Below are 47,213 nucleotides of genomic sequence, written 5' to 3'. Positions count from 1 at the left end.
GACGGCAGACCCGCTCGAAGAGCGTTTTCAGCGGCTGCGGCCCCACACGCCGACGAGCACGGCCGATCGCCGCGGTGGTAGGGACCTGCCACGGCCTCTCCCACCGGCTGACCCGATCCAGGCCCTGCGTCAGCAGCCGGGCCACTTCTTCATAGCCCTGGCCGGAGAACAAGCACATCGCCAGCACGAAATACACCACCACCCGGGCCGGTAACAGCCTCGAGCGCTGTTCCCTGACCCCGCACTCCTCCACCACCTCATCCACCAGCTCAGGCGGGAACACCCGCGTCAGCACATCCAGAGCGATCCGGTCCGACAACCGGCCACCCGACGACTTCACCTGTCCAGGCCTCGGCACACCACACCCAACGACCAACACCACCTAAAGTCACCGGTATTGGCCCTAAGCCGCGTGCCTCTGCCGTTGGGCTAGGCGGGCTGCTCGTCCTCGCCAGCTCGGGGCCGGTCCGGACACCGTGGGGACCACACGCGCTTGCGACCCCTTTCGGCGCGCTCCGGAGAGTGCGGTTACTCATGGGCGGTGTGGTCCCCGCGCGTTGCCTCACGACCCCTGCGGCCATCCCGGTAACGCGGGGTGCGTGGTGCACGGGCAACGCTGCTGAGAGCGCGGGCACTCGGTCCGCCGGTTTCCCCCGTTGGGTGGGTGCGCGGTAGTCCCGCTCTCACTAGTAAGGGGGAGCAGACAATTCCAGGTGGCTTGGCGCCGGTTGGCTGCTGTCCTCCCTCGATCACTAGGGGGTGCAGAGGATTCCCGGGCGGTGTGACAGAGTGCCGAACGGTGACCCGTTCTCTCTTCTTCTATATTTTTTCTACGTGTTCTAAAAAGTGGGTTGGAACCGTCACTCTGACACCGCCTCGCCCTGCTGTCGGTCGTCGAAGCTGTGGAGACGCTGCCGCGGACATGAGTAGGCCCCGGCGGTCGTGGGGGCTGCCGGGGCTGGTCGGGGCGGGTGTACTGCATTCTCGGACTGGTCCTGGATGCGCCGCCCCTGTTCCGCACACTCCTGGTCGGCGCGGGATAGGGCGAGCGTATCCGCCGGGGAACACGCCGAATACCCCGGGAGCCAAAGAGCGCCCGGGGACGGTGGCGGTGTGCTAAGCGGCTATCAGGGTGCGGTGTGCCTTTGCTCCGATGGTGGGCAGCACTGTGGGCCGGGACTCGTCCGCAACGTCGTCGGCGACCGTCACGGCTTCCTCGATGGCGGGGTCAAGGTCTCCCGTGATGGAGAACGCGACTCGCGACAGGTCGAGCGCGCGTTGCCTGCCGCGGGTGGTGGCCCGTCGCACTTCGAGTCGGGCGCCCATGTCCACCAGCATCGTGCGCCTGCCGATGGTGTCGGCTGCGTTCCAGTCGTCGGCGTAGGTGCGGCCCGTGGACACCGCCTCGCGGCGCGGCTCGGTCTTCTCCCGTGTCTCCAGTTCGGCCAAGCGTGCTTCGAGCGCGTCCGCGCGGCGCTGCCATGCGGCCATGCCCGCCGCGGACTTTCGGCGCCCTCGCTGCTCGTCGTGCTCCTCCATTTCTGCCACGGTCGCCGCGATCTCCGGTGCGGGGTCGTACCCGGGAATCTCCGTGACGCGCGTGATCTCGACCGGCCCCGCCATGCGCAGTACCTCCGCGGTGATGTGCTGGTCTATCCAGTCGGCGCGGACGCTGCTTGCCGCGGGGCAGGTGTGCCCGTACTTGTAGGACGAGCAGACGTAGTAGCCCTTGTTCAGGTACATGCGGGACTTGCAGCCCGCGCAGTGGGCGACGCGCAGCAGCAGCGCACCCGAGTCGGGACGCTCCGGGGGCCGTGCGGCGACGAGCTTGGGGGTGAGCAGAACGGCGGCCTGGTCGAACTCCTCGCGGGTCAGGATCGGGGTTGCTGCGGCGAGGACGGGGGCGCCCTGGTCGTCGCGGACGGGCTTGCCTTGGTGCTGCTTCCAGCCGAGCGGTGCGGGGCTGGTCAGCAGTCGGATGACGGTCTTGTCCCGCCACTGTGCGGGGCGGGCACGCTTGGCCGTGGTGTGCGCGGTGTACTCCTCGCCCTTCTGTCGGGCCTTGTGCTGTGCCCAGTGCGCCGACGGGGACGGCACTCCGTCCGTGTTGAGCTGCCGGGCGATCGTCAGCGGGGACAGACCGGCGACCAGAGCGGCGAGTATCCGCTTGATGACTCCCACGGCCACGGGGTCGGGGACGAGCGTCCAGCCGGCTCCGCCGAGTTCCCGCGGCATGGGGGCGGGCAGGTAGCCGTATGCGGGCTTACCGCCCCCGCGCCACCGAAGCGGCATCTTGCGCATGGCAGCCTGAGCGCCGGTCACTCGGTCCGTAATGCTCTGGGACTCCACCTGAGCGGCGAACGCGAACATCATCATCATGAGTTCGCTCATGGGGTCCATGGGGTTGCGGAAGTCGAACACGAGCATGCCGCCCCCGCCGATGCCCTCGGCGAAGATCAGCATCTTCCGGTGCTCGCGGGCCCACTTCGCAAGCTCGTGCATGTCGCTCATGGACCGGATGGCACGGTCGAACCGCCACCATACGAGCGCATCGAACTCGTCGGGACGGGCGAGCCACGCGCCGAGCTGCGGGCGGTCGAACGGTCCGATCTTGGATGCCGACACCCCGAGGTCCACCGCTTCGCGGTACTGCTCGCCCTCGCCGAAGCTGATCCCGAGGGCTGCCGAGACGCGCGCGTTCGCCTCGCGCTGCCGCTCGGGGCTGGTCGTCTCGTCAGTGCGGACGGACAGGCGCAGACAGTCCACCCCGCGGAGGGTCGTAACGGTCGTGGTCAGTGCGGTTGAAAGGTCTCCTCCCATACCGGTAAGGGGGAACGGAGAGTTCTTTACCACGTTGACCTGCGACGATGCGACCATGGCCCGAGCGCTCCTGACTTGTCAGTCTGGAACTTCGGGAAGGGGTGGGGTAGGGGACTTCCCGGGCCCGCACCCCGGGTGCGCTCGGGTTCTCGTGGGCGAGGCCCAAGGCGCGTACCCCACCCCGCCCCTTCCCGAAAGCCTCCGGCGGTTGAGGGCGCAGTTCTGGGGGCCAGCCCCCAGACCCCCGCTCCTTAAACGCCGGAGGGGCTGGAAAGACGGGGTGAACCGGCACCGGAGGGGCCGGTAACAGGGGTGAACCGGCTCCGGAGGGGCTGGGGGTGCCCGGCTGTGGCGAGGCTGGGGCCGCGTGGGCACCGCCCACAGGCCCCGCTTCCCCAAGTGGCCGAAAAGCTCGCCGTGTTCGAGGTCGTGGACAAGGAGCCCCAGGAAGCGCCCCCACCCGTTCCCGTACGCGCCCCGGATTCAGCCACCTGACCGCGGTCGGCGGGCGTCCCGGACGGTCAGGTGCGGGCGATGGGCGCGTAAGGGGCTGGCAAAGCCCAACTCCCCTCCCTTGACGCTCCTTTGGTCCAGACCAATCATGGTGCTGCCCCTCGGCCGCACCCGCCGGGGTGCGGGCCCGCGCGATCCGTACACCTTCCACCACGGAGCCGTCATGCCTCGCTTCAGACCGCTGAGCGCACTGCTCGGCGCGGTCACCACCGTCGTCGCCACCGCGGGCCTCGCGCTCGTCGGCGGTGGCACCGCCCAGGCCGCCGCCACCCCGCTGCCGCCGCACGTCTTCGCCCCGTACTTCGAGGCCTACAACAACGACAGCCCCGCGGCACTCGCCCAGGCCTCCGGCGCGAAGTACCTCACCATGGCGTTCCTGCAGACCGAGAAGAAGGGGTCCTGCACCCCCTACTGGAACGGCAGCACCTCACAGCCCGTCAGCTCCGGTGTGTTCGGCGCCGACTTCACCACCATCCGGTCGCGTGGTGGGGACGTCATCCCCTCCTTCGGCGGTTACGCGGCCGACAACGGCGGCACCGAACTCGCCGACAGCTGCACCGACGTCGACGCCATCGCGGCGGGCTTCGAGAAGGTCATCACCACCTACGACGTCCCCCGCATCGACCTCGACATCGAGGACAACTCCCTCACCAACAAGGCGGGCATCGACCGCCGCAACCAGGCCATCAAGAAGGTCCAGGACTGGGCCGCCGCCAACGGCCGCTCGGTGCAGTTCTCGTACACCCTGCCGACCACCACCAGCGGCCTGGCCAGCAGCGGCCTCGCCGTGCTGCGCAGCGCCAAGACCGCGGGCGCCCGCGTCGACGTCGTCAACATCATGACGTTCGACTACTACGACGGCGCCACGCACAACATGGCCAACGACACCAAGACCGCCGCCACCGGTCTGCACGACCAGCTCGCGGGCCTGTACCCGACCAAGACGGACGCCGAGCTGTGGGGCATGGTCGGCGTCACCGAGATGCCCGGCATCGACGACTACGGACCGGCCGAGACGTTCACCACGGCCGACGCCCCCGCGGTCTACGACTGGGCCGTCTCCAAGGGCCTGAACACCCTGTCCTTCTGGGCCCTCCAGCGCGACAACGGCGGCTGCCCCGGCACCGGCGGCTCCGACTCCTGCTCCGGGATCGCCCAGGACACCTGGTACTTCACGCACACCTTCGCACCGTTCTCGTCCGGCACCACCCCGCCGCCCACCGACGACTACAGCGTCGCCCTCAGCCCGGCCGCGGGCTCCACGGCCCCCGGCGCCTCCCTCACCGCGAACGTCGCCACCAAGGTCACCAGCGGCACCGCCCAGACCGTCGCCCTGTCGGTCACCGGCGCACCGGCCGGCGTGACCGCCACCGTCACCCCCGCGTCCGTCCAGGCCGGCGCCACCGCCCAGCTCAAGGTGGACGTCGCCGCCACCACCGCCCCCGGCAGTTACCCCCTCACGGTCACCGGCAAGGCGGGCACCCTGACCCGCACCGCCACCTACGCCCTGACGGTCACCGGCACCGGCGGCACCACCACCCTCGCCAACGGCGACTTCGAGTCCGGCTCGCTGACCCCCTGGGCCTGCGCACCGGGCGCGGCCGTCGTCGCCACACCCGCCCACGGCGGCACCCACGCCCTCAAGACCGCGCCCACGGCGTCGGACGCGGGGGAGTGCGCCCAGGCGGTCACGCTCAAGCCCAACACCGCCTACACGCTCAGCGGTTGGGTGCAGGGCCCGTACGCCTACCTCGGCGTGCGCGGCGGCGCCAGCGCCAGCACCTGGACCTCCGCGACCGGCTGGACCAAGCTGACGGTCCCGTTCACCACGGGCGCCTCCGGCAGCGTCACCGTGTACCTGCACGGCTGGTACGGGCAGGCCGCCGTCTACGGCGACGACCTCACCCTGAACTGACCCGCCACGGGCACCGACCGGTGGCCCCGCCCCTTCCTTCCCGGGGGCGGGGCCCACCCGTGTACGGCCCGGACTCAGCGGTGGCGCTTGAGGCACGCCTTCAGGGCGCGCTCGGCGTTGTCGCGCTCCTTCTTCGCCGCGGCGTGCGGCTTGGCCGCCTTCTCCCGCGCGGCGCGCTCCTCGGCGTACGCCTTGTCCAGCGCGTCGCCCGCCCGCTTCTCCTGGGCCTTCAGCGCGGCGAGCTCGGAACCACCGACTCCGTTGTCCAGGGCCACCTCGACGGCGAGCCGGGCGTCCTGCCAGTCGCCGTCGGCCTGGTTGCTCTTCTTCACGGCCGCCTTCACGGCGGCGTCCTCGTTGACGCTCTTGAGCCGCTCCGCGGCGGACTCCGCCTTGAGCAGGCGCTCGGTCTGCTGGGTGCAGCAGGGGGACGGCTTGACGGGCGCGTCGGCCGCGTGGGCGACGGCGGGCGCGAACAGGACGGCGGACAGGGCGGCGGCGGAGACCGCGGCGCGCATGATGCGAGTGTTCATGCGCCTCACGCTTGGCCAGCCGCACGGGGTCGGCCACTTGGAGGGGGCCATGTGGGTCTGGCGTGGTGAGGGAGCGTCACTTCGGGCGCCAGGCCGGGGGCTTCCCCGGGCCTGGCCGGACGGTCCCGCGCCGCTACCGCCCCCTCCCCAGCGGCAGCAGGTACTGCACCGGCTCCTCCAGGTCGTCCAGGCCGAGCAGTTCGTGGGCCAGGTCGTCGTTGAGGCCGCCCAGGGGCAGGGTCGACAGGCCGAACGCCCCCGCCGTCAGCTCCAGGGTCTGCGTCAGGTGCCCGGCCTCCAGCAGGCCGAGGCGCAGCGCCCGCAGGCCGTATCGGCGCCGCAGCAGGCCCAGGTCCAGGTAGACGGCGAGCAGCGCCGGTACCTCGTCGATCCCCACGCCCTCCGGCGCGTCCGCCGGGAGCGACAGGTACGAGGACAGCGCCTTGACCGCGTCCACCCCGGGCGCGTCCCCGATCCGCACCAGCGCCCTGCGCTCGGGCACGCAGTGGTACGTCCCCTGAGCCAGCCCCGCCACGTTGAGGGCCAGCAGTCGCACCCGGACGCTGTAGAGGGCGCCCGCGCTCGGGTACGGCCGGTGCGTCAGCGTCACTTCGCCGCCGTCCGGTAGCACCTGGCGGCTGGTGTGGCTCGGCGCGTACGCGTGCCACAGCACCCCGCCCAGCTCCCCGGCCGTGAGGGGCCCGGTCAGCGCGCCCCGCACCGAGACGCGCCGGTGCAGCGCCTCCGCCAGGGTCACTGGTGGCAAGTCCACTACCTCCAGGGGCTGTTCGGCGTCCCGCCGATATGGCGACGGCGGCAGCTCGACGTCCCGTACCGCCGTGTCCTGGCGCCGCCCCAGCTGGAACTTGCTCTGCTCCAGGTACTGGAGGTCGGCCGCCCGCGCGTCCTCGCCGAAGAAGCCGGAGCCGCCCCCGGCCGAAGGGTCCGGTTCCAGGAGCGTCCTGCCCGCCAGCCGGCACACCGCCCGCTCCTCGTCCGGCGTGACGCCCAACCGGTTGAACAACATGTGCAGTTGGGAGGCCCACACCCACAGGCGCCGGTCGTGGCGCACCAGACCGTTCCCCACGGGAAGCACCTCCCGCAGCACCGCGTCGGCCTCCCGCACCCGCCGGGCCCAGTCGAGGAGCCAGGGTGCCGCGCTGTCGTCCGCGAGGCCGGCCCGCACCGCACGGGCCCGTCGGGCGAGCCCCGCGCGCTGGGCGGCGAACACCGTGTTGACCCCCGTGTGCACGGCGGTCCCGGGCAGTGGCGCCACCTCGGTGATCCAGCGCCACGACGCCGCGTGCCTGCGCAGCCACCCCGCGGCCGCCGCCTCGTCCAGACCGAGCGCGCAGGCCGTGGCGTGCGCCAGGTCCAATCCCAGTTGCAGGCGTCCGGCGCGCCCGGGCACCGCCCGCAGCGCCGCGACGGCGGTACGGGTCGATTGGACGAACACCTCCTCGGCCACTGGGAGCGCCCCGGGCCCGCCGTACCGCGCGGTCTCCGGCTCGTACGCCACCGCCCGCACCTCACCGTGCCGGACCGGCCACGACTGCGCACCAGAGGGCGGTAACTCCCGGGCGAGGGATGATAGTTCAGCCGCCAGCCGCTCCTCCGCCACGCCGCGGAACCGGATCCGCAGGTGCGGCCCGCCCTCCCCGTACCGGATGAAGAACCAGTCGCCGCCCCGCGCCTCGCAGTGCCGCTCCATCAGTGGTGCGAGCGCCGTGCTGACGAAGGCGTCCGCGGTCGGTCCGTCCGTGTGCAGGGCCAGGTGCAGGCTGCGCCAGCCCTGGGCGTCCGGCCCGGTGCCGATCGATGTCGCGGTTGCTTCCTGCTGGATGGTCATGGCGTCCTCACGGGAACGGGTGCGGGTGCAGGGGGAGTTCGTCGTGGACCAGAGGCCGTGCGGTGCGTCCGAGGCGGTACGGGACGTCGAGCAGCCGGGGCAGACCGCGCGTGCGGCGGTTGACGTGGCCGAAGGTCATGGGCAGCGTCCCCGGGACGACGACCTTCGCGCAGTGCAGCCCGAGCCGCGCGCGGATGCCCGCCTCGTCCTGCGGGACGACCAGCACCTCGAGGCCCTCGCCGGCCAGTCGTCCGGCCGTCTCCGCCAGGAGCGCGGACAGGTCCTCCACCGGCTCCGGGGCCCCGGGCCAGCGCTCGCGCCAGGGGGCCCGGTCGGTGGGGGCGAACAGGAAGTCCAGGCGTGGCCGGGCCTCCGGAAGCGCGTTGAGCCCCACGTGGTCGTCGAGGTCGACGACCAGGTCCGGGCGCTCCAGCATCGGCCGCAACCGCTCCGGATCGCGCGCGCCACCGGGCTCGTACGGCCGGTGCGCGGCGTCCTGCACGTTGGTGACCGCCTCGGCGACCGCCGAGCGGATCGCGGCCAGCGGATCGTGGTGCGCCCCGGCCGCCAGGAACACGCGCGGCGCCTCCGGATGCGTGCCCTCGTACGCGCACAGCGCCAACACCGCCGGAATCCCCAGGTCGTTGGTGGCGTCGAGCAGGCTCAGCCGGTAGCCGAGCAGGGTGGCGCGCGCCGCGAGCGCCGCGACCAGCGGGTCGTCGTGGGGGACCTCGATCCCGGGCAATGGCGTCCGCGCGTACCAGGCCATCAGGAACGCGTCGCGCTCGGCCACCTCGAACAGCCCGTACAGGGCCGCCTCTTGGGGGCTGTTGCCCAGGCCGCACCCGTTCGACGACTCGTACACCACCCGGGCCCGGTCGGGCGCCGACGGCGGGTCCCAGTACGCCACGTGTTCCGGCACGGCCCTGGCCCGCCCCGCCGTCAGCGACCAGCCCCACACCCAGTCCAGTTCGAGGTCGGGGTGGTACGGGACCGTGCGTGACGCCGGGTGCCCGTGGTGCGCCGGGTCGGGCAGCCCGAGGCTCTCGGGGTCGACGGCCGCCTCGGGGCCCAGTGCCGCGAACGTCGCCCGCAGGGCCGTGCGGCGCCCCAGCGGGCGCATCCCGGCCAGTCGCTCCACGCTCTCGAAGAGGGCCACCCGTTCGCTGGAGCGGAAGTCCACCGCCCGCCCGTACCCGCCGTCGTCCAGCAGCCGCCCGTCCGTCACCCACGCGGCCGTCAGCGCGAACGCGGAGTCCTCGGTGCGGAACAGCCTGCGCACCGGACCGAACCGGTCGTCGACCAGCTCGCCCCGCAAACTGTCGTTCTCCGTGAGCCCGTTGGCCCCGCGCAACACCGCCGGGTCCGGCAGCGGGCACGGGGCCTGCGGCAGCCGGACGAGCGCGGGGGAGTCGGCGGGCAGCGGTCGGCACACGGCGCAGCCGCCGACGGGCCGCACCCGGTGCGTCGTCCAGGTCGCTCGGCTCCCCTGGAGGACGTGGACGGTGGCGGGCCCGTCGGCGGCCGGGTCCTCGCCGGACAACAGCTCCGCCGCCAGCCGCAGGGCGCCCTCGGCCAGGGCGGGCGTCCCCGTGCCGCCGAGTGCGAGCCGGGGGCTCTGCCACGGGACCCGGCCGCCCGCGGTCGCCAGGCGCTGGTGCTCCGCGCAGTGCAGACAGGCGGCCGCGCCGGGCCGCAGCACCGGCCCGATCACCGTCAGCGGCCCGTCCTCGCGCACCGGCACCAGGCGCACCGGGTGCGCGAGGGCGTGCCGGCTGAGGCGTTCGGCGGCGTCCAGGGTCCAGTCGGTGAGGTGCACCAGCGCGGCCCCGGAGGTGGTGGCGAGCGCGGTCGCCAGGTCGAGGACGGGCGGCTCGGCCGGTGGCGCCAAGGTGACGAGTGGTGCGGTGCCGGTGGTCATCGGGCGCCTCCCGCCAAGGTGTGGTCCGCCGGGCGGTCAGGGTCGGCGGCCCGGGTGAGTACGGTGAACCCGCAGGTCTCCAGGGCGGTGGCCAGCCTCCCGGACGTGCCGTCGGGGCCGGGTCGCCAGGGCATGCCCCGGGCGCCGGTGAGACGGGCGAGCGCGGTGCGCAGACCGGGCTCGCGCGCGGCGACCGCCGCCAGCCAGCGGTCGGTCCAGCCCTCGTCGGCCCAGGGTGCGGGCACGGCGCCGGCCGCGGCGAGCGGGGCCTCCGCGCCGCTGAACGCCGTGTGCAGGGCGCCCTCCGGGGCGTGCCTGCCGCCCATCACCCGGGTGACCGCCGCCAGCGCGGCGAGCGCCGCCGCGTCACTCGCGGTGGCCTCCACCGCCTCACCCAGGACGGCCCCGACTGGTTCGGTACGCGGGCCCGATTCCCGTACGACCGCCACATGCACTCCGGAGCAACCGAGTTGACGTACCGTCATGATCGCCTCGGACTGGCCCAGGTGCTCGATCAGTACCTGCCACCAGTGCCGTGCCTGCGGATGCCCGAGCCAGTGGGCCGCCGGGAGTACGGGTCCGGGGTCCGGGGCGGCCGGCAGCCGCAGGGCCTCCCGGCGCAGCAGCCGTCCCAGGGCGTGGTCCGCGTCGACGCCCACCAACACCCCCGGGCCCAGCGTCACTTCGGCGGCCCGGAGTGCCGTGGTCAGCCGCGCGAGGTCGGACCGGGGCGCCCCGCCCGCCAGCGGACCCTCGGGGGTCGCACACAGGGCGAGCGCGGCGGGCAGCTGGGGCAGCGCGCCCGGCAGCGGGGCGTCCAGCACGCCGAGCCTGGCGTCCCCCAGCGCCTCCACCCGGCGCAGCGCCTCGGCCAGGTCCGCCGCCGCGCCCGGAGCCGGTACGGGAGTGCTCACCCAGGAGTGGTAGGCGGCGCGGGCGGGCCGCGCGTCGGCGACGAGCACGGCGGGCGCGTACGGCAAGAGGCGCGGGTCATCGCCCCGCACGGCGGGATCGGGCAGCCCCGCCGCCGCGCACACCAACCGCTGGGCGGCGGCCCCGGCCAGCAGCGCCACCAACGACCCCGCGCCCCCGTCCCCCGCGACCGTCCCCAGCCGCAACGCGACCGCGTCGGCCTGCTCGCGCACCGCTTCGGGCGCACCCGGAGCCGTCACGAACCCGCCGTCGGCGCCCACGGACACCGCGACCGCCACCGCGTCACCCGGCAGCGCCGTCGAGGCGACCACCAGCGCGCGCCCGGGCGGCAGGCCCTCGGCGGCCACCGGTCCCGCGGGCACCCCGGACCGCTCCAGCGCGCGCAGCAGCGCCGAGGCCAGCGCCCCCGCCGGGTCGGGTGACTCGACCGACACCCGGGCCACCGCCAGTGCCGCGGCGGCCGGTCCCGGCTGCTCGGCGCCCGCCCCCAGCCAGTCGGCGGGCGTGCCCGCCGCCTCGCCCGGGTACTCGGTGAGCAGCCCGTGCACCCGCAACTGCTCGGCAAGCGTGTCGAGGGCGGAGCCCACCCGGGGGTCGGCCGGATCGAGGGCGGGCCCCGGCCCCGGCCGCGCGGCGGTCCCGGGCGCCAGCCGCGCGGCCAGCAGGGGCCAGAGCGCGGGCAGGGCGCTGCTGCCCTCCAGCGTCACGCTGCCGTCGCGGCCCCGCAGATGGAGGCCGGACCGCAGCGGGGTGACGGCGACACCGGGCCGCAGGCGGACCTCGCGGGCGCCCAGGGAGCCCTCTTCGACGACGTCGGGCGACTCGTTCACCGGACCCCCTCCGCCGCTGACTCGACCGACTCGACCGACTCGACCGCGGAGATGACCTCGTCCACACGCGCCTCCCAGCGGTGGCCGGTGACGGCGGGGACGCTGCGGACGACCAGGTGGGCCGCGAGGTAGCGCTCCAAGGGGCGCACGTCGCACACCGCGAAGAGCCGGTACAGGCCGTTCGTACAGGCCCGGTAGACGAGGTAGTCGGGGCGCGACCACATGGTGCCGTCCGGGTCCGACCGGTGCAGCAGCCGGTGGAACTCGCTGTACGTGGTGCGCTTCCGGACGTCGTAGCGCGCGGTCAGCGCCGGGTCGCCGAGCGCGGCGGCCCGCCGCCGGTAGGCGTCGCCGACGCCGGTCAGGTCCGCGCCGGCCGCGTGCCGCCGCTCGGCGGTGCGCCAGGCGTCCGCCGACCAGTCGGCCCAGGCGCGCTCCCAGCCGGTCGCCCCGCCGCCCGCGACGCGCTCCACCAGCGCGGTGATCCGGTCGCCCGCGGCCTCCCAGCGCCGCTCGAACGCGGCCCGGACCCGGCCGTCCTGGTCCTCGTGCACCAGGAAGTCCTCCAGGTGCGACACGAAGGAGTAGTGCCCGCCGACCAGGCCCTCCGGATGCGCCGCCGCGTGCGCCGCCAGCGCGGAGGCGACCAGCTCCACCCGGGCCGCGGAGGTGTCCCCGCGCGCCGCCAGGAACGCCGCTCCGGACTCCAGCGCGCCGAGGCCGCTCGCCAGCAGGTACTCCCGCAGCCGCACCCCGTCCGGGTTGATCACGGCCTCCAGCGGGCCCAGGTCGACGGGCTCGACGCGCACGGTGTTGTCCGGGACGAGCGGCCCGTACGGCGGCGGCACCAGCTCGGCCCGCCCGGCGGCGCTGGCCTGACGCAGCAACTCCGCCTCGTCGACGGCTACTTGTGAAGGTCGTACGACGGCGTGGGCGCGCAGGTCGGCGGCGGCGCGCCCGGCTTCCGCGCGCACCTCGTCCGCCGGTCCGCGCAGCCGCAGCCGCAGGTGGGGGCCGTACAGCCAGTGCCGCTCGACGTGGGCGGTGAGCCCGGCCGCCTCGGCCCGGCGGGCCAGCGGCAGTACGGCGTCCCGCAGCAGCGGGGCCTTCACCGGCTCGTAGTGGTACGCGACCACGTCCAGGGCGGTCGCGCCGGGCACGGTGACCGGCGCGGGGTCAGGGGCGTTCATCGCGGGCCTCCCGGGCGGATGGGGTTCGGTGCGGGCACGTGACGGGTGTGCGGCCCCGCCACCGGAGCCTCCCCGAGGCCCGAGGTGCGGGCGGGTCGGTAGGTCTCGGCCACCAACTCCACGGCATGAGTCGGGTGTTCACTTCCACCGAAGGCCGGAAGAGCCTCCTCCAGGACGATGCCCCTGGGGTGGCGCGCCAGCCAGGCGGGCAGGCAGCGCAGGTGCAGGGCACTGCCCAGGTCGAGCGCCTGCGGTTTGGGCGCGCGCAGGGTGCTCACGAAGTCCTCCAGGGCGTCGCCGACCGGGGCCCGCGGCACGGCGTGCAGGAACAGCCGGTCCGGCAGCCCGAGCAGCGCCCGCCACTTGGCGACGGCGGCGGCGGGCACCTCGCCGGTCCCGGCCGCCAGGTCCGCCCTCAGCGCGGCCACCACGGGCTCCGGCAGGTGCCAGCGGCGCCGGGCGAGCACCAGGTGGCGGTGGAGCAGCCGGGGCGTGCGGACGACCTCGCCGCCGGGGACGGCCTGGCGGGTGCGGGGGAGCAGCGACCGGAAGTCCACGATCCCGCCGGGGTGGTCGCACAGGAAGGGGGCGAGGCGCTGCGGGAGCATCACCGGGGCCAGGAACCCCAGGTAGAGCACGTCGAGTTGCTCGCCCGTCGCCCGGAGCCGTATCCGCAGCTGGTCGGTGGCGGTGTCGTGGAACAGCTCGGTGTCGGCCTCGGCCAGATCCGTCCCGTGCCGGTCCGGGCCGATCTCCGAGCCGACCAGGAGCGGGTGGAGGTTGGCGTTGAACCCGCCGACCGGGCGGACCTGTGCCGCCCGCGCACCCGGGCCGAGGCCGTCGTGGATCTGCCGTGCCACCTCGGCGGCGGCGCCATCCCCGAGACCGTCGAGGAAACGGCTGGTGAAGCGGCCCCAGCCGCCGTACACGTGGTTGACGGCGAGCCGTGCGCCGGGCTCCGCGCGCTGGACGAACCACGCGTAGCTGAGCGGCCGGGCGGCCGTCCACCCGGGCAGCCGCCCGGCCAGGGCGCGCACGGCGTCGGCGGGCAGCACCACGTCGGAACCGGCGTGGTCGGACGACGCGGCGGCGGTACGTACACGGGCGGCGAACTCCGCCCGCAGGCGGGCGATGTCGGCGATCGCGGCGGGCAGTGCGGGGTCGTCGGCCGGGAGCCCGGACAGGCGTACCGCCTCCTGCCAGGCGCCCGCGGTCTCGGCACCGAACTCCCACGGCGCGGTACACACACCGCCGTGCCCGTAGCGAGCGGTGAAACGGTCGAGGGCGACGCGGCGCATGAGGTGACCGAGGTCGAACAGCTCGGCCAGCGCGGTCAGTTCGGCCAGTGCGTCCCGGTCGTCGGCGGTGAGACCCGGTGCGCGCGCCCCGATCCCGGCGTCGTCGACGACGTCCTCGGACAGCACGTTCAGCGGCGCGGCGTCCGCCGGGACCGGTCGGCCGGCGTCGGCCAGCAGGGTCCGCCAGCGGTCGGCGAGGTCGGCGAGGTGCGCCGGGCGCTCGCCGCTCGGCAGGTCGGCGAAGCGTACGGTGTCGTCGCTCAGCGCGTCGATCCGGTCGGCGAGCCCGGCGTCCTGGGGCCACCGGCGCAACCAACTCGCCAACTCGGCCAGTGGCTCCGGGTGTTGTGGTGGGACGGGATCGACCGGCACCAGCAGGCCGCCGTCGGCCGCCTGGTCGAGGTAGCGCCGGAGGGCCGGGTCGTCGCCGGGGCGGCCGAGAGCTCGCGCGAGGGAAGCGGCCAGGTCGTCGAGGGGTGCGGGCGTCGCGGCGACCGCCGCGAGGGAGGCCAGCGCCGGACGGTCGGCGAGCTCGACCTCGTCCTCCCGTGTGACCAGGTAGCGGCCACCGGCGAACAGCGTCAGGTCCCGGGAGAAGCGCACCCGGCCCTCCCCGGCGGGGGCGGCCCCGCTGCTCATCCGGTGCGGCAGGGCGCGGCGGCGGCGTGGTTCGTCGAGCAGGGCCGCCACCAGGGCGCCGACCAGGGTGCGGTTCTCCCGTACGACCGGGCGAAGGCTGGAATGGTCGATGAACTGTGTTGCGGAGTGGGGGATTTGGAGCCCGTCGCCCGTGTGCCAGCCCACCGCCGTGAACCAGGACAGCGGACTGGTCTTGGTCCCCGCGCGCAGGGCGTGCCGCAGCAGGGAGGGTTCTTCCTTGCGGGCGCGCCGGCCGCCCTCCCCGCCCGCCGCGCGGGTGACGGCGCGCAGCAGGTCGGCGCTGCTGAGCGCGATCGCGCGGCCGAAGGCGGGCGTACGGCACACCTCGGCGAGCGCGGCCCGCTCGGCGGCCAGGGCGCCCGGGCAGGTGGCCTCGAACTGCTCGTACAGTGAGGCGCGTTGGACCAGCAGGGCCAGCCACTCCCCGAGCCTGGGCACGCGGGCGGGGAGGTCGCGCAGGCGGTCGAGCAGGGCCGGACGTGGGATGCGGTCGTTGTGCAGGGCGCGCCGGAGGGGGAGCACCACCGTGCGGTGGAAGTCCTCGTCGTGGTCGGCGCGGGAGGCGAAGAGGTCGTCGCAGAGCGGTTCGCGCAGCGCCTGGGCGCGGGCTTCGAGCCCGGTGAGCCGCTCCAGGAGGCGGCGGACCTCGGCGGCCGGTGCGGGCTCGGCGGGATGCGGGGTGACCGTGGTGCGGACCAGTGCGTACGGGGCGGTGCGCGCGGCAGGCCGGGGCAGCGACCGCGCGGTCCGCGTGCGCGGAGGGCTCGGTGGCGCGGCCGGCTGTGCGGGGTGCGGCATGGGGGCTCCCGTCGGGGCGGTCCGGGGCGCTGCCCCGTGGCCGGTCCAAGGCGTGGACCGGCCACGGGGGAGCGGTGCTTCCTGAGGTGGCGCCGCTCCCAGCGCGGCTGGTGCCGCGCTGCCGCTCGCTGCGGCAGAGCGTCGTGCGGTGATGCGTGGTGCGGGTGGTGCAGGTGGTGCAGTGATGAGCAGTGCGGTCATGCGTCATGCGTCATGCGTGGTGTGTCATACGTGGTGCTGTGGTGCGTCACGCGGTGGTGCCGTGGGACCGGGGTGCCGGGTGCTGTGGGCCGTACCCCCGTCCCCTGCCCCTCAGTACGGCTGAGTGGGCAGCTGGGGGTGGGCGCACGAGGACGAGCTGCAGGAGCTCGAACTCACGCCCCCCGAGGCACCGGTCTCCGGCAGGGCGACGCTGTCGCGCAGCGCGGTCACGGTCAGTTCGCCGAGGTCGAGGTCGAGATCGAGGTCTCCCAGGCCGGGCGGGCCGTCGAAGCGTTCGGGCATGTCAGCCTCTCAACGGGTGGGTGGGCGTCGGTGGTCCGAAGGCGCGGGGCCGTCAGAGGGACGGGACGTCCTGCTGCGGCTGGGCGCAGGAGGACGAACCCTGGCAGGAGCAGGAGCCCCAGGACGCGCCGTTCTCGGGGAGCGCGGCGGTGTCGCGCAGCGAGGTCACGGTGAGCTCGCTGAGGTCGAGGTCAAGGTCGAGGCCGAGGTCGGAACCGTGGATTTCGGACATGGTGAGTCCCTCGTTTCTCATGGTGGATACGGGACCCGGAGCGGAGGAGTGCGGCTCGTCCGTGCCCGGAGGCCGGGCGCACGTCCGGCCGATCCGCCCCGGGGGCGTCCGACTGGACTTTCGTGGTGCGCCACCGAGTCTGGTCGTCCAACCAGGCCACGGACAAGGCCAGTTGGCATATTGGCCTGTTGACTCTGTCTTGAATGGTCGTGAAGCCAAGGTCCATTTGGACTCCAGTGGCCCTCAAGTGGCCTGTGCTGTCGCGGCCGGCCGGGAACGGCCGGAGATCGCCGCTCGTGGCGCGTGGGGTGGGTGGGGTTCCGGTTGTGCCGGGGTGCCGGGGCGGGGCGCGATCCGGTCCCCGTGGCCGGAAGCGCACCACAGAATCTGCCGGACCCGACTCGTGGTGCCGTCGTGTTTCGGTCGATGTCCGCTCAGGACCGGACCTTGGTGGAATATCCAGGGAATTCGGGGCGGTCGACGTCCCCCGGCCCCTCCGGCGTCGGCGGCCCGCGAGCGGGGAGCCCGGTGATTCCCGTACGCGCTGTGACATTCCCCGCCCCGTCCGGCCTACCGCGAGCGGCGCGCTTCGTCGATACTCCAGGTCCGCCCCGCCCCGACCAGGGGCGCGGGGGCCCACCGGATGGAGCTGAAGAAGCTGATGACGTCGCGCACGGTCCCGGCAGCCAACGACGCGCGGGAGGCGCCGGGGAGCACACCGGCGGACGCCGGCACCTGGACCCTCGGCGACCGCACGGTCCGCCGGATCGGCTTCGGGGCCATGCGCCTGACCGGCAGCGCCGCCTTCCACGAGGGCACCCCCAGGGACCGCGCGCAGTCGCTGGCCGTACTGCGCCGCGCCGTCGAGCTCGGCGTCAACCACATCGACACCGCCGCCTTCTACTTCTCCCGGCTGCGCTCGGCCAACGAACTGATCAACTCCGCGCTCTCGCCCTACGCCGAGGACCTGGTCATCGCCACCAAGGTCGGCCCCACCCGGGACGCGTCGGGCGAGTGGACCACCGCCGCCCGCCCCGACCAGCTGCGCGGCCAGGTGGAGGAGAACCTGCGCCAGCTCGGCCGCGACCACCTGGACCTGGTGAACCTGCGCGTCATGGGGCAGCGCGACGTCAGCGAGCACTTCGGGGCGCTGGCGGAACTGCGCGCGGCCGGGCTCGTCCGCCACCTCGGGCTCTCCTCGGTGCGCCCGGAACACCTCGACCAGGCGCGGGCGGTCGCCCCGGTGGTGTGCGTGCAGAACCGGTACGGGCTCGACGCGCGCGACGGCGACGGCGTGCTGAGCGCCTGCGCGGCCCTGGGCATCGCGTTCGTCCCGTTCTTCTCCATCGCGGGCGAGGGCCGCGAGTCCGGCGCGGTGCGGGCCGAACACCCCGAGGTGCTCGCCGTCGCCCGCGCGCACGGGGCCTCCCCGGCGCAGGTGCGCCTCGCCTGGGTCCTGCGGCGCGGACCCCACGTCCTCGTCATCCCCGGCACCGGCGACCCCGCCCACCTCGCCGACAACGTGGCGGCGGGCGCGCTGCGCCTGACCGACGAGGAGGTCACGCTCCTCGACGCCGTGGGCGCACAGGACCCCGTCGGCTGATCCGCCGTCCCGCCGCGCGCGCTCCGCGCGCCCCGCACCGCACTACGCGGTGCGCGGGCCGGCGCCCTCCTCCTGCTCCAGGTAGGAGTGCCGTGATCATCGATGGGAGCGATGAGCTCAGGACCTCTCCGACTCCGGCCGTGGCACGAGGTGGAGTCGCGCCCCGGCCGTGGCACGAGGTACGGCCGCGCCGCCGTGTCGCGGCAGGCGTACGTGACCGCTACTGCGCCGTTGTGCGCCCAGGGAGGCACGGTTGCCGCCGCGCGCCCCCGCCCGGCCCTTGGACGGGCCCCTGCTCACCGTGATGCTGGAGGGAGCCGCTGGAGAGGCCCTTCCGGTCCGTGCGGCCCGAGGGCAACTCCCGCGCCCCGGGGCCCGCGCGCAGCCCGTCGAGGGGAGCGTCCTGCGAGGCGGAGGGGGAGCCGCACGCAGGGCGCGCACACGTCACGGCGGGCGCCACGGCCCACCCGCCCGCATGCCTCGGGGAACGGGTGGGCCCGCCGCCCTCACGCTGAACCTGAGGTCGAGGGTTCAGTCGAGTGGCGGCCGAGGGTCCGCCGCCGGTCAGTCCATCGTCAGCACCATCCGGAAGCGCGCCTCGCCGGCCAGCATCCGCCGGAACGCCTCGTCCGCGCGGGACAGCGGCATCGTCTCCGTCATCGGCCGGATCCCGTGCAGCACGCTGAACGCCATCGTGTCCTCCACGTCCCGCGACGTGCCGGACGGATGGCCGCGCAGGACGTGCGCGCTGCCGAGCAGCTGCGCCGGGCTCACGGTCATCGGAGTCGGGTCCGCGCCGATGACGACGACCTCGCCGCGCGGCGCCAGGCCGTCCACGGTGGCGCTGATGGCCGCAGAGTTGCCCGCCGTGGCCAGGACCACCTTCGCGCCGCCCAGGGCCTGGAGCGCCTCGCCGACCGGTGCCGCGGCGGTGCTGTCGACGTAGTGGTGCGCGCCGAGCCGCGCGGCGAAGTCCGCCTTCTGCGCGCCGCGCGCCACGGCGACGGTCTCGAAGCCCATCGCGACCGCGTACTGCACGCCCAGATGGCCCAGGCCGCCCAGGCCCAGGACCGCGACCAGGTCGCCGGGCCGGGCCTGGCTGCGCCGCAGCCCGTTGAAGACGGTGACGCCCGCGCAGGCCAGGGGCCCGGCGTCCACGGACGACAGCTCCTCGGGGATCCGTGCCAGCGCGTCGACGGGGGCGACGACCTTCTCCGCGAAACCGCCGTCGTACGCCCAGCCGGGCACCTTCAGCTCCCGGCAGACGATGAAGTCACCGGCGCGACAGGATCGGCAGTGCCCGCAGCTCCCGCCGAACCAGCCGACCGCCACCCGGTCCCCGACCCGCCAGCCGCGCTCCCGGGCGCCCTCGCCCAGCGCCTCGACCCGGCCCGCGATCTCGTGGCCCGGCACTTCGGGGAACGTGACGCCGGGCAGCGCGGCGGAGACGAACATGGCGTCGGAGTGGCAGACGCCGCACGCCTCCACCGCGATCCTCACCTCGCCCGCCCCGGGTTCGGGCGCCTTGCGGTCGTCCGGCTCGAAGCTGCCGTCGGGTGCGGTCACCTGCATGACTCGATACGTACTCACAGCTCAGCGCTCCTCGGGGCAAGTCGTCGCGTCCGCCGGACGCCGGTCCGCCGGTCGCCGGGTCGTGTCCTCGCGTTCCCTTCGTCCGCCCCAGGCAGTATTCCGGCTCACCGCGCCGCCGCACAGGCGCGGACGCGACACACCCCTGCGGTTCGTACCCGTACGGTTCGCATCCCTACGGTTCACACCCGCACGGAACGCGCCCGTACGTGACACCCGTATGGCACCCCGTACGCCGCCCGTACGTGACACCCGTACGGCACCTCCGTACGCACCCCGTACACGACACAGGTGCCGACGCCGCTGTACGCGGCGCCGGCACCTGTGTGTGCGGGGCTTCACGAGCACCGTCGCGGACGTGACGACCCCCTGCGCACGTCCGCGCGAACCACCGCCGGGACGGCGGACCACCCGCGCGACCCGCACGACGGGGGAGGCCGGATCCTAGACCTCGGCCGGAACCTGCTCGCCCGGCTTCTCGGCGGCGGGGGCGGCCTGGGCGGGAGCGGCGCCCTTCGCGTAGCCGGTGTACATCACCGAGCCCTGCTGGTTGGACTTCTCGATGCGGTTCTTGCGCACGTTGAGCTCCAGGCTGTTGCGCACCACCTGCACCGAGGTGGCCCGCTCCGGGTGCGCCTTCTGCAGCTCGTCGCAGATCTCACGGGCCGTGCGCGGCTCGCCGGGGGTGACCAGCAGCAGGTTCAGGACCACCTCGTGCAGCGGGGGCGCGGTGCGCTCCTCGGTGGCGGCCTTCTTGGCGACCGGCTTCTTGGCCGGTGCCTTCTTGGCGGTCGCCGGCTTCGCGGCGGCCTTGGTGGCCGGGGCCTTGGTGGCCGCGGACTTGGTCGCCGGTGCCTTGGTGGCGGCCGACTTGGCGGGGGCCTTCTTGGCCGGTGCCTTCTTCGCCGGGGCGGCCTTGACCTCCGCGGGCTTGGCCTCGGCGGGCTTCGCCTCGGGGGCGGCGGGCTTCTTCGCCGCCTTCCGGGGCGCGGCCTTCTTGGCCTTGCTGCCGCGCGGCTGCGGGACGACCGCCTGCGCGTCGGCCGGGGCCGCGGTGTCGGCCTCGGGGGCCGCCGGGGCCGGGGTGACGGCCGCCGCGGCTTCCTCGGGGCTGCCGGGGATGGCGGTCTGCACGTACTTCGTCAGCCACGCCTCCTCCTGCTGGAGCTGGGACAGCCGGTCCTGAAGACCCGTCAACTGTCCCAACTGGTCGGCGATCGCCTGCTGTTCCCTGCGGTTGGCCGCGAGGTCGTCAGACAACCGCTGGGCGTACACGTTCTGGATGGGGGTGTTCGGCTCGTTGGCCACGTCCGCACGCTCCTCGCGCCTGAATTGTTTTGCCGGATGCTACCCACTGGAACGGAGTGACAGTTGCCGTCCCGTGCGATCACCCCTCACGGGTGACCCAACAGACCCGGGTACTTGCCCCTCCTCCGGGCTCACCGTAGCTGCCGCACAGGCCTGTTATGTCACCGGGATAGCAGAATGCGCGCCTCGTCCGCCAGTTGTTGCCCCAAACAGAGGAGGATTCCCGGGACGGCAACCAGCCCGCCAACAGCGGTGATAGGGGGTTGCGGACCAGGTTGGAGGCCCTAGCCGGCATCCGCTGCGCCTGCCGTTCCTCGCCGGACACGGGCCGCGAAAGGCCAGGTCGGAGCGGTGTACCGGATTTCCCGAAGTGAATCCGAAAGGGGTTGCGGCGCACCGGTCGGCACCGCGCGGCGGGAGTGACGCATCGAGCACATGTCGTCGCACCACGGTTTTCCCGGGGCAATACCCGTAATGGCTCGTCACCGCTTACCAGTTGGGGCGGTGCCAGGTTCCCGTATCCCCGTATTCCAGGGAGCACGGGGAGCACGGGGAGCCGTCGGCCCCCCGTGCCGTGCCCCCTTACTCCGCGCCGAGCTCCCCCGCGAGCGTCCCGTCCGGCTTTCCGTCGATCAGGCCCCACGCGAGGTCCGGTGAGAACTGCCCCGCGTCCACCGTGCTGCCCGCGCAGTCCACCGGGCTCTGCCGCTGGCTGCCGTCCGAGTCACCCGGGTTCTTGACCCACAGGTAATAGGCGGCGCCGCCGCCCTGACCCGCCCGCGCCGGCGTCCCCAGGGCGCGCCCTGGAGGGTTGCAGAAGCCCACGAAGGGGTGCGCGGGATCGGCCGGGACCTTGTACGAGCCGTTGCCGTTGCGGCCCGTGTCCACCACGAACGTCGTGTCGACCCCGAGGTCCTGCTTCACCCGCGCGGCGAGCCGGCGGCCGTAGTCGTCGGCGATGTCGGTGGCGTGGAAGTTGGCGACGTTCTCGGAGAAGCCGTCGGCCAGCGAGATCCCCGAACGGCCCAGGAGGTAGGCCATGTTCCCCAGGCCGATGCCGGACGTGTCGTCCAGCCGGTCGCCGAGCGTCCAGCTGGCGTTGCCCGCGTCCAGGTACGTCTTGACCAGCGGCCCCTGCTCGTCGAGGCGCTGGTTGGCGTACCACAGCATGTCGAAGCGGGCCTCGCGCTCCTCCTCGCTGAGGCAGGGGTGCGCCGCGCTCGGGTAGCCCGCGTACGCCTGCGCCACCGCGTCCGGCTCCAGGACCACCAGCGCCGGGCGTCCCGCGATGCCCTCCGCGAACGCCTTGATCCACTCCTTGTACTCGCGGGCGTCGCCCGCCGCGCCGCCGCCGGAGGCGCCCTTGCAGTCGCGCCCCGGGATGTCGTACGCGACGATCGTGGGCAGCTGACCGGCGGCCGCGGCCCGGCCCACGTACTCGGAGACGTCCCGCCTGACGTCCTTGTTCCAGCCGCCGAACCAGCGCACGGTCATGTGGTCGGCGACGGCCGCCTTGATGGCGGCGCGGCGGGCGTCGACGGGCGGCACCGGGTGCTCCGGGTCCCGGTCCCGGCCGTCGTACCACTTCATCGCGTTGCTGTCGGGGTCGACGAAGAAGCCCTCGCGGGCGGTGGAGGTGGTCAGGGAGACCTTGCCGAAGGTGAACCCGGTGCGCTGCGGCTGGCCGCCGAGCTGGAAGGTGACCTGCCCCCACGGGTCGGCCTTGCCGCCGGTGTCACCGGGGACGGCCCGGGTGTCCACGGTCGACACGAACGTCCAGCGGAAGGTGCGCGGTTGCGGGCCGAGCGTGATCCGCTCGTCCAGCGGCGCCCGGTAGCCGCCCTGGCCCTCCTGGACGGTGGCCCGGACGCGGGTGCCGGGGACGTCGGCGGACGCCTCGAAGGAGAGCGTGTAGCGCACCCCCGCGCGCAGGTTGATCCCGTTGCGGCCGACGATGGCGTCCCACGGCTGGGACGTCCCGGCGGCCACGGTGTTCTTGAGGCTGCCGCCGCCGATGGTGTTGGGGGTCCCGGTGGAGGACCACCAGGGACCGGCGCCCGCGAGCGGATCGGTGAAGGCGCCGTCCGGGGTGAGCTCCCCGTACGTCGGCGCGGGCGCGGCCGGGACCGGCGCGGCCCAGGCGGTGGGGGCGACGGGTATCAGCAGGGAGCCGCCCAGCGCGGCCGCGGTGGCGGCGGCGCACAGTGCGGCGCGGAATCGTGTGGTCAAGGTGTCCCTCGGTCGTCGGTGCGGGCCGGCGCGACCGCGACCCGGGGCGAGCGGACGGTCAGCATAGCCGCACGCGTTTTCGAGGCCGGGTGAAGGCCTCCCGGGTGCCGGCGTGCGGACGCCCCCGCGGGCGAGGTGGACTCGCGCGCGGGGGCACCGTGGACCCGGCGGGGTCAGGACACGTACAGCTTCTGCGGCAGCGGGTAGTTGGAGCGGTACCCCTTCAGCTCGCGCACGTCGGCCGGCTTGAGCTTGATGCAGCCCTCCGACTTGTAGTCGCTGTTGCCGTCCCAGCGGGTCGACTCGGTGCTGCCCGGCTTGCCGTTGGACTTCATCTCGCTGTGGATGAAGAGCTCGGTGCGGGTGACCTTGCCGGTCTTGCACTTGTGGTTCGACAGCTTCCAGACGATCCCGTTGATGCGGCCGCTGTAGTTGGAGCGGAAGAACTCGACGTTGTACGAGCCGTTGGGCAGCCAGCCCCGGCTGCTCGCGCACTCGTTCTGGCCGACCGAGCCCTTCTTGCCGCCGAGGCCCGACCCGGCGCGCCAGCTGTCCACCGTGTAGGTGCGGACCTTGTCCGGGTTCACCACCTGCACGTACACCAGCGAGAGCCGGGAGTTGGTCGGGTCCTTCACGTTCTTCTTGTACGACAGGTACGTGTAGCTCTTCGCCGCGGCGGCCTGGGCCGTGCCCGCGTCGGCGGCCTGCGGCGCCGCACCTGCGGACGCCGGCATCACGCCGAGGGCGACGGCGGCGACACCCGTCGCCGCCGCGGCGCGCAGGACCCGGCGGGCGGGCCCGGTGGTGAGCGTGCTGGTCATGTCTGTTCCTCCCGTTTGGTGTGCGGCGGCCCCGTCCCCCGTCGCGGGGGAGGGCCGTCGCGGTGCGTCATCGCCGGTCAGGCGGTGCGCCGTGGTGTCGGTCAGTCGGTGCGCCGTGGTGCTGGACTGCGCTGTGCTGCTGGACCGAGAACCTACGGAGCGGGGCGGGGGAGTGTCGTCGGGTGCTGGGTTGAACTCGTTTCGCCCGGTTGCGGTACGCGATGGGCCGGTCTGCAACCACAGCCGTACCGCGACGGGTTGACGTACCACCCCCGCACACCGGTTACGCTGCGACGATGCGGATACGTCCCCTCGCCGCCGACGTGCTGATCACCGTCGCGCTGACCGCCGTCGCCGTACTCCTCGGCCGGGAGTCCGGAGCGCAGGGATGGGTCGCGCTCGACCCCCTCGGCTACGCCCTGGTCGTCCTCGCCAACGTGCCCCTGGCGGCCCGGAGCAAGGCCCCCGTGGCGATCTGCCTGTTCGTGCACCTGGTCTGGGCCGTGTACATCACGCTCGGCCACTGGCCCGTGGTCAACTGCTTCGGGCCGATGCTCGCCGCCTACACCGTCGCCGTACTGCGGCCCGTCCGCGCCGCCGTCGCCTGCGGCGTCCTGGAGGCGGTGGTGTGGATCTACGGCGGACTGCTCGCGCCGCACGCGTCGATGTCCTCCGTGGTCGCCCAGGCCGTCGGCTTCCCCGCCGTGATCCTGCGGTTCGGCCACCTCACCCGGCGCGCCGACGAGCTCGCCCGCGAGCTGCGCCGCGAGCAGGACGCCCGGGCCAGGCGGGAAGTCGCCGAGGAGCGCGGCCGGATCGCCCGGGAGCTGCACGACGTGGTCGCCCACCACATGTCCGTGATCTCCATCCAGGCGGGCCTGGCCACGTTCGTCTTCACCAGCGACCCGGACACCGCCCGCGCCGCGCTCACCACCATCTCCGGCACCAGCGGCGAGGCGCTGGACGAACTGCGCCGGATGCTGCGGCTGTTGCGCTTCGAGGACGACGAGGCCCCGTTCGAGGCGCCCATGCCCGGCCTCGCCCGCCTCGAGGAGATGGTCGAGCGGGTCAGGGGTGGCGGAGTGCCCGTGGAACTGCGGGTCGAGGGCGACCCGCGCCCCCTCGCGCCCGGCGTCGAACTCTGCGCCTACCGGGTGGTCCAGGAGGCCCTCACGAACGTGCTCAAGCACGCCCGGGGCGCCCGCGCGACCGTCCGGCTCGTCTACCGCGCGCGCCACTTGGACGTCTGCGTCGTCAACGACGGCCCGGGCGCCGTTTCCGACAGAGTCGTCACAGGTTCGGGACACGGCTTGATTGGGATGCGCGAGAGGGCCAAGCTCTACGGCGGGACGATCAGCATCGGTCCGCGGAGCGAGGGAGGGTTCGCCGTGCGGCTCACCCTGCCGACCTCGGAGCGGTCCGCTCCACGGGGGAACGACACGACTCCATGACCACAGTGCTCGTCGTCGACGACCAGTTCCTGATCCGGGCCGGCCTGGTGGGCCTGCTGCGCGCCGCACCGGGCATCGAGGTGGTGGGCGAGGCGGAGAACGGCGAACAGGCCGTCGACCTCGCCGCGGCCACCCGGCCCGACGTGATCCTGATGGACCTCCGCATGCCGGGGATGGGCGGCATCGACGCCACCCGCGAGATCCTGTCCCGGGCCGCCGACCCCGCGCCCCGCGTGCTCGTCCTGACCACCTTCGACCTCGACGAGTACGTGTACGGGGCGCTGCGCGCCGGGGCGAGCGGCTTCCTCCTGAAGGACTCGGGGCCCGAGCGGCTGCTCGCGGCGGTGGCCGCGGTCGGCGGCGGCGACGCGCTGTTCGCGCCGAGCGTCACGCGCCGCCTGGTCGAGGCGTTCTCCCGACGGGCCGAACCGGGCGCACGCGCCGAACAGCGCCCGGACATCGGCGCGCTGACCACCCGCGAGACCGAGGTCCTGCGGCTGATCGCGGCCGGGCTGACCAACACGGAGATCGCCGACCGGCTCTACATCAGCGAGGCCACGGTCAAGACGCACCTCAACCGCACCATGACCAAACTCGCCCTGGAGAGCCGGGCGCAGGCCGTCGTGGTGGCGTACGAGAGCGGCCTGGTGAAGCCGGGGCAGGGCGGCTGACCGCTTCCGCCGCCCGGGGCCATGAACGGCGGCCGCCCGGGCCCGTGACCGGCCACCGCCCGCACCACCCGTACCGCCCGCACCACCCGTACCGAAGACGCACCGAAAACGTATCGAAGACGCACCGAAGACAGGAGAACCACGTGGCGACCGAGACCGACCCGGACATCCGCCCCGCCATCGACACGGGACTCGTCCGCCGGCTGGTCGACGCCCAGTTCCCGCAGTGGTCCGGACTGCCGCTCACCCGGCTGGAACCGGGCGGGTCCGACCACGTGATCCACCGCCTGGGTACGGAGCTGAGCGTACGGCTGCCCCGCCGGGCGGACGTCGCGGGCCAGGCGGCGAAGGAGTACGCGTGGCTGCCCGGGCTCGCCCCGCTGCTGCCGCTCGCCGTCCCCGAGCCGGTGGCCGTCGGCGAGCCCGGCTGCGGGTACCCCTGGCCCTGGGCGGTCACCCGCTGGCTGGACGGCGAGGTGGCCACGGTGGAGGCCTTGGGCGACTCCCACGAGGCGGCGGACGCGCTCGCGGGCTTCCTGACGGCCCTGCGCGAGGCAACGCCGGAAGGTGAGCACGAGGACCCGCGCACGGACGCGTTCGCCGACCGCGACGCCGCCACCCGCGCCGCCATCGACGCATGGGCCGGGGACTTCGACGGCCGGGCGATGACGGATCTGTGGGACGCGGCCCTCGCGGCCCCCGCCTGGCCGGGACCTCCGGTCCTGGTCCACGGCGACTTCCACACCGGCAACCTGCTGACCGTCGACGGACGGCTCAGCGCCGTCATCGACTTCGGCGGCCTCGCCCTGGGCGACCCGGCCGACGACCTGATGGTTGCCTTCACCCTGCTGTCGGCGGGTCCGAGGGCGGCCTTCCGCGCCGCTCTGGGCGTCGACGACGCGACCTGGCTCCGGGGCAGGGGCTGGGCCCTGGCCACGGGCCTCAACGCACACGCCGCGTACGCCCGTACGCACCCCCACGTGGCCGCCCAGACCAGCCGCCAGATCAGGGCCGCGCTGGCCGGCTGAGCATACCGGCGGCCCGGGGGGCGGGGCCGGTTCCGGACCGGTGTCGACGCGAATGGCCCTTGAAAACAGGGCCGTTACCCTTGCAGCCATGAAGCTGACCGCGGACGGGATCATCGACGCGGGCATGGCCGTCTTCGCCGAGTCCGGCTACCGGGGGCTGACCATGCGGCAGGTCGCGGACCGGCTCGGCGCGCACGCCGGGAGCCTCTACTACCACGTGCCCAGCAAGACCGCACTGCCCCAGCTGATGGCCGACCGGCTGGCGCGCGAGGCGTACGACGCGGCGACCGCGGCGCTCGACGCGCTGCCCGAAGAGCCGGACTGGAAGCTCCAGTTGGAGATTCAGGCGGTGGCCCTGCGGCAGGTGATCCGGCAACGCCCGGGCGGCGCGGTCCTGTTCGCGGACAGCCCCAAGGTCCTGAGCGCCGGAGCGCTGTCCGTGACGGAGCGCCTCCTTCGTACCCTGGCCGCCGCCGGGGTGGCGCGCGAGGAGCGCGCCGTCGCGGCCGACACCCTGCTGAGCCACGTCACCGGCTTCGTGCTCCAGGAGCAGAGCGAACCGCCCGCCGTGCACGTCACCGCGCAGGCCGCGGCCGACGTCCACGCCCGCTTCCCGCTGACCGTGGAGTCGGCAGCGGCGCACACCCCGGACGAACGCTTCGTCCGCGGCGTCCGCCTGCTGTGCGCGGGGATCGAGGCGTCGAGCGCGTAACGGCGCACGGCACACCGGCCCTCCCGCACGCCCGGATCGCGCCCCGCAGCCTGCACCTCGTACTCCCGCGTCGCACCCCGCACCCCGCCCACTACTGCCCGAATTCGCATCGCATGGGCTGATACACCCCTGATATGCGCGTCCGCTAGGGTTCACGGACCCACCGCCGACGCCCGAGAGGCAGGGCTGGCCTGTGCCTCCCATCACCGTCATGATCGTCGACGACGACAAACTGCTGAGGTTCGGCCTGCGGCGCATCCTCGACAGCGCCCCCGGCATCCGCGTGGTCGTGGAGTGCGACGGGGCCGAGGCCGTCGGCGAAGCCCTGAGCCGGCGGCCCGACGTCGCGCTCGTCGACATCTGCATGCCGGACGTCGACGGCCTGGCCGTGCTCCGCGCGCTGCTGGCGCTGGAACCCGCGCCCGCCGTCGCCATGCTCACCGGGTTCGGTACGGACGAAGAGGTCACCCGGGCCCTGTCCGCGGGCGCGCGCGGCTTCTTCCTCAAGGACGCCGCCCCGCGCGAACTGATACCCGGCGTCCGCCTGCTGGCCGCCGGGGGCAGCGCGCTCTCGACCCGCGTCGCCCGCTCCGTCGCCCTCGCCGCACGGGCAGGCGACGCGCCCGCCGCGCGGCCCGTCCCCGAACGGCCGCCCGGCGAACGGCCCCCCGGAGAACCCCTCAGCGCCCGCGAGCGCGCCGTCTTCGAACTGCTGCCGACCGGCATGACCAACGCCGAGATCGGCGAACGGCTCTTCCTCAGCCGGTCCACGGTCAAGGACCACGTCAGCGCCATCCTCGGCAAGCTCGGCGCGGCCAACCGCGTCCAGGCCGCGATCCTGGCCCACCGCGCCGCCGACCCGCGGCCGGACGGGGGCCGCGGCGGGCCGGCGTGAGGTGGCGGGCTGGCGTGAGGTGGCGGGCGCCCCGCTGGCTGTGCGACGCGGGGCTCGTGTTCCTGTCCGCAGCCGAGTTCCTCGCGGTGCGCCAGCAGGCCCGGCCGCTGGAAGCGGCCTGCTACGCCCTGGCCGTGGCCGCCCTCGGGCCGCGCAGGCGGTGGCCCGTCGCCGCCGCGCTGGCCACCGTCCCCGCCGCCGCCCACGGATACCTCTGGCTCGCGCCGATGCTGGCCCTGTACAACCTCGCCGGGCGCAACGGGAATCTGCTCGTGGTCTACGGCTGCGCGGCGGTGACCTTCCTGGCCGGTGTCGTGCCCGCGTCGTGGGCCGAGGTCCAGGGGCGGGGGAACGACCTGAGCGAGTGGGTGGGCCTCGTCCTCGGCGCGGCCCTGTTCAGCGCCGGCCCCGTGATGCTCGGGCGGCTGGTCGGGATGCGCCGCGAACTCGCCGCGAGGATCGCCGAACTGGACGCGAGCCGGGCCCAGGAGCGCCGCGCCGCCGCCGAGCGGGCCGTCGTCCTCGAACGCGCCCGCCTGGCCCGCGACATGCACGACGGGATCTCCCACCAGGTGAGCCTGATGGCAGTGGAGGCCGGGGTGCTCGCGGTCACCACCAAGGACCCCGAGGCCCGGCGGAGCGCCGAGCGGGTGGGGGAGCTGGGGCGCAGGACCATGGACGAGCTGCGCGACCTGCTCGGGGTGCTGCGCGGCGCCGGTGCGCCCGAGCGACCGCCCGGGCTGGCCGACCTGCCCGCGCTGATCGCGGCCAGCGGGCTTCCGGTGCGGGCGGACCAGTGCTTCCCGGCCGCCGCGCCCGACCCGGCGACGCAGTACGCCGCGTACCGGATCGTCCAGGAGGCGCTGACGAACGCGGCCAAGCACGCTCCGGGCAGCGCGATCACCGTGAAGGTTCGCGGCGACGACCGCACGGGCCTGCTGCGGGTCGAGGTGGTCAACTGCGCGCCGCCGCGGGGCGGGAGCCCGGTGGGCGCCCGAGGGCACGGCCTGACGGGGCTGCGCGAGCGCGCTGCCCTGGTGGGCGGTTCGCTGAGCGCGGCGCCCACGGGCGACGGCGGCTTCGCGGTCCGTGCGGTCCTCCCGTACGGCCCGACGCGTCACTGAGCGGCGCCGCGCCCCCGCCGTCCGGCGGGGGCGCCACCCGCCGTCCGTCTGGATAAAACGGACCAAATACTTCATTCGGGCTTCACCTCCCATACGCCCATTGATGTGGATGATCGCGCTCGATACCTTCACCGCGTCCCGCCCCGGCTCCACCACCCGGACGCCCGGGGCATCCGCGCCCGGGGTCGCCGGGCGACGCCTTCCGGCGTGCCCGACCCGCCGCCGGAACGTGACCCGATCTGGGGGAACGCGTTGAACCTGTCCTTCGAGAACCGGACCGCCCCGCGCGACGGAGCCGCACGCTGCGACCCGGACGCCCCGCACGGCCGGAACGACTGCTGTGGCCGCCTGGACGCCTTCCCCTGGGTGCGCGACGCCGATCTGACGCGGCTGAGCCCGCGCGAGCGCGAAGTCCTGGTCGGCCTCGGCGAGTTCATGACGAACGCCGACATCGCCGGCCGGATGCACATCGCGGAGCGCACGGCGAAGAAGCACGTCGCGAACATCTTCGGGAAGCTCCGCATCGGCTCCCGGGGCGAGGCCGCCGTCATCGCGGTGCTGCGGGAGGGGGAGCTGGCGGCAGCCGTCGCGAACGGGGAGTGATCGCACCGTGTCGCAAAGTCACGTGCCTCATGCACTGGCTTTTACTAATGCTCGGCATTAGTTTGGGACGCATGGGCAGAACATCCGGGCCCGAGACCCGGGACAAGCTGGTCCGCGCGGCCGAAGAGGTCTTCGCCGCGCAAGGCGTCCACGGCGCCCAGCTCCGCGACATCGTGAAACTGGCCGGACAGGCGAACCCGTCCGCCGTCCAGTACCACTTCGGCTCCCGCGAAGGGCTCCTCGACGCCGTGATGGCGGCGCGCCAGGCCCGTACGGAGAAGGTCCTCGCCCGGCTCCTCGACGGCGCCGACCGCGACCTGCGCGGCCTCCTGGGCGCCCTCGTCGCCGCCGAGGCGACCGAGCTCGAGACCGAGCGCGGACGCCGCTGCCTGCGGATCTCGGCCCAGCTCAGCCACGAGAGCGGGGTGCGCACCCGCACCCCCCACCCCACCCTCGACGGCACCGTCTACTGGGAGCTGATCGGCCGGGTCGAGGGCTGCCTCGGCACCCTCCCCGAACCCGTCCGCCTCGAACGGCTCGACCTGGCGCTGACGCTGATCGGCGCCGCCCTGGCCGACCGCGCGAGCCGCCGGCTCGTCGGCGCACCGCCCCTGACCGGCGAGGGCTTCTTCGTCGCCGACCTGGTGGCGACCACGGCCGCGCTGCTCACCGCACCCCTCCCGCCGCTGCCCCACGGCCCCGGCGCCCCCACCGACCCGCGCCCCACCCAGGAGTCCTCATGACCGAGCAGATCGACCCCGCCCGCCTGCACGACCTCACCGGCAGGACCGTCATCGTCACCGGCGGCGCCCGCGGCCTCGGCGCCGAAGCCGCCCGCTTCGCCGTCGAGGCGGGCGCACGCGTCGTCGTCACCGACGTCCTCGACGAGGACGGCGCCGCGACCGCCGCCGCGCTCGGCGACCGCGCCCGCTTCCTGCACCACGACGTCACCTCCGAGGAGGACTGGGCGCGGGTGGCCGACTTCGCCGTCGCCGAGTTCGGCGCCGTGCACGGACTCGTCAACAACGCGGGGATATCCACCGGCAGCCTGCTGGACGCCGAGTCCGTCGAGCACTTCCGCAAGGTCGTCGACATCAATCTGACCGGCGTCTTCATCGGCATGAAGACCGTCGTCCCGCTGATGAGGGAGGCCGGCGGCGGCTCCATCGTCAACATCTCCTCCGCCGCCGGCCTGATGGGCCTCGCCCTGACCGCCGGGTACGGCGCCTCGAAGTGGGGCGTGCGGGGGCTGACCAAGATCGGCGCGGTGGAGCTGGGCACCGCCCGGATCCGGGTGAACTCGGTGCACCCGGGCATGACGTACACCCCGATGACGGCCGTGGTCGGCATCGAGCGGGGCGAGGGCAACTACCCCAACACCCCGATGGGGCGCGTGGGCGAGGCCCACGAGATCGCCGCCGCCGTCACCTTCCTGCTCTCCGACGCCTCGTCCTACGTGACGGGCGCGGAGCTGGCGGTCGACGGGGGCTGGACCACCGGGCCGACCGTGAAGTACGTCATGGGGCAGTGAGCGCGCGCCCGCGAGCGGGGACCTGTGCGGGGACGGAAAAGAATGAATTTCGTATCCGCGCAGGTCACGTGTAATGTTCTTCCTGCGACGCCGACCGGCCGGGAGCCGGGGAGCACAAGCACTCGTAGCTTAACGGATAGAGCATCTGACTACGGATCAGAAGGTTGCAGGTTCGAATCCTGCCGAGTGCACAACAGACAGAGGGCCCGGGACATCGTCCCGGGCCCTCTGGTCTTGCCGTGACGGCAGTGGCTCCGGCCCGGTGGCGCGCCCCGGCTGACGGCGGGGCCTTGTGCGGCCCGCGCGGGCCCGTGCGGGGTTACGACCCCCGGCCCAGTGCCAGTGGCAGTTGGGTGCGGGAGCGGATGGAGAGCTTGCGGTAGACGCGGCTCAGGGTCGCCTCGACCGTCTTCACCGAGACGAACAGCGTCTGCGCCGCCTCCTGGTTCGTCGCGCCCGCCGCCACCAGCTCCGCCAGGTTGCGCTCGGAGTCGGTCAGCTCCAGGGGCGCGCCCGCGCGGACCGCCGAGGCGTCCAGGCGGGTCAGCAGATCCGTGGCCAGGGCCTTCCAGGGGTACGCGCCCGCCGCGTCGAACACCTCGGCCGCCCGCTGCCAGGCGGTGCGGGCCGCGGCGTACCGGCGGCGCCCGCGCTCCACCCGGCCCGCGGCCAGCCGGGTGCGGCCCTCCTCCAGGGGCAGCCCGAGGTCGGTGAAGTGGTCCGTGGCCAGGCCGAGTTGGCGTGCCGCCTCGTCCGGGTCGCCGAGCGCCGCACGGTGCAGCGCCCGGGAGCGCCGCAACGACGCGCCCAGTCCGGTCGCCAGCGCCCGGGCACCCACCGCCCCGCCCAGGGCGTCGAGCAGCCCGCCCGCCTCCTCGACCCGGCCCACCGCCACCAGCGCCTCCGCCAGCTCCGGCTGCCAGCGCAGCATCGTCGGGTCGCCGACCTCCTGCCCGCCCTCCAGCGCCGCCACCTCCGACAGCGCCTCCACCGCACGGGCCGCCTCGCCCGTGGCCAGGCACACCGTCCCCAGGGCCAGCAGGCCGCGCGAGGTGAACACCAGGTCGTGCTCCTCCCGCGACGCCCGCACGCCGAGCAGCGCGTGCTCGGCCGCCCGGCGGAAGCTCCCGCCCGCCGTCTCCGCCAGCGCCGCCGTGTACCAGACGGGCCCGGGCGAAAGACCCGCCCGGGTGCACACCTCCACGGCCCGCTCGCTCCACAGCAGCGCCCGCGCCGCCGCCCCCGCCCGCGCGTCGACCTCCGCCAGGCTGCGCAGCACCTCCATCAGGTCCTCGGCGTCCCCGGTGCGCTCCGCGACCGGCAGCAGCTCCATCAGGTCGGCCCGGGCCCCGGCCAGCCGGTCGTCGAACACCGCGTGCCGCACGGCCAGGTACTGCGGGCTGTTGCGGATGGCGAGACCGTCGCCGGGCCCGCCCCGTGCCAGGGCCCTGGACAGGGTCTCGGCGGCGCCCGGGAGGCCGGTGACCCGCTCCATCCGGGCCCGCATCGTCAGCGCCGCCGTCTCCAGGGCCGCGTCACCGCCCGACTCGGCGTGCTGTACGGCCCGTTCGGCGGCGAGGACCGCCTGGCGGGGGCGTCCCCCTATGTTGTGCCGGACCGCCGCGCGCAGTTCCACCGCCGCCAGCAGGTCCGGCCGCCCAGCGGCCAAGTCCCGTGCTCGGGCGAGGACTTCGTCCATCTCCTCCATCGCCTGACCGCCCGCGTCGACCACCGAGAGCAGCGCCGCCACCTGCTCGGCGCCGCCCGCCCGGGCCGCCGCCAGCGCGTCCGCGGCCCGCAGCGCGTCCTCGTGGCACCCGGCCGCCGCCGCGTCCAGCGCCGCGTCCGCCAGCCGCGCGATGCGGTCCTCGCGGCGGTCCACCGGGGTGTGCCGGGCCGCGAGCAGCATCAGCTCGGCCGCCAGCGCCCGCTCCCCGCCCGACCGCGCCCAGGCCGCAGACCGGTCGGCCTGGCGCGCCAGTTCGCCGTCGGGCCCCTCGGCGGCGAGCAGCCGGTGCCGCACCGCGTGCACCGGGTCCTCGGTCGCCGCCGCCAGCGCCCGGTGCACCGAGCGGCGCCCGGCCCGGGTGCCCGCGCGCAGCGCCGCCTCCCGCACCGCCTCACCGATGAACTCGACCCTGTCCCGGGCCCCTTGGCGTACCAGACCGGCCCGCGCCGCCGCCGCCAGGTGCTCGTCGGCGTCGTCGCGCCCGGCCCGCCGCAGCAGCGCCGCCGCGTCCGCGGGACCGGGACCCGCGGTGTCCTGGGCCAGCGCCAGGGCCATCAGGGTGTGTCGCGCGTCGGAGGGCAGCGTGCCCAGCCACAGCGCCGCCAGGTCCTGCACCCGGCCGGGCGGCGGCAGCGCCTTCCAGCTGCGCGGCTGGTGCTGGACGACCGCCTCGGCGCAGGCCCGTACGAGCAGCGGGTGGCCGCCGCAGTGGCGGTGCGTGTGCGCGGCCCAGCGGGAGGAGAGCCCGTGCCGGGCCAGCAGGTCGGCGACCTCCTCGACCGTGAGCGGACCCAGCGGCAGCCGCGCCGGATGGTCGCCGCACAACCGGCGCGCCGCCGGGGTGTCCAGCACCGAGCGCTCCGCGACCGCCACCGACAGCGCCTCGGCGGGCACGGCGCGCAGCGCGTGCGCGAACGCGTCGGCGCTCGCCTCGTCCACCCACTGCGCGTCGTCCACGACCAGCAGCGTCCGAGCGGCGCCCAGCAGCGCGGCGAGCGCGAGCCGCACGGCCACGGGATCGGGGTCGGCCGGCGGGCCGTACGGCTCGGCGGACCGCAACAACATCTGTACGGCGCCGAGTTGACCGGCGGGCAGGGCGTCGGGCGCACCGGCGGGAAGGCCGGCGAGGAGTTGGGTCACCGCGCTGTACGCCAGCGCGCGGTCACCCGGGATCGGGGCCACCCGCAGCAGCCGGACCCCCGGATGGCGGTCGAGGGCGAGCGCGTCGAGGAGCGTGCCGCGCCCGCTGCCCCAGGGGCCGTGCACCACGAGCCGGCCGTGCGCGCGCAGCAGCCGCCCGGCGCGCTCCACCCGTTCCCGCGTCCCGGGCCACGGCGCGGCGGGCTCCAGTTGCTCCAGCGTCACGCCGCGCACGCTAGGCGCGCCGCGGGCGCTGATCAACCCCCCTGTTCGGAGAGCGACCCTTGCGCCGTGACCGGAGGGACGAGGGTTTTCCCTGGCCCCGGCCGATGCTCCTGAGCTGCCCGTACCCCTGGTACGGCCGACGGGGGCCGGGGCCGCCGCCCGCGCGACCGGCCCTCGCCGCCGCGACGAGGGATTTCCCCGATGCCCGGCCCCGCGCGTCCGCCGCACGCTGTGGCACCTGCCGTACGGACCTCCCCGGCGGAACCCGCAGTCCTCCGCCTCCGTACGGTCCGCTCCCCACGCGAACCCCCTGAAAGGTGTGACCCGTGACCGCGCAACGTCACCTGCACCACCCCACCGCCCGGCGCCGCATACCCCCGCGCGCCCTCACCGCCGCCCTCGGCGCCGCGCTGCTGCTCGGTGGCGCCGCCGCCCTGCCCGCCCACGCCACCGCCGAACCGGCCCCGCCCGCGCCCCTGGTCTCCGCGATGGCGAAGGACTTCGGGCTCACCACCGGCCAGGCCCGCGAGCGGCTCGCCGACGAGGCCGCCGCCCTGCGCACCGCCGCCCGGGTCCGGGCCGGTGTCGGCGACCGCGCCACCGGCCTCTGGTTCGACGCCGCCGACGGCCGGCTGCACGCCTCCGCGGCGACCGACGCCGACGCCGCCGGCATCCGCGCCGCCGGAGCCGTCGCCCACCGCGTCCCCTACGGCCCCGCCGAGCTCTCCGCCGTCTCCCGCGCCGTCGCCGAGCAGGCCCACGGCGTCCCCGGGGTCACCGGCTGGGGCGTCGACGCGACGACCGGCCGGGTCGAGGTGCGGGTGCACGGCGCCACCGCCGCGTTCCGCGAGCGCATGCGCCAACTCGGCGACCGAGTACGGCTCGTGGAGACCGGCCAGTCCGTCGCGCAGCAGCAGGGCGACGTGGTCGGCGGCGACAAGTGGGTGCCGGGCACCGAGAGCCCCTGCTCGATCGGCTTCCCGGTCACGGCCTCCGGCGGCGCCAAGGGCTTCGTCACCGCCGGGCACTGCACCAACGACGCCAACCAGCCCGCCTACGGCAAGGACGGCACCCGCGTCGGCACCTCCAACTCCGGCGGCACGCACAGCATCAACGCCCGCGAGGGCGACTTCGGCCTGGTCGACGTGGACCAGACGGGCTGGAACCTGGCGCCCCGCGTCAACGGCTACGGAAGCGGCGACGTCACCCTCACCGGTTCCTCCGACACCGTCGTCGGCACCTCCGTGTGCCGCTCGGGACAGACCAGCGGCTGGCACTGCGGCGCGGTCACCAAGGTCAACCAGTCCGTGGACTACGGCAACGTCGTCATCGACGGCCTCTCCTACACCGACGCCTGCTCCTCCGGCGGCGACTCGGGCGGCGCGTACGTCACCGCCAGCGGCGGCAAGGCCGTCGGCCTGCACTCCGGCGGCGGCTCCAACACCTGCGGCAGCAGCGGCGAGACGTTCACCATCTTCCAGCCCGTGAACGAGGCCCTGCAGAAGTGGGGCCTGAGCCTGGTCACCGAGAACCCGCAGCCGGGCGCGGTCACCGTCTCCGCCGTCGCCGACCAGCGCAGCACCGTGGGCCAGGCCGTCCGCCTGGACAACAGCGCCCAGGGCGGCACCGCCCCGTACGCCTGGAGCGCCACCGGCCTGCCCGACGGCCTCGCCATCGACAAGGCCACCGGGACCGTCAGCGGCACCACCACCCGCGCCGCCACCGCCAAGGTGACGGTCACCGCGACCGACAGCGCGGGCAAGTCCGGCTCCACCAGCTTCACCTGGACCGTCGGCGACACCGGCGGCGGCACCCTGTCGCTGAAGGACCCCGGCAGCCAGACCGTCTACGTCGGCCGCCCGGTCAGCCTGGCCCTCCAGGCCACCGGCGGCACCGCGCCGCGCACCTTCACCGCGACCGGCCTGCCCGCCGGACTCTCCGTCGACAAGGCGAGCGGCATGGTGTCGGGTACTCCCCGGGCGTGGGGGATCAGCAACAGCCGGATCACGGTCACCGACGGGGCGGGCAAGTCCGCCACGGTCGCGGTGAGCTGGTTCGTCTACAGCTGAGGCACTGCCCGCGGGTGGGTTCGCGCCGACCGGCGGGGCCGGCGCGAACCCGTGCCGATCCCTGGCGCAACCGGAGGGAACCCGACCGCGACGGCCCGCGTCCCTGGCGTGAACCCGGACCCGGTCCCGTCGGCGTACAGGAGAAGACATGAGCGTGTCCCGCCCCGCAGGAGCACTCGGCGTCCTGCTGCTCACCCTCGCCACCGCCTGCGCCGACCCCGCCCCCGGGCCGCCGGCCGACAACGCAGCCCGCACCACCGCCCGGGCCCGCGCGGTGGCCGACGCCTGGCACGGGTCGCCCGCCCTGAAGGCCTGGCGCGAGGGCTTCTTCCCGACCGGCGCCCTGGAGCGGCTTCCCGACGACGCCTTCCACGACGGGGCCGACAAGTCCGCCCACCTGGAGGGCCGTTACGACCTCGCGGTGGGCGGCGCGCTGCCCACCGCGCGGCCCGCGGGGACGGTGCGCTGGGCGGACGGGTCGACGGCGGTGGTGGCGACGACGACCGCGCGGGAGGCGTACGAACGGCTGACCGCGGCCCGGGGCGGGGGAGGGGGAGGCGGGAAGGAGAGCGGGCTGACCGTCACCAAGGTCGCTGCGGGAACGATGGACCTGCACAGCAGCCGGGGTGAAGTGACCGTCCCCTCCTGGGAGTTCACGCTCAAGGGGTACGCCACCCCGCTGCGGTACGCCGCCGTGCGGCCCACCACGCTGCCGGAGCCCCCGATCGCCTCCCTCGGCAACGACACCAGCGCGTCCGAGCCCGTCCACTCCGTGCGCGCGGTGTCCGCCGACGGCCTGTCGGTGACCGTGACGGCCGTGCACGGGGCCTGTGACCTGGGAGCCGCCGTCGCCGTTCTGGAGACGGACGAGAGCGTGGTCCTGACCGGCACGGTCAAGGAGGCGCCGGTGGACGACAGCGTCGACTGCGCGGCGGTGCTCAACCAGAGCCCGGTGACCGTGAAGCTCCGGCGGCCCCTCGGTACGCGCGCCCTGCTGGACGCCCACTCCGGCGACGGCATCACGGGCCAGGGACGTGAGCCGCGCTGACCGTACGTGAAACCGGCCGCACGCGCTACGGAGCGCCCGACCGCCCGATCACCTGACCGGGAGTGGCCCGCCCGCCCCCGGTCACGGCGTGAGGTGGGCCTGCACCACGGGCGCGTACCGGGTCACCACGTCCTCGACCTCCGCCGTCCGCACCCGGGGCCCGCGCGCGATCCCGTACATCACGCCGAGCCCCACCAGTGTCCCGACGGCCAGTTCGGCGCGCAGCGCGGTGTCCGGGCCGGTCAGTCGTCCGGCCAGCCGGTCCACCACCTGGGCACGGAAGTTGACCCGCAGCACCTCGCCGGTCTCGCCGTGCAGCGGCGCGAAGGCGATCCGCAGCAGCGGGTCCACGCCCCGCTCGCCCTGGCTGGACAGGATGTGCCGCACCATGTGCGCGCCCAGCCGGTCCAGCGGGGCGTCGAACAGGGCCTGGGCGTCGTCGTCGAACGACATCACCCCCGCGAACAGCGTGTTCTTGTTGCCGAAGTACTTGAGGATCAGCGGCGGGCTCACCCCGGCGCGCTCGGCGACGTCCTTGAGGGTGATGTCGGTGTGCGCGTGACGGGCCAGGAGGTAGCGGGCGGCCCGCAGGATCGCCGACTTGGTGGTCTCGGCGTCCCTGCGGGGGACGGGCGTGGACGCGGGGGGTGGAGTGCTCACGCCCTTCATGTTCCCTCGTGGGCGGCGTCGCGCGTGCGCCGGGCGCGCACCCGCGCGGCGAACGGGGTCTCGGGCCCCTGGTCGCGGGGGATCACCAGGGCCGCGCCGCAGGCGACCAGGGCGATGGCGCCGGCCATGCCGAACGCCAGCAGGTAGCCGTGCAGCGTGGAGACGGGGACGCCGTCGACGGGCGCGGTGTGGTGCACCAGGACGGCGGCGACGGCGGCGCTGGAGGTGGCCTGGCCGATGGTGCGCATCAGGACGTTGACCCCGTTCGCGGACGCGGTCTGGTCGGCCGGGACCGCGCGCAGGATGAGGGTGGGCAGGGCCGAGTACGCGAGCGTGGTGCCGGTCGCGACGACCGTGGCACCCAGGATGATCATCCAGAGGTCGCGGCTGTCGGCGATGCGCACCGCGTAGCCGCAGGCGATGACGGTGGCGCCGAGCGCGAGGGTGACGCGCGGGCCGCGGGCCGCCGAGATGCGGGCGGACACGGGCGAGAAGACCAGCATGGTGACACCGCCCGGCAGCAGGCACAGGCCGGTCGCCACGATGGACAGCTCCAGGCCGTAACCGGTGGCCTTGGGTGCCTGGATGAGTTGCGCGGTGACCAGCGAGTTCGCGTAGAAGGCGAAGCCGGTGAGCAGCGCCGCGACGTGCGGCAGGCCGACCCGGGGGTGTGCCATCAGCCGTAGGTCGACCAGCGGCTCGGCGGCCCGCAGCTGCTGGACGCACCACAGCGCGAGCACCACCACGGCGCCCGCGAACAGGCCCAGTACGGAAGCGCTGCCCCAGCCCCACTGCCCGCCCTGCGACACCGCGAGCAGCAGGCACACCAGGCCGACGGCGAGCCCCAGCGCGCCCAGCACGTCGAACCGCCCCGGCCTGCGCACCGGCGACTCGCGCACCGCCCACCACACCCCGGCCACCCCGAGCGCGCCGAGGGCACTGGTCAGCCAGAACATCACGTGCCAGTCCGCGTACTGCACCACCAGCGCCGCCAGCGGCAGCCCCAGCGCCGCACCGATGCCGACGGTGGAGCTCATCAGCGCCACCGCGGAGCCCCGGCGCTCCGGCGGCAGCTCGTCGCGCAGGATGCTGATCGACAGCGGCACCACGGCCGCCGCCGCGCCCTGCAGGGCGCGCGCGGTGATCAGCACGGTGATGTCCGAGGACAGCGCGCACATCACCGACCCCAGGGTCATCAGCCCGAGCGCGCCCGTCAGGACGCGCCGCTTGCCGTACATGTCACCGGCGCGCCCGAGTACGGGGGTCAGCACCGCGCCCGCCAGCAGCGTCGCCGTGACCATCCACGACACCGCCCCGGCTGAGGAGCCGGTCAGCCGGGGCAGGTCGGGCAGGAGCGGTACGACGACGGTCTGCATGACCGCCATCAGGATTCCGGCCCAGGCCAGGGCCGGAATGGTCAGGCGCTCCCGCAGGGGCGGGGCGGTGTCGCGTGGGCCGGGCGGGTCGGATATCGGTACGGGACGGTCCACGGACGCTCCAGCGGCAGGCAATTTCGAGGTGAATGGCTATTCACCCTACCGGGTGAACGGAAATTCACCTATGCCGTGCCCGGTGCCGCGGGAGCCTCCGGGGCGCGCCGGGGGCGCGGGGGACGGGCCGGGGTCAGCAGCCGCAGTTGCGGAACGTCACGTCCCAGTGGCTGGCCTCGCGCGCGTAGATGTTGCCCGAGGGCGCGCGGTACTGCCGGGCCCCGTCGCCCCGGTTGGCGATCCGCTTGTACGTGCGGGTGATGTGGTTGCTCAGGCAGGCCGTCGGGCTGAAGTCCAGCTTGTAGCCGTTCCAGTGGCTGTACGTGCCGCCCGCGTGCCCGGTCTCCGTACCGCCGGTGACGGTCAGGGCGCAGCGCGATGCCTTCTTCAGGGCCACCGCGCCCTTCGCGGTGGCGAGGTTGAGCCTGTCGAAGGAGGTGCAGCGCTTGTTGTTCCGGTTCGAACAGCCGCCGCTGGAGGTCCACTTGACGCCCGCCGCACGGAAGCGCGCGGCGGCCTGGGCGTGGCTGAGCTTGGCGACGGCCGCGGCGGCCCGCGGTGCGGCGGCCGTCCGGACCGGCGCCCGGACCTCCTGGGCCACCGCCGAGGCGGGCGCGGCGGCCAGGCCGGCCGTGAGCAGGAGCGCGCCGACCGCGGCGAAAGACGAGTGCTTCACGGTGCTTCCCTTTCCTCCGAGGCCCTCGCGGGCCCTGTGCGTTGCTGGGTGACGCCGTGAACCTACGCGCGGGGAAGGGGACTTCGCGTCGCGTACCGGGTGGAGGTGCGGGCGCGTCGGAGGCGGTAGCGGCCCGGGCGCATCAACCCCCGGTTGTACATTCGGGTCAACCCCACGGTCGACACGGTACGAGGCGTACCGGTACTACCCTGCGATCATGCGAGGCGGCCCGACACCACACAAGCGCTTGCTGGTCGACGCCGGCATCGCACTGGCCCTGCTGATCGTCATGCTCTGGTTCCTGGTGCAGTACCACCCCGAGGGCTGGCGGCGGTTCGACGGTCCCGGGGTGCTGCTGACGTGCCTGGTCACGCTGCCACTCGCGCTGCGCCGGCTCGCTCCCTGGCCCGTCCTGCTCACCAGCTGCGCCGGGCTGGCCGTCTACGTACAGGCCGGTTACCAGCCGTCCTCCAACATGTGGCCCCCGCTGCTCGCCTTCCTCACCATCGCCTCGCTGCGCCCGCACCGGGAGACGGCGCTCGCCGCGGCCGTCACGGGCGCCGCCGAGTTCTACCACGCGGCGACCACCCGCGCGATGAGCCTGCCCGCCTGCGCCGCACAGACCCTGGTGATCATCGGGCTCGCCTGGGGGTTCGGCCTCACACTGCGCCGCCTCGCCGAACGCAACCGTGAACTGGACCTTCTCACCGAGCAGTTGAAGGAGCACGAAGGAGCTCTCGCCCGGCAGGCGGTCACCGAGGAGCGGCTGCGCATCGCCCGCGAACTGCACGACGTCACCGCCAACCACCTCTCGGTGGTCTCCGTCCAGAGCGGCCTGGCCCGCTACCTCTTCGACTCCGACCCGCCCAGCGCGCGCAACGCCCTCGGCGTCATCGAGGACACCGTCCGCAGGACCCTGGAGGACCTGCGCGGCGTACTGCGGGTGCTGCGCATCACCGCGGATGGAACCGATGTGACGGACGAGCCGTCTATCGATGCGGTGGCGAGCCTGGTGCACCTGGGCCAGCTGGTCGACCGCATGACCCGGTCCGGTCTCAGCGTCGAGACCCGGGTGACCGGGACGCCCCGCGAACTGGCCGCAGGACCGGACCTGTGCGCCTACCGCATCATCCAGGAGGCGCTGACCAACACGCTCAAGCACGCCGGAGCCCGGCCCCGGGTCTGGATCGCGCTCGCCTACGCCGGCCAGGGGCTCACCGTCACCGTCACCGACGACGGCGGCGGCACGGCACGGGAACCACAGCTCGGCGACACCCACCGGACGACCGGATCCGGACACGGGTTGATCGGCATGAACGAACGAGTCAAGCTGTACGGCGGCAGTTTCCGCGCGGGCCCCCGGCCGCCGGTCGGATACCAGGTGGAGTTCACCCTTCCCACCCAGGCCGACCCGGTACGGGACGCCGGCGCACCGGTGACACCGCCGCCGGACGACACACACTGAGTGGAAGACGCAGGGGGAACACGGGGGATGCCGAGTGTGCTCATCGTCGACGACCAGGTCCTCATCCGCAGCGGCCTGTCGGCACTGATCCGCGCCACCCAGGACCTCGACGTGTGCGGCGAGGCCGAGAGCGGGGAACAGGCCGTGGAACTGGCCGCGCAGCGGCGGCCGGACGTGATCCTGATGGACATCAGGCTCCCCGGCATGGACGGGGTGGCCGCCACCGAACGCATCCTGGCCACGGCCGAACCACCGCAGCCGCGCGTCCTGATGCTCACCTCCTACGACCTCGACGACCACGTGTACGCGGCGCTGCGCGCCGGGGCCAGCGGGTTCCTGCTCAAGGACACGCCCCCGGAGCGGCTGTTCGCCGCGATCCGCACCGTCGCCGCCGGGGACATGCTGTTCGCCCCGACCGTGACCCGGCGCCTCATCGAGACCTACCTCGACCGCCGTACGCCCGCCGCGCCGACCCCGGCCAAGCTCAGCCCGCTGACCGACCGGGAGCTGGACGTCCTCACGCTCATCGGGCAGGGCCTGTCCAACCTGGAGATAGCGGAGAAGCTCACCATCAGCACGGCCACGGTCAAGACGCACGTGAACCGGATGATGAGCAAGCTGGACCTGCGCAGCCGCGCCCAGGCGGTCGCGGTGGCCTACGAGACCGGCCTGATCGCGACGGCACCCTGAGGGGGACGGGGCGAGTACGGGCCGGGGCGCGGTGCGGGACGTGGCCGGGGCGCCCCGGCCAACCCCCACGGGTGACCTCAAGGTCCTTCGCGGGGCGCCGCGTTCGCCGTTGCCCGCTCGGCGGGGTACCGGGCCCTACCCTGACCGCATGACCACAGCACCACCCGCACCGTACGCACCACCCGCCCCGGCGCCGGTGCGGCCCCCCGTCGTCCTCCTCGCCCCGGACGGGCAGACGCTGCGGGGGCGGCTGCACGGACGCCGGCAGGCGGAGCGCGGGTGGCTGTACGACGTCGGCGTGACGCTGTGGGTGGGCGCCGGGGCGGACGAGGTGGCACCGGCGGAGTACCGCGTCTGGGTACCGGCCCCGCAGGTGCGCCCGGTGTCCGGCGCCGACTACGGCCAGGTGCCGACGCAGTGGCTGGACGCGGGGGAGTGCGGGGCGCCCGAGTGGGAGTGCTGGGGGTAGCGGGCGGCGGCCGGGGCGCCGCGAGTACGCCGCCGGGCGGCACTGAGCGTCATCGGCCGGTACGCGTTCCGAATTCGTCATCGTTCGGCCATTTACAGCTCTTTTGCCCGTTCCGTACGCTCGATGAGCATGGATACCCGAGCGACCCTTCCGATCGACACGACCCCCGCTCCCGACGCGGCCGCCGCGCGGGCCGAGCTGGCCCGGCTGCGGGCCAGCATCGACAACGTGGACGCGGCTGTGGTGCACATGCTCGCCGAGCGCTTCAAGTGCACCCAGCGCGTCGGCCACCTCAAGGCCGCCCACGGCCTGCCGCCCACCGATCCCGTGCGCGAGGCGGACCAGATCGCGCGGCTGCGCCGGCACGCCGAGGACGCGAGACTGGACCCCGCGTTCGCCGAGAAGCTCCTGAACTTCGTGATCGCCGAGGTGATCCGCCACCACGTGACCATCGCCGACGAGGCGGCGTACGGCTGACTCCCGTACGACTCACGCCCGCACGACTGACTTCCGTACGACTGACTTCCATACGGCTCACTCCTGTACGGCCGGCTCCCGGCCCGGGACGGGACCTCCGCGCGGTGAGATCCGTTTCCGGCCAACCTCGGCCGCCCGCGCCGCGTGCTCGGCCGGTGCGCCGGAGCCGGCGGGGCCCTGGTGCCACCCCGCCGCGACGGACCCAACTCACGTGGGGGAAAACCTGGTTGAACTCTCCGTGGCAGGGCAAGCGTGCAACACAGGTGAAGCCAGCTCGATGAGCCCCGCGAGATCGCCCCACAGACGGCGACATCCGCGAGCACCGATGAGAGAGGTGTTGACCGTGTCGTCGTCCACCACCGTCCTGGAGCACTTCCCCGCAGGCGACCCGCGCGGGTCCTGGCCCGCCGAGCGCTACGCGGCCGACCTCCGGGCGCACGGGACACCGGCCCGCGTGGTGATGGACCTCGACCAGGACGCCTTCCTCGTCGTCGTGCCCACCGCGGACGACCCGGGGCTCGAAGCCGCCGCCTGACCCTCCGATCCTCCCTGATCCCCCCAGGGAAGCCGGGGCGGGTCCCTCGCGGGCCCGCCCCGGTGGCATCCCCCGCCGCGACGCGTTCCGGCCACACGGTGTCCGCCGGACCTCCCCACTTTCCCCGGGAGTGGAACGCCCCGGCCCGCATCCGCATCCTCCAGGGCGCGGACACCCCGTCCAGGGGGCGCGGGCGAGGGGCCGGGAGCGGCCGGAACCTCGGTCCGCGGGGCCGGTGACCGCGTGCGTAGTCTGATGTCGGGAACTCGTGCGACCTGGGGAGAAGCCGTGGAGTTTCGGCTGCTGGGCGGTGTCGGCGCGGGGACCGGCGCCGGAGAGCTGCCGCTCGGGCCGGCCAAGCGGCGCAGCGTGCTCGCGGCCCTGCTGCTGCGCCGCAACACCGCCGTCCCCGTGGACCAGCTGATCGACGCGGTCTGGGAGGAGGAGCCGCCCGCCCACGCCCGCACCGTCGTCCAGGGCCACGTCTCCCGGCTGCGCGTGCTCTTCTCCCAGGCGGACGTCGACCGGTACGAGGTGCGGCTGGCCACCCACGGCTCCGCCTACGTCCTGGAGATGCCCGACGGACTCCTCGACGTCCACCGCTTCGAGGACCTGGTGCGGCGCGGACGCCACGAGACCTGCCCCGAGCGGGTCGTCGCGCTGCTGCGCCGCGCGCTCGCCGTCTGGCGCGGCCCCGCCCTGACCGGGACCGCGCCCAGCGCCTCCCTGCGCGCCGCCGCCCAGGCCCTGGAGGAGACCCGGCTCTCCACCGTCGAGCGGCTCGCCGATGCGTACGCCGGACTCGGCGAGCTCCCCCAGGCCGAGGCGCTGCTCAGGGCCGAGGCCGTGACCCACCCGCTGCGCGAGTCCCTGACCGCGGCTCTGATGGCCACCCTCTACCGGGCGGGCCGCCAGTCCGAGGCCCTCGACCACTACCACCGCACCCGCTCCCTGCTCGCCGACGAGCTCGGCATCTGCCCCGGCCCGGCCCTGCGCGCCTGCTACGAGGGCATCCTGCGCGGCGACCTGCCCGTCGCCCACCCCCCGGCCGTCACCGCGGTACGGAACGGGCCGCCCGAGGACACGCACCCCCGCCCCCGAGGAGCGGCCGGCGAAGCGGCCCGAGGAGCGGCCAGCGACGCCGTACGGGAAGCGCGGGGCCCGGACCGGGACCCCGGCGCCACCACTCCCGTACCGCCGACGGGCCCCCGGGACCGCGCGCCGGACGAGCACCGGTCGGTGTCCCGCCTGCTGCCGCGCGCCGCGCGCGGCTTCCACGGCCGGGACGAGGAGCTGGCGGCGCTGGACCGCGCCGCGTCGGAGACCGGCCTCGCCCTGGTCACCGGCGCCGCAGGCGTCGGCAAGACCGCACTCGCCCTGCGCTGGGCGCACCGCCGCCAGGAGCGCTACCCGGACGGGACCCTCTTCGCGGACCTGCGCGGCTTCGGTGACGAGCCCGTCCAACCCGACGACGTCGTACGGGAGTTCCTCGTCGCCCTCGGCGTCCGGCCGCGCGCCCTGCCCGAGACCGCCGTCGGCGCCGCCGCCCTCTACCGCGAACTCACCCGGGACCGCGCCCTGCTGGTCGTCCTCGACAACGCCCGCGGCGTCGACCAGGTGCGCCCGCTGCTGCCCTGTGGAGAGGGCTCGGCCACGCTCGTCACCTCACGGCTCCGGCTGAGCGGCCTGGTCGTCGACGAACTGGCCCGGCCCGTCGCCCTCGGCCTGCTCGGCTCCGGCGACGCGGTGCGGCTCCTCGCCTCCGCCGTCGGCGGGGGCCGGGTCGAGGCGGAGCCGGACGCCGCCGCGCGGATCGGCGAGCTGTGCGACGGACTGCCGCTCGCCCTGCGCATCACCGCCGCCCAGCTCGCCACCAGGCCCGATTGGCGGCTCGCCGACCTGGCCGACGAACTCGCCGACGAACAGGGCCGGTTGGCCCTGCTCTCGCTGGAGGACGGCGAGGGCTGCGGGGTGGGTGCCGCGCTGCGCCTCACCGTGCAGGGGCTGCCCGAGGACGCGGCGCGGCTGTTCGCCCTGCTCGGCGCCGCGCCCGGGCCCGACGTCGACCGGTACGCCGCGGCGGCCCTCGCCGGCGGGACCCCGGACGCCGTGGCGCTCGCCCTGAGCCGCCTCACCGGCGCCCACCTGGTCACCGAGTACACCCCCGGCCGCTACTCCCTGCACGACCTGGTCCGGCTGTACGCGCGAGCGCTTCCCCGCGACGAAGGCGCCCTGCTGCGCTTCCTGGACCACTGCACCGTCACCGCCCTCGCCGCCGCCGGCGCGTCCGCACCCGACGACCGGCCCTGCTGCCTGCCCCCGGCCGACACCCAATGGCCCGCCGTCACACGGGACTTCACCGGGCGTGACGACGCGCTGCGCTGGTACGCCGCCGAGCGCGAGAACCTGGCCGCCGCCGTGGAGGCCGCCCGCGCGGCGGGCCACGACGACCGTGCCTGGCGGCTGGCCGCCCTCCAGTGGCCTTACATCACCTGGCACGTGCGCGACGATTGGGCCCCGCTCCTCGAACAGGCCCTGGACGCGGCCACCGCCGTCGGCGACCTCGACGCCGAAGCGCGCCTGCGCGCCCTGCTCGGCTGGGTGCTCCTCGAAGAGGACCGGCTGCCCGAGGCCCTGGTCCACCTGGAACGCGCCCCGGTCCTCGCGGCCCGGGCGGGCGACCCGTCGAGCGAGGCGACCGCCCTGGTCAACCTGGCCCGCGCGATGGACCGCGGCGGCGTCACCGGGGCGTCGATCGCCCACGTGGCCCGCGCGGCCGAGCTGGCGAGCAGCTCCGGCGACTCCCTCACGGAGCTGCTCGCCCTCGAACTGCGCGCCCGGCAGCTGCTGTCCACCGGCGCCGCCGCGGCGGCCGAGCGCTGCGCGGCGTACGGCCTCGGGCTGCTGGACGGCCACGGCGGCCTCGCCCCGGGTCAGCCGCAGCATCACGCGGCGCATGGCGGCGAGGC

37 protein-coding genes and 1 tRNA gene are annotated in these 47,213 nt (G+C 74.5%); 20 read left to right on the top strand and 18 right to left on the bottom strand.

The features are described 5' to 3' along the window. On the bottom strand, positions 1-319 hold a 319-nt coding region (locus ABT160_RS34735), incomplete at its 3' end, for a transposase domain-containing protein (protein WP_351651953.1). A 797-nt stretch (positions 320-1,116) separates the two neighbouring features. After that, positions 1,117-2,766: a recombinase family protein gene (locus ABT160_RS34730; RefSeq protein WP_351651952.1), complete on the bottom strand. Its 1,650-nt coding sequence runs from the start codon at positions 2,764-2,766 to the stop codon at positions 1,117-1,119. A 730-nt stretch (positions 2,767-3,496) separates the two neighbouring features. Here ABT160_RS34730 and ABT160_RS34725 point away from each other — a divergent pair. Then, positions 3,497-5,248 (top strand): glycosyl hydrolase family 18 protein, encoded by a 1,752-nt coding sequence (locus ABT160_RS34725; RefSeq protein WP_351651951.1) that lies wholly within the window; start codon positions 3,497-3,499, stop codon positions 5,246-5,248. A gap of 74 nt (positions 5,249-5,322) precedes the next feature. Here ABT160_RS34725 and ABT160_RS34720 read toward each other — a convergent pair whose 3' ends face one another. From ABT160_RS34720 to ABT160_RS34685, 8 genes are all read right to left on the bottom strand, one after another. Then, positions 5,323-5,781, bottom strand: coding sequence for a hypothetical protein (locus ABT160_RS34720; protein WP_351651950.1), 459 nt, complete (start codon positions 5,779-5,781; stop codon positions 5,323-5,325). Between the two features lie 133 nt (positions 5,782-5,914). Beyond that, entirely contained in the window at positions 5,915-7,630 is a 1,716-nt protein-coding gene (locus ABT160_RS34715) for a thiopeptide-type bacteriocin biosynthesis protein (RefSeq protein ID WP_351651949.1), read from the bottom strand. Positions 7,631-7,637: 7 nt separating this feature from the next. Beyond that, positions 7,638-9,551: a TOMM precursor leader peptide-binding protein gene (locus ABT160_RS34710; RefSeq protein ID WP_351651948.1), complete on the bottom strand. Its 1,914-nt coding sequence runs from the start codon at positions 9,549-9,551 to the stop codon at positions 7,638-7,640. Next, positions 9,548-11,314 (bottom strand): hypothetical protein, encoded by a 1,767-nt coding sequence (locus ABT160_RS34705; protein WP_351651947.1) that lies wholly within the window; start codon positions 11,312-11,314, stop codon positions 9,548-9,550. The genes ABT160_RS34710 and ABT160_RS34705 overlap by 4 nt, the downstream gene beginning before the upstream one ends. Continuing rightward, positions 11,311-12,504 (bottom strand): hypothetical protein, encoded by a 1,194-nt coding sequence (locus ABT160_RS34700; RefSeq protein ID WP_351651946.1) that lies wholly within the window; start codon positions 12,502-12,504, stop codon positions 11,311-11,313. Before ABT160_RS34700 ends, ABT160_RS34705 begins: the two co-directional genes overlap by 4 nt. Further along, a complete protein-coding gene (locus ABT160_RS34695) occupies positions 12,501-15,260 on the bottom strand; it encodes a lantibiotic dehydratase (RefSeq protein WP_351651945.1) in 2,760 nt (919 codons plus the stop codon). Before ABT160_RS34695 ends, ABT160_RS34700 begins: the two co-directional genes overlap by 4 nt. A gap of 312 nt (positions 15,261-15,572) precedes the next feature. Further along, positions 15,573-15,764 carry a thiazolylpeptide-type bacteriocin gene (locus ABT160_RS34690; RefSeq protein WP_351651944.1) on the bottom strand — a complete coding sequence of 64 codons (192 nt, stop codon included), beginning with the start codon at positions 15,762-15,764 and terminating at the stop codon, positions 15,573-15,575. Between the two features lie 52 nt (positions 15,765-15,816). Next, positions 15,817-15,996, bottom strand: a complete 180-nt coding sequence (locus ABT160_RS34685) for a thiazolylpeptide-type bacteriocin (RefSeq protein ID WP_351651943.1) — start codon at positions 15,994-15,996, stop codon at positions 15,817-15,819. A 661-nt stretch (positions 15,997-16,657) separates the two neighbouring features. On the opposite strand from ABT160_RS34685, the gene ABT160_RS34680 reads away from it, so the two are divergent. Beyond that, complete coding sequence (locus ABT160_RS34680; RefSeq protein ID WP_351651956.1) at positions 16,658-17,599, top strand: oxidoreductase; 942 nt, start codon at positions 16,658-16,660, stop codon at positions 17,597-17,599. A 564-nt stretch (positions 17,600-18,163) separates the two neighbouring features. Here the strand turns inward: ABT160_RS34680 and ABT160_RS34675 are convergent. The 4 genes from ABT160_RS34675 to ABT160_RS34660 form a co-directional block, all read right to left on the bottom strand. Next, positions 18,164-19,189 carry an alcohol dehydrogenase catalytic domain-containing protein gene (locus tag ABT160_RS34675; RefSeq protein ID WP_351651942.1) on the bottom strand — a complete coding sequence of 342 codons (1,026 nt, stop codon included), beginning with the start codon at positions 19,187-19,189 and terminating at the stop codon, positions 18,164-18,166. 444 nt (positions 19,190-19,633) lie between these two features. Next, positions 19,634-20,497: a hypothetical protein gene (locus ABT160_RS34670; protein WP_351651941.1), complete on the bottom strand. Its 864-nt coding sequence runs from the start codon at positions 20,495-20,497 to the stop codon at positions 19,634-19,636. 582 nt (positions 20,498-21,079) lie between these two features. Then, entirely contained in the window at positions 21,080-22,726 is a 1,647-nt protein-coding gene (locus ABT160_RS34665; protein WP_351651940.1) for a glycoside hydrolase family 6 protein, read from the bottom strand. A gap of 173 nt (positions 22,727-22,899) precedes the next feature. After that, complete coding sequence (locus ABT160_RS34660; protein WP_351651939.1) at positions 22,900-23,547, bottom strand: hypothetical protein; 648 nt, start codon at positions 23,545-23,547, stop codon at positions 22,900-22,902. 296 nt (positions 23,548-23,843) lie between these two features. On the opposite strand from ABT160_RS34660, the gene ABT160_RS34655 reads away from it, so the two are divergent. The 10 genes from ABT160_RS34655 to ABT160_RS34610 all read left to right on the top strand — a co-directional run bounded on the left by ABT160_RS34655 (position 23,844) and on the right by ABT160_RS34610 (position 31,753). Continuing rightward, on the top strand, positions 23,844-24,998 hold the full coding sequence (locus tag ABT160_RS34655) for a sensor histidine kinase (protein ID WP_351651938.1): 1,155 nt from the start codon (positions 23,844-23,846) through the stop codon (positions 24,996-24,998). Then, complete coding sequence (locus tag ABT160_RS34650) at positions 24,995-25,669, top strand: response regulator (protein WP_351651937.1); 675 nt, start codon at positions 24,995-24,997, stop codon at positions 25,667-25,669. The genes ABT160_RS34655 and ABT160_RS34650 overlap by 4 nt, the downstream gene beginning before the upstream one ends. 143 nt (positions 25,670-25,812) lie before the next feature. Continuing rightward, entirely contained in the window at positions 25,813-26,697 is an 885-nt protein-coding gene (locus ABT160_RS34645) for an aminoglycoside phosphotransferase family protein (RefSeq protein WP_351651936.1), read from the top strand. Positions 26,698-26,785: 88 nt separating this feature from the next. Continuing rightward, positions 26,786-27,409, top strand: coding sequence for a TetR/AcrR family transcriptional regulator (locus ABT160_RS34640; RefSeq protein WP_351651935.1), 624 nt, complete (start codon positions 26,786-26,788; stop codon positions 27,407-27,409). Positions 27,410-27,620: 211 nt separating this feature from the next. After that, a complete protein-coding gene (locus tag ABT160_RS34635; RefSeq protein WP_351651934.1) occupies positions 27,621-28,304 on the top strand; it encodes a response regulator transcription factor in 684 nt (227 codons plus the stop codon). Positions 28,305-28,318: 14 nt separating this feature from the next. Next, a complete protein-coding gene (locus ABT160_RS34630; RefSeq protein ID WP_351651933.1) occupies positions 28,319-29,428 on the top strand; it encodes a sensor histidine kinase in 1,110 nt (369 codons plus the stop codon). Between the two features lie 252 nt (positions 29,429-29,680). Further along, the gene (locus ABT160_RS34625; protein WP_351651932.1) at positions 29,681-30,031 is read left to right on the top strand and encodes a helix-turn-helix domain-containing protein; all 351 of its coding nucleotides are present in this window, start codon (positions 29,681-29,683) and stop codon (positions 30,029-30,031) included. Positions 30,032-30,102: 71 nt separating this feature from the next. Then, positions 30,103-30,774: a TetR/AcrR family transcriptional regulator gene (locus ABT160_RS34620; RefSeq protein ID WP_351651931.1), complete on the top strand. Its 672-nt coding sequence runs from the start codon at positions 30,103-30,105 to the stop codon at positions 30,772-30,774. A 23-nt stretch (positions 30,775-30,797) separates the two neighbouring features. Next, positions 30,798-31,562 (top strand): glucose 1-dehydrogenase, encoded by a 765-nt coding sequence (locus ABT160_RS34615; protein WP_351651955.1) that lies wholly within the window; start codon positions 30,798-30,800, stop codon positions 31,560-31,562. 118 nt (positions 31,563-31,680) lie between these two features. Beyond that, positions 31,681-31,753: transfer RNA gene (locus ABT160_RS34610), tRNA-Arg, on the top strand. A 128-nt stretch (positions 31,754-31,881) separates the two neighbouring features. On the opposite strand, the gene ABT160_RS34605 is transcribed toward ABT160_RS34610, so the two are convergent. Continuing rightward, on the bottom strand, positions 31,882-34,656 hold the full coding sequence (locus tag ABT160_RS34605) for a LuxR C-terminal-related transcriptional regulator (RefSeq protein ID WP_351651930.1): 2,775 nt from the start codon (positions 34,654-34,656) through the stop codon (positions 31,882-31,884). 326 nt (positions 34,657-34,982) lie between these two features. Here ABT160_RS34605 and ABT160_RS34600 point away from each other — a divergent pair, with 326 nt between their 5' ends. Beyond that, positions 34,983-36,725, top strand: a complete 1,743-nt coding sequence (locus ABT160_RS34600) for a putative Ig domain-containing protein (protein WP_351651929.1) — start codon at positions 34,983-34,985, stop codon at positions 36,723-36,725. 148 nt (positions 36,726-36,873) lie between these two features. Then, positions 36,874-37,773 carry a hypothetical protein gene (locus tag ABT160_RS34595; RefSeq protein WP_351651928.1) on the top strand — a complete coding sequence of 300 codons (900 nt, stop codon included), beginning with the start codon at positions 36,874-36,876 and terminating at the stop codon, positions 37,771-37,773. 81 nt (positions 37,774-37,854) lie between these two features. Here ABT160_RS34595 and ABT160_RS34590 read toward each other — a convergent pair whose 3' ends face one another. From ABT160_RS34590 to ABT160_RS34580, 3 genes are all read right to left on the bottom strand, one after another. Then, positions 37,855-38,442, bottom strand: a complete 588-nt coding sequence (locus ABT160_RS34590; RefSeq protein WP_351651927.1) for a TetR/AcrR family transcriptional regulator — start codon at positions 38,440-38,442, stop codon at positions 37,855-37,857. Beyond that, positions 38,439-39,932: an MFS transporter gene (locus ABT160_RS34585; protein ID WP_351651926.1), complete on the bottom strand. Its 1,494-nt coding sequence runs from the start codon at positions 39,930-39,932 to the stop codon at positions 38,439-38,441. Before ABT160_RS34585 ends, ABT160_RS34590 begins: the two co-directional genes overlap by 4 nt. A 133-nt stretch (positions 39,933-40,065) precedes the next feature. Beyond that, positions 40,066-40,608 carry a hypothetical protein gene (locus ABT160_RS34580; protein ID WP_502984357.1) on the bottom strand — a complete coding sequence of 181 codons (543 nt, stop codon included), beginning with the start codon at positions 40,606-40,608 and terminating at the stop codon, positions 40,066-40,068. Between the two features lie 217 nt (positions 40,609-40,825). On the opposite strand from ABT160_RS34580, the gene ABT160_RS34575 reads away from it, so the two are divergent. From ABT160_RS34575 to ABT160_RS34550, 6 genes are all read left to right on the top strand, one after another. Beyond that, complete coding sequence (locus tag ABT160_RS34575) at positions 40,826-42,073, top strand: sensor histidine kinase (RefSeq protein ID WP_351651925.1); 1,248 nt, start codon at positions 40,826-40,828, stop codon at positions 42,071-42,073. Between the two features lie 27 nt (positions 42,074-42,100). Continuing rightward, positions 42,101-42,763, top strand: a complete 663-nt coding sequence (locus tag ABT160_RS34570; protein ID WP_351651924.1) for a response regulator — start codon at positions 42,101-42,103, stop codon at positions 42,761-42,763. A 148-nt stretch (positions 42,764-42,911) separates the two neighbouring features. After that, positions 42,912-43,232, top strand: coding sequence for a hypothetical protein (locus tag ABT160_RS34565; protein ID WP_351651923.1), 321 nt, complete (start codon positions 42,912-42,914; stop codon positions 43,230-43,232). Between the two features lie 129 nt (positions 43,233-43,361). Then, positions 43,362-43,709 (top strand): chorismate mutase, encoded by a 348-nt coding sequence (locus tag ABT160_RS34560; protein ID WP_351651922.1) that lies wholly within the window; start codon positions 43,362-43,364, stop codon positions 43,707-43,709. Positions 43,710-44,034: 325 nt separating this feature from the next. Then, entirely contained in the window at positions 44,035-44,244 is a 210-nt protein-coding gene (locus ABT160_RS34555) for a DUF8839 family protein (RefSeq protein ID WP_351651921.1), read from the top strand. Positions 44,245-44,532: 288 nt separating this feature from the next. Further along, positions 44,533-47,213 (top strand): AfsR/SARP family transcriptional regulator (locus ABT160_RS34550; RefSeq protein WP_351651920.1); only part of this gene is annotated, 2,681 nt, incomplete at its 3' end.

Origin of the sequence: Streptomyces sp. NPDC001941, assembly GCF_040296945.1 — a bacterium.
Lineage (GTDB): Bacteria > Actinomycetota > Actinomycetes > Streptomycetales > Streptomycetaceae > Streptomyces.
Note: the sequence above shows the minus strand (reverse complement) of the source record. Positions and strands in the feature narration are given on the sequence as shown.

Coding starts and splice junctions, on each gene's coding strand:
- ABT160_RS34725 (WP_351651951.1), top strand. CDS start 3,497: ATGCCTCGCTTCAGACCGCTGAGCGCACTGCTCGGCGCGGTCACCACC.
- ABT160_RS34720 (WP_351651950.1), bottom strand. CDS start 5,781: ATGAACACTCGCATCATGCGCGCCGCGGTCTCCGCCGCCGCCCTGTCC.
- ABT160_RS34715 (WP_351651949.1), bottom strand. CDS start 7,630: ATGACCATCCAGCAGGAAGCAACCGCGACATCGATCGGCACCGGGCCG.
- ABT160_RS34710 (WP_351651948.1), bottom strand. CDS start 9,551: ATGACCACCGGCACCGCACCACTCGTCACCTTGGCGCCACCGGCCGAG.
- ABT160_RS34700 (WP_351651946.1), bottom strand. CDS start 12,504: ATGAACGCCCCTGACCCCGCGCCGGTCACCGTGCCCGGCGCGACCGCC.
- ABT160_RS34695 (WP_351651945.1), bottom strand. CDS start 15,260: ATGCCGCACCCCGCACAGCCGGCCGCGCCACCGAGCCCTCCGCGCACG.
- ABT160_RS34690 (WP_351651944.1), bottom strand. CDS start 15,764: ATGCCCGAACGCTTCGACGGCCCGCCCGGCCTGGGAGACCTCGATCTC.
- ABT160_RS34685 (WP_351651943.1), bottom strand. CDS start 15,996: ATGTCCGAAATCCACGGTTCCGACCTCGGCCTCGACCTTGACCTCGAC.
- ABT160_RS34680 (WP_351651956.1), top strand. CDS start 16,658: ATGACGTCGCGCACGGTCCCGGCAGCCAACGACGCGCGGGAGGCGCCG.
- ABT160_RS34660 (WP_351651939.1), bottom strand. CDS start 23,547: ATGACCAGCACGCTCACCACCGGGCCCGCCCGCCGGGTCCTGCGCGCC.
- ABT160_RS34655 (WP_351651938.1), top strand. CDS start 23,844: ATGCGGATACGTCCCCTCGCCGCCGACGTGCTGATCACCGTCGCGCTG.
- ABT160_RS34650 (WP_351651937.1), top strand. CDS start 24,995: ATGACCACAGTGCTCGTCGTCGACGACCAGTTCCTGATCCGGGCCGGC.
- ABT160_RS34640 (WP_351651935.1), top strand. CDS start 26,786: ATGAAGCTGACCGCGGACGGGATCATCGACGCGGGCATGGCCGTCTTC.
- ABT160_RS34635 (WP_351651934.1), top strand. CDS start 27,621: ATGATCGTCGACGACGACAAACTGCTGAGGTTCGGCCTGCGGCGCATC.
- ABT160_RS34620 (WP_351651931.1), top strand. CDS start 30,103: ATGGGCAGAACATCCGGGCCCGAGACCCGGGACAAGCTGGTCCGCGCG.
- ABT160_RS34595 (WP_351651928.1), top strand. CDS start 36,874: ATGAGCGTGTCCCGCCCCGCAGGAGCACTCGGCGTCCTGCTGCTCACC.
- ABT160_RS34590 (WP_351651927.1), bottom strand. CDS start 38,442: ATGAAGGGCGTGAGCACTCCACCCCCCGCGTCCACGCCCGTCCCCCGC.
- ABT160_RS34575 (WP_351651925.1), top strand. CDS start 40,826: ATGCGAGGCGGCCCGACACCACACAAGCGCTTGCTGGTCGACGCCGGC.
- ABT160_RS34570 (WP_351651924.1), top strand. CDS start 42,101: ATGCCGAGTGTGCTCATCGTCGACGACCAGGTCCTCATCCGCAGCGGC.
- ABT160_RS34565 (WP_351651923.1), top strand. CDS start 42,912: ATGACCACAGCACCACCCGCACCGTACGCACCACCCGCCCCGGCGCCG.
- ABT160_RS34560 (WP_351651922.1), top strand. CDS start 43,362: ATGGATACCCGAGCGACCCTTCCGATCGACACGACCCCCGCTCCCGAC.
- ABT160_RS34555 (WP_351651921.1), top strand. CDS start 44,035: ATGAGAGAGGTGTTGACCGTGTCGTCGTCCACCACCGTCCTGGAGCAC.